Here is a 56082-nt window from a genome sequence, read left to right as displayed (position 1 = left end):
GTACCCCGGACGCCCGCCCGGATAATGGATGGTCACGTTGATGATCGATTCCAGTTGTTCACCCATGGCATCGAGCACGAACGCGATGCCACCAGCCTTGGGCTTGAGCAGGTAACGAAACGGTGACTGCTGCTGGGCATGCTTGCTGTCGGTGAAACGCGTGCCTTCGACGAAGTTGAAAATGCCCACGGGGTTGTTGCGAAACTTCGCGCAAGTCTTGCGAGTGGTTTCCAGGTCCTTGCCTTTCTTTTCCGGGTGTTTTTCCAGGTACGCCTTGGAGTAGCGCTTCATGAACGGGAAGCCCAGGGCCCACCAGGCCAGGCCGATCACCGGCACCCAGATCAGCTCCTGCTTGAGAAAGAACTTCAATGGCCGGATGCGCCGGTTCAGCACGTACTGCAACACCATGATGTCGACCCAGCTCTGGTGGTTGCTGGTGATCAGGTACGAATGCTGGTAGTCCAGGCCCTCCAGGCCACTGAGGTGCCAGCGGGTACGGCGCAGCAGGTTCATCCAGGCTTTGTTGTTGCTGATCCAGGCCTCGTGAATGTGGCCCATCAACCAGTCGGTGAAGCGCTGGGCGGTGGGGAAGGGCAGCAACAGCTTGAAAATTGCCACGATAAACAGCGGCGTACAGCAGGCGATGGTGTTCAGCGCCAACAGCAGCGAGGCAATGACGCCGCGCAAAGGGGGAGGCAGGAAGTCCAGCATTTAAATATCCAGAGGTCGGTTGGCGGCTTGGATCGCGGTCAGGGCGATGGTGTACACGATGTCGTCGACCTGGGCGCCGCGGGGCAAGTCGTTCACCGGTTTGCGCAGGCCTTGCAGCATCGGCCCGAGGCTGACGCAATCGGCGCTGCGCTGCACGGCCTTGTGGGTGGTGTTGCCGGTGTTGAGGTCGGGGAAGATGAACACCGTCGCCCGGCCGGCCACCTGGCTGTTGGGGGCCAGTTGCCGTGCCACGGCTTCGTTGGCGGCGGCGTCGTACTGCAGCGGACCGTCGATCAGCAGGCCATGCTGGGCTTCGTGGGCCAGGAGGGTGGCTTCACGGACTTTTTCCACTTCTTCACCACTGGCCGACTCGCCGCTGGAATAACTGAGCATCGCCACCCGCGGCGTGATGCCGAACGCGGCGGCCGAGTCGGCGCTTTGCAGGGCGATTTCCGCCAGTTCCGCGGCGCTGGGGTGCGGGTTCATCACGCAGTCGCCGTAGACCAGCACTTCTTCGGGGAAGAGCATGAAGAACACCGAGGACACCAGGGAGCAACCCGGCGCGGTCTTGATCAGTTGCAACGCCGGACGGATGGTGTTGGCGGTGGAGTGGATGACTCCGGATACCAGCCCGTCCACTTCATCCAGGGCCAGCATCATGGTGCCGATGACCACGGTGTCTTCCAGTTGCTGCTCGGCCATCGGCGCGTTCAGGCTCTTGCTCTTGCGCAACCTCACCATCGGTTCGACATAACGTTCGCGAATCGAATCCGGGTCGAGAATCTCCAGTCCCGGCGGCAACTCGATGCCTTGGGCGCGGGCCACCGCTTCGACGTCGGCCGGTTTTGCCAGCAACACGCAGCGGGCAATGCCCCGGGCCTGGCAAATGGCGGCAGCCTGGACAGTCAGCGGTTCGCTGCCTTCGGGCAGCACGATGCGTTTGTTGGCGGCTTGGGCGCGCTGGATCAACTGATAGCGGAACACCGCCGGCGACAAGCGCATTTCCCGCGGTGTGCCGCAGCGCTGGTGCAGCCATTTGGCGTCCAGGTGGCTGGCGACGAAATCGGTGATGATCTCCGCACGTTCGCGGTCATCGATGGGAATTTCCTTGTTCAGGCCGTTGAGCAGGTTGGCGGTGTCATAGGAGCCGGTGCTCACCGACAGCACCGGTAACCCTGCCTGCAAGGCGCCGCGGCACAGGTCCATGATGCGTGGGTCGGGCAGGGTGTCGCTGGTCAGCAGCAGGCCGGCCAGTGGCACGCCGTTGATCGCCGCCAGGCTCACGGCGAGGATGATGTCGTCGCGATCGCCGGGGGTCACCACCAGCACGCCGGGCTTGAGCAGTTCCACCGTGTTGCGCATGGTGCGGGCGCAAATGATGATGTTGCTCATGCGCCGGGTTTCGTAGTCGCCGGCATTGAGCACTTGGGCACCCATCAGGTCGGCCACGTCGCGGGTGCGCGGTGCATTGAGTTCGGGGCGAAACGGGATGCAACCGAGCAGGCGGAAATCGCCGCTGCGCAGCAAGGGCGAGTGCTCCTTGAGCCGTGCGGAAAACGCCTCCATGCTTTCCTCGGTGCGCACCTTGTTCAGGATCACCCCGAGGACTTTCGGGTCCTTCGGCCCGCCGAACAGCTGCGCCTGCAACTCCACCCGCCCGGAAAGCTCGGTCAGCACTTCGTTCTCCGGTGCCGACACCAGGATGACCTCGGCGTCGAGGCTCTTGGCCAGGTGCAGGTTGACCCGGGCGGCGTAGCTGGCGTTGCGGGTCGGGACCATGCCTTCGACGACTAGCACGTCCTTGCCGATGGCCGCTTGCTGGTAAAGAGTGATAATTTCTTCCAGCAGCTCATCGAGCTGGCCGTCACCGAGCATGCGCTCGACGTGCGCCAGGCCCAAGGGCTGCGGAGGCTTGAGGCCATGGGTGCGGGCCACCAGCTCGGTGGAACGCTCCGGCCCGGTGTCGCCGGGATGCGGCTGGGCAATGGGTTTGAAAAAGCCGACTTTCAGCCCGGCCCGTTCGAGGGTACGCACCAGCCCGAGGCTGATGGAGGTCAGGCCCACACCAAAATCGGTGGGTGCGATAAAAAAAGTTTGCATGCGGATTCTCTAAAGGAGCATGGCAATGGCGCGGCCTATGACTGGCCGTCTACCCACAATTCAGTCGCCAAGGTTATCGCTAACCGGGCCTTGAGCGCACCAGCCGCAAGCAAAGGGCTGGCCTATTTTTTCAATACGTTGCACAGGGTCCAGCACCCAGGCGCGGGACTGCCAGGGGGGCTGGTGGCGCAAGTGCTGGGTATGGCCGCAGGACAGCTCGGCCACCCAGTGCCCATCCTCATCCTGATGGAAACCGGTGACCGTCGGTCTGTTCGAGCAGGCCCGTTTGTCCGGGTTCCGTTCGCTTTCGGGCAAATCCTTGTTTAGACTTGTCCGTTCTTCATTCTTATGCAAAAGGTCTCGCCCCATGCTGATCGCCGCCAATAAGGCTGTCTCCATTGACTATACCCTGACCAACGACGCTGGTGAGGTCATCGACAGCTCTGCCGGCGGCGCTCCGCTGGTCTACCTGCATGGCGCAGGCAACATCATCCCGGGCCTGGAAAAAGCCCTGGAAGGTAAAGCGGTCGGTGACGACCTGAACGTTGCCGTCGAGCCGGAAGACGCTTACGGTGAATACTCCGCCGAGCTGGTCAGCACCCTGAGCCGCAGCATGTTCGAAGGCGTGGATGAACTGGAAGTGGGCATGCAGTTCCACGCCTCGGCGCCCGATGGCCAGATGCAGATCGTCACCATCCGCGACTTGGAAGGCGATGACGTCACCGTTGACGGCAACCACCCGTTGGCCGGCCAGCGCTTGAACTTCAAGGTCAAGATCGTCGACATCCGTGATGCCAGCCAGGAAGAGATCGCCCATGGTCACGTCCATGGCGAAGGTGGCCATCACCATTGATTTGTGCGCTACGCTCAAGTTGACTGGAGAGGCGCCCTATGGCGCCTTTTTAGTCGCTTGCTGTTAGCATCACCCATGGCTGTTTCGAAAAGATCCGCAAACCTGGAGTTCGTATGAGTGCTTTCCACGACCTTAAACTCAAAGCCCTGGATGGTCAGGAGCTTGCTCTGGCGCCGTTCAAGGGGCAAGTCGTGCTGGTGGTCAACGTCGCCTCCAAATGTGGCCTGACGCCTCAGTACGCGGCGCTGGAAAATCTTTATCAGCAATACAAGGACAAGGGGTTCAGCGTGCTGGGCCTGCCCTGCAATCAGTTCGCCGGGCAAGAGCCGGGGACCGAGCAGGAGATCCAGGAATTCTGCAGCCTCAACTACGGCGTGACGTTCCCGCTGTCCGGCAAGCTGGACGTGAACGGCCCTGACCGTCATCAGTTGTACCGCCTGCTGGCGGGCGAGGGGGCCGAGTTTCCCGGGGACATTACCTGGAACTTCGAAAAATTCCTGCTCGGCAAGGACGGCCGGGTGCTGGCGCGCTTCTCGCCGCGTACGGCACCGGATGATCCCACGGTGATCCAGGCGATCGAAAAAGCGCTGGGTTGAAAGCCCGGCACTGACCCCCTGTGGCGAGGGGATAAATCCCCTCGCCACAAGTTCTGCACCCGACTGTGCATTCGGTTCAGTCCACCCAATCGTGATCCGTCTGCGCCTTCTGATTCTTAATCATTCAAATCAATAGTGCTATCCAGCGCCTTCCATGCTCCATATTATCGTCGTCATATCCGACCTGTGACTTCGTCTCGTGGAGTGCCCCATGCCTGCAAAAGCCTTGTTCAAACCCTTCCGCCTCGGCGCGTTCGAGTTGCCAACCCGGGTGGTGATGGCGCCGATGACCCGTTCCTTTTCTCCGGGCGGCGTGCCGAACGCCAAGGTGGTCGAGTACTACCGCCGCCGCGCGGCGGCCGGGGTCGGCCTGATCATCACCGAGGGCACGACGGTCGGGCACAAGGCGTCCAACGGTTATCCGAATGTGCCGCATTTCTACGGCGACGCCGCGCTGGTCGGTTGGAAGCAGGTGGTCGATGCGGTGCATGCCGAAGGTGGCAAGATCGTTCCACAGTTGTGGCACGTGGGCAGTGTGCGACGCATCGGCACCGAGCCGGACGCCAGCGTGCCCGGCTATGGTCCGAGCGAAAAACTCAAGGACGGCCAGGTGGTGGTCCACGGCATGACCCAGGCCGATATCGACGAGGTTATCGCTGCGTTTGCCCAGGCGGCGAAAGACGCCCAGAGCATCGGCATGGACGGGGTGGAAATCCACGGCGCCCACGGCTACCTGGTGGACCAGTTCTTCTGGGAAGGCAGCAACCAGCGCACTGATGGTTATGGCGGCAGCCTGGCCAACCGCTCGCGCTTCGCGATCGAATTGATCCGTGCCGTGCGGGCGGCGGTGGGCGAGGGTTTCCCGATCATTTTGCGCTTTTCCCAATGGAAGCAGCAGGATTACGCCGCGCGCCTGGTGCAGAGCCCCGAAGCCTTGGGCGAATTCCTCAAGCCGTTGTCCGAGGCGGGCGTCGACATTTTCCACTGCTCGACACGGCGCTTCTGGGAGCCGGAGTTCGAAGGCTCCGAGCTGAACCTGGCCGGCTGGACCCGCAAGCTCACCGGCAAGCCCACCATCACCGTCGGCAGCGTCGGCCTGGATGGCGAGTTCCTGCAGTTCATGGTCAACACCGACAAAGTCGCGCAACCGGCCAGCCTGGAAAAGCTGCTGGAGCGCTTGAACAACGATGAGTTCGACCTGGTGGCGGTGGGGCGTGCGCTGTTGGTGGATCCGGACTGGGCGCAAAAAGTCCGTGAAGGGCGGGAGCAGGAGATCTTGCCGTTCAGTCGCGAAGCCTTGATGACGCTGGTTTAAGCGGCGCCCGATCTGACGCTATCGCGAGCAAGCTCGCTCCCACATTGGATCTTCAGTGGACACATTACTTGTGTGAGACCGAGATCCCTTGTGGGAGCGAGCTTGCTCGCGATGGCGGCCTGAACATCACCGAACAATCAGCGCACAGTCGGCGCAACAGGCATCACCTGCTCACCCACGCAAACCCCTCGCAGCTGCGCTTCAAATTGCTCGATCACCGCCGCCCAACCCTGGCGACTGGCATGCTGGCGAGCATTGAGCCGCACGCAACGCAAGGTCTCGCGCTCCTCCAGCAGCCAACGGGCGGCATCGCAGAATGCCTCTTCATCCCCCGGCATCGCCAGCACGCCGTTATAGCCGTGGCGAATGTGTTGCGCAGCCGCCGCCTGATCGTAGGCCACCACACCCAGCCCGGACGCCAGCGCCTCCAACACCACGTTGCCGAAGGTTTCGGTCAGGCTCGGAAAGACAAACACATCCCCGGACGCATAGTGGCTGGCCAGCGCCTCACCGCGTTGCGAGCCGCAAAAGATCGCCTCGGGCAATGCCTGTTCCAGCTCGGACCGCTGCGGGCCGTCACCGACCACCACCAGCTTCATCCGTCGCCCCGCAAAAGCGCTGCACAGCGTCTCGAAACTGCGCTTGAGCAGCCCCAGGTTTTTTTCCGGTGCCAGGCGTCCGACATGGAGCACGGCAATGTCGTCGTCGCCCAGGCCCCACGCTTCGCGCAGGCTCGGCGAGCGCTTGACCGGATGGAACAGTTGGCTGTCCACGCCACGGGACAACAACGCCACGCGCTCGAAATGCCGTCGTTCCAGTTCCAGGCGCTGGCTGAGACTGGGCACCAGGGTCAGGCTGGAGCGGTTGTGAAACCAGCGCAGGTAATGGGTGAGCACGCGACTCAACAGTCCGAGGCCGTACTGTTGGGTGTATTGCTGGAAATTGGTGTGGAAACCACTGACCACCGAGATGCCCAGGCGCCGTGCCGCCCGCAGCGCCGACAAACCCAGCGGCCCTTCCGTGGCGATGTAGAGCACGTCCGGACGATGACGTTTCCAGCGCCTGAGCAGCTTGTGCATCGACGCCTGGCCCCACTGCAAACCCGGATAACCCGGCAGCGGCCAGCCCCGGCACAGCAGCAACTGCTCGTCACTGGCTTGGCGTAAGTCGCCGGCCTGGCGAGGCCGTATCAACTCGACCTGATGCCCGCGGGCGCGCAAGCCGTCGTACAGGCGGCCCAAGGTATTGGCCACGCCATTGATTTCCGGCGGGAAGGTTTCGGTGATCAGGGTAATGTGCAGGGGTGTGGTCATGACCCCAGTGTCGACCGGGGCCATTTCGTCATTGTGACGCCAGGATGATGGATTTGTGACGGCTCAGCCCTGACGGGCCAAAGCGGTCTCGGCGCCTTGCTCGCGCACCCAGAACAAGGTCGCCCCGGCCACCGCCGCTGGCATCATCAGGATATTCACCACCGGGATCAGCAGCACCAGGTACACGCTGCCGCCAAAACCCAGGCTCTGCCAGCGTTTTTCCCGCAGCCAGGCGAGCATTTCGTTCCAGCCCAGCTTGTGGTTGTCCGCCGGGTAGTCGATGTACTGGATCGCCATCATCCACACGCCGAACAGCAGCCACAGCGGTGCCGCCACCAGATTGACCACGGGGATGAACGACAGCACGAACAACCCCAGGGCACGGGGCAGGAAATAGCCGAGCTTGCGCGCTTCCCGACCTAGGGTCCGGGGGATCATGGCAATCAATTCGGCCCAGCTGAAGGCCGGGAAGTCGTCGGTGCCACGGATGACCACTTCGACTTTTTCCGCGAGAAAACCGTTGAACGGCGCGGCGATGATGTTGGCGAGCATGGTGAAGGTAAAGAACACCATCAGCACGACGAGCACCACGAACAGTGGCCAGAGCACATAGCTGAGGAAACTCAGCCACTCTGGCAGCGACGGCATCAGCGTATCGACCCACAGGCTGAATTGATGGCCGGCCAGGTAAATCAATCCGACGAACAGCACCAGGTTGATCGCCAGGGGCAAGAGTACGAACAGACGCAGGCCCGGGCTCAGGACCAGCGTGAGGCCTTCTCGCAAATATTGCGGGCCGGACAGGACGGGGGCGGGCATAAGTGACTCCGAGCGAAGGTGAACGCGCCGACCTTACCGGCTTTACCCAGCGCGGGAAAGCGGCGACATGGCGCGTAACAACCTTTATTGCAGCGAATGCGCCTATTAAAAGGGGCGCTGGGGATAGAGCTCACCTATAAGCTGGATTGTTAAACCGTATTTCCTTAATCTTCGCTCCCTCGATACGCTGCACCCATTCTTTTCCAGGACTGTCGAACCCAGCCTTCCCCAAGTGCGTCAACGGTCCTTTTTTATTCACGCCGCTCACCCGGCGTTCCGGCCCGCAAGGTCCGGTCAACAGGAGCAGGTCATGTCTGAAGTGCGTCATTCGCGAGTGATTATCCTTGGTTCCGGCCCTGCCGGTTACAGCGCTGCGGTTTATGCGGCCCGTGCCAACCTCAAGCCGCTGCTGATCACCGGCATGCAGGCCGGCGGTCAATTGACCACCACCACCGAAGTCGACAACTGGCCGGGCGATGTCCATGGCCTGACCGGCCCGGCCTTGATGGAGCGCATGAAGGAACATGCCGAGCGCTTCGAGACCGAGATCGTTTTCGACCACATCAATGCCGTGGACTTCGCCGCCAAGCCGTACACCCTGACCGGCGACAGCGCGACCTACACCTGCGATGCCCTGATCATCGCCACCGGTGCCAGCGCCCGTTACCTGGGCCTGCCGTCGGAAGAAGCCTTCATGGGCAAAGGTGTGTCGGCTTGCGCCACCTGCGACGGTTTCTTCTACCGCAACAAGCCAGTGGCGGTGGTCGGCGGCGGCAACACCGCGGTCGAGGAAGCGCTGTACCTGGCCAACATCGCCAGCACGGTCACCCTGATCCACCGTCGCGAAACCTTCCGCGCCGAGAAGATCCTGATCGACAAGCTCAACGCCCGCGTCGCCGAAGGCAAGATCATCCTCAAGCTCAACGCGACCCTGGACGAAGTGCTGGGCGACAACATGGGCGTGACCGGTGCCCGCCTGAAGAACAACGACGGCAGCTTTGACGAGATCAAGGTCGACGGCGTCTTCATCGCCATCGGCCACACGCCGAACACCTCGCTGTTCGAAGGCCAGCTGGAGCTCAAGGACGGCTACCTGGTGGTCAAGGGCGGCCGCGACGGCAACGCTACCGCCACCAGTGTCGAAGGGATCTTCGCGGCCGGCGACGTGGCCGACCACGTCTACCGCCAGGCGATCACCTCGGCCGGTGCCGGTTGCATGGCAGCCCTGGATACCGAGCGTTACCTGGATGGCCTGCAGAACGCTTCGTTCTAATTCATCGGGCATTAAAAAACCGGCTTCGGCCGGTTTTTTAATGGGTGGGTATTTATCAGTGCTCTCCTGTGGGAGCTGAGCTTGCTCGCGATGGCGGTGGGTCATGTGCAGTCATTTTGAATGTGCCGCCGTCATCGCGAGCAAGCTCGGCTCCCACAGGATGAGTAGGGATGTTTAGGCCAGCTTCGCCAGGCACGCCTCCAGAATATCCAGCCCTTCTTCCAGCACTGCCGGTTCGGTCGTCAATGGCGCCAGCAGCCGCACGATGTGTCGCGATTTGCCACTGGGCATCAGCAGCAGGCCCGATTCCCGTGCCAGGGCCAGCAGTTGCGTCAATTGTGCCGAAGCCGGGGTGCCGTCGGCGTGGCTCAGCTCGATGCCGCGCATGGCGCCGATGCCGGTCAGGCGGCCCAGGTAAGGGCTTAGCCCGCGGCTGCGCCAGGATTCGTAGCGGCTGACGATCGCCTCTTCCTGTTGCATGCCCCAGGCGTGCAGGTTGGCGTCGGTCATTTCGTCCAGAGTCGCCAGTGCGGCGGCGCAGGCGATGGGGTTACCCGAGTAGGTGCCGCCCAGGCCACCCTTGGGCAGGTTGTCCAGCAGCGCCTTGCGTCCCACCACCGCACCGAGGGGCACGCCGCCGGCAATGCTTTTGCCCAGCAGGATCAGGTCAGGTTCGATGCCCAATCGGGAAAAGGCAAAGCGCTGGCCGGTGCGGCCGAAGCCGGACTGGATCTCATCGATGATCAGCACAATGCCCTTGTCATCACAGAACTGCCGCAGGACCTGGGCGAAGGGCACGTCCATCGCCAGGAAGCCGGCTTCGCCCTGCACCGGTTCGACAATGAAACAGGCCACGTCATTCACATCGATCTCGACGCTGAACAGCCGCTCCATGGCCTTCAAGGCCTCTGCGCAGGTGACGCCGTTGTCCTGGCTGGGGTACGGCAGGTGATACACCGGCCCGGGCAGGACACCGACTTTCTGTTTGTAAGGCGCGACCTTGCCGTTGAGGTTGAGGGTCGCCAGGGTGCGGCCATGAAAGGCACCGTCAAACGCGATCACGGCGGTACGGCCCGTGGCGCCCCGCACGATTTTCAAGGCGTTCTCCGCCGCCTCGGCGCCGCTGTTGGTGAGCATGCCGCTGACCGGGTAATCCACCGGGACAAACGCCGCCAGGCGTTCCATCAATTCAATGTAGGGAGCGTGAGGGGCGGCGTTGAATGCGTAGTGAGTCAGCCGCGTCGCCTGTTCGCGGATCGCCTCGACAATGCGCGGATGACAATGGCCGAGATTCAACACACCAATGCCCCCGACAAAGTCGATGTAGCGTTTGCCGTCGGTGTCCCAGACCTCGGCGTTCCTGCCGTGGCTGAGGCTGACGGGATGCACGATGGAGATCGATTGGCTGATGGTTTCGTTGCTCATGGATGGCGGCCCGGACGAAGGAGAAATTTCCGTTATCTAAGCCGCGAGCAGAGGGGCCCGGCAAACGAAATAAAGTTGCCGGGTCAATCTTAAAAGTCGGGATGTGGTGAGGCGCTCTTCATAAAGGATGAATGGAGCCCTTGTGAAAGCGGATCTCACCGTAAAGGCAGGATCGATCAGCGCCGTTGCAGCGGCGGTGCCTCGAACGTCACACCTGCCAGGCCATGCACCATCAGCGCGCGGATATTGCCATGATCACTGCCTTCGGGCGTGGCCAGTACCGAACGGTAATGTTCGCCGAACGCCAGCAGCGTTTCTTCATCGCTCAAGCCTTCGAGCAGTGCCAAGCCCAAAGTCTTGCACGAGCCTTCGTTCTGCCCGGCGGCGTTTTGCACGCCGCCGTTATTGAAGGCCCGGGGCTGGTAATCGTAGCCGGCGGCGATAAAGGCCAGGGTGTCGGCGAAGGCATGTTCGCCGCTCTTGAGGCAGCTACGCAGGGTATTGAGATCAGGCATCGGGTTTTCCTTTGGCGAACGCCGTCTGTTGTTCGGCGCTGGCTTCTTTCTGGTATTGGGCTTTCCATTCGGCGTACGGCATGCCGTAGACCACTTCGCGGGCGTCGTCGAGGCTGACCTCGACCTGGCGCTCGTCGGCGGCGGCCTTGTACCACTTGGACAGGCAGTTGCGGCAGAAACCGGCGAGGTTCATCAGGTCGATGTTCTGCACATCCTTGCGGCTGTCCAGGTGGGCAACCAGCCGACGGAAAGCGGCTGCTTCGAGTTCGAGGCGTTGTTGGTCGTTCATGGAGGTCTCTGCGAGGCAGCTTCAAGGGGCAAGCTTCAAGCTGCAAGAGTGGATTTGCGGTGGTCAGGCTTGAAGTTTACAGCTTGAGGCTTGCAGCTGCTACGAAGTGGCCCGACTTGCTGCGAGCGTAATCGACACTGATTCGGCGAATCGCAAGGCGTGGGGCTTGTCGACTTCGACTTCGGCGTACAGCACCGACTCGTTGGCCATGACCAGATCGAGCAATTCCTGGGTCAGGCGTTCGAGCAGGGCGAAGCGGTTGCCTTCCACGTGGGCGATGATTGCCTTGGTGATGGTGCGGTAGTTCAGCGCGTGGTCGATGTCGTTGTCGCGCACTGCCTCCTGGGCGGCATAGAGGATGGTCAGGTTGATCAACACATCCTGCTTGTTGAGGATTTCATCCTCGTTGATGCCGATGAAGGTGCGCAGGCGCAGGTCCTTGACCTTGATGCGTGCCATGGCTGGCTGAAGTTGTGGCATTTACTTGCTCCGTCGAATCAATTGCAGGAACTCCTGGCGCGTGGTGCTGGAGTCGCGAAAGGCGCCGAGCATCACCGAGGTGTTCATGGTCGAGTTCTGTTTTTCGACACCGCGCATCATCATGCACATGTGCTGGGCCTCGATCACCACCGCCACGCCAGCGGCCTGGGTGACCTGCTGCACCGCGTCAGCGATTTGCCGGGTCAGGTTCTCCTGGATCTGCAGGCGGCGGGCGAACATGTCCACCAACCGGGCGATCTTCGACAGCCCCAGGACCTTGCCGGTAGGAATATAAGCCACATGGGCCTTGCCGATGAAGGGCAACAGGTGATGTTCGCACAGGGAATAGAGTTCGATGTCGGCGACGATCACCATTTCATCGCTGTCAGAGGCGAACAGCGCGCCGTTGACGATCTGCTCGACGCTTTGTTCATAGCCATGGCAAAGGTACTGCATGGCCTTGGCGGCACGCATCGGGGTATCGAGCAAACCCTCGCGCTCGGGGTTTTCCCCCAGGCCGATGAGGATCTCGCGGTAGTTCTGGGGCAGGGATAGCGTCATGGTGCATCCTCGAAACAAGGCTATTTGACGTGTCGCCCGCCGTTAACGGTCAGGGTCGTGCCGGTGACATAAGGGTTGTCCAGCAGATAACGCAGGCTCTGGTAGATCACTTCGCTGCCAGGTTCGATACCCAGTGCGGACTTGGCCAGGGCCTTGGCGCGGTAAGCCGCGTCGTCTTCGGGGTTGAACAGTAGCAGGGCCGGGGCGATGCCGTTGACCTTGATCGCCGGGGCGAACTTGGCCGCGAACGACAGGGTCAGGCTTTCCAGGCCGGCCTTGGTGGCGCAATAGGCGATATGTCGGGCGCTGCCCTTGCGGGTCACGTCATCGCTGATATGCACGATATCCGCTGGCGTTGAACGCCGCAGCAACTCGGCGCAATGCAGGTTGATCAGGTAAGGCGCGAGCATGTGCACGCCGAACATGGCGCTGAAGGCCGCTGCTTCGCTGCCGGGCGCCTCGGTCATCCAGGCCGAGGCGTTGTGCACGATGGCCCGCAGCCGGTCGGTGTGCTGCTTGAGTTGTTCGATAAAGGCCTGGATCCCCGTTTCGCTGGAGAAGTCGGCGAACAGTACCACCGCCCCCAGGTCCCGTAACGTTTGCACGCCGGGGCGCTCGGTGCGATAGGTCGCGATCACCGGTTGCCCCTCCTCCAGCAAGCGCCGGGCGCAATGCAGGCCGACGCGCTGGGCTGCACCAGTGATCAGGATCGGAGCGGGGGGGCTGGACATGGGGCGGCTCGGTTCACGGCAAGAGCAAAACTATAACAGCGACGCGGGGCGCGTCCTATGTACAAAGGTCAATCCGGTCGCGACCAGTTGCCCACTGTGGGAGCGAGCTTGCTCGCGATAGCGGTGCGACAGTCAATGAGGATATTGAAGGTCAGGCCGTCATCGCGAGCAAGCTCGCTCCCACAGGGTGACTGTCGAGGCAGGTGGCATCAATGATTGCGTGTAGCCGGCACCGCCCGCTGCGGCGCGCCGTTGAGCCAGTTCGCCAGCAGATGGGTCGACATCGGGATAAACAGGTAGACCATCAGCGGTGTCAGGATGACGGTGCTGATGAGCACGCGGCTCAACAGGCCCAGTTCGCCCAGCAGCGGTCCCAGCAGGAAATTGAACAACAGCGACACGGGAAAGAACGCAAGCCAGATGGCCACGGCCTGTTTCCAGCGTGGGGGACGCTGGCCGACCGAGCCGAACCAGCCATCGATGCCACGCACCCGATGTTCGGAGGGATGGGCAAACAGATCGCTGCCGCGTCCCAGCCAGGCCGTGCGCGAGGCGGAGTGTTCCCAGGCATGCAGCGTCTGCTCGTCGGCAAAACGGAAAATGATCTGGAATTCATCGTCCTGGGGCGGTGGCGCGAGCACGCCGGACCCCAGGTAACCAGGGAAATCGGTGGCCAATTGTTCGCCTTCGCGCAACCAGGCGATCAGATCCTGATAGCGTCCATTGGCGACGCGGCGGGCCACCATCAACGTGACGGGGGAGGTCGACATTATGTATCTCCTTAAGACAGGCGCAACGCTCCGGATAGGAGGTTTGCGGGGGACGCCCCCGGGGTGGTGGGTTGCGTCTGGTCGCCAAAAAACAGGCAAGGATTATTCCTGATGGCGGGTAAAACAACAAAACCGCACTCCTGAATACGTTGTCCTTGTCATGACGTGACTTGAAGGAGAAGATAGGATCCAATTTTCCAGCCGGAATTGTCCGCCAAAATGAGCGTAATCACAGAGGATAGCTTTATTTTCCAGGCATCAGCCTTGAAAAGGGAAGACCTGTTCCCCATTCGCGAAGTCGCGCGCATGACCGGCGTGAATCCTGTGACCCTGCGCGCATGGGAGCGGCGCTACGGTTTGATCCAGCCCACCCGCACCGAAAGCGGGCATCGCCTGTACTCGTTGAGCGATGTCGAGAAGGTTCGCAGCATCCTGGCGTGGATCGAGCGCGGCGTGGCCGTCAGCAAAGTGGGCAAGATCCTGGCCAAGACCGAGGCGGTGCAACCGGTCTCCACGCTGCTTTCATCCGACCTGGTCAAGGCTGATCACGCCCGGTGGCAGCAACAGGTGGCGAACGCGGTTGGCAACTTTGACGATGTGGAATTGGATCGCGTCTACGGGCAGGTCTTTTCCACCTACACCGTGCCGGTCGTCTTCCAGGACATCCTGATGCCGCTTTGGCGACAAATGCTGTATCGCCAGCCAGAATTCGGGCAAATCAGTGAATGGGTGTTTTTCGACGGGTTCCTGCGTTCGCGCATCATCCAGCGGCTTTTGTTCAAGCGCGAAGGCCGGTCGCCGCGGGTCCTGGTCTGCGCCCTGGCCGGCCAGTGCCGTGAGCTGGAATTGCTGGTCACGGCGCTGTTCCTGTCCAGCGCGGACGTGGGCGTCAGGGCGCTGTCGATCGGCGTGCCCTTCAACGAACTGGTCTTGGTGTGCCAGAAGATCCAGCCGCTGGCCTTGGTGCTGGTTTCCAATCATGCGCCGGTCCCGGACTTGCCCAAGCGCCTGGGCAAATTGGCGATGAGCCTGGATTGTCCGTTGATGCTGGCCGGTGAGGCATCCGATCTGGGGCAGGAAAGCCTGGCGGGCTCGTCGATCGGTTGCCTGGGTAACGAAGGTGTAGTGATGCGTCAGCGCCTGCGTCAATTTCTGGCAGGCAACCTCGACACCTAGAGGTGCATGGAGGGATGGGTCAGGCGATGCTGTTGCAGGATGTACTGGCGCAGGCGCTCGGTCTCGTCCTGGTCATTCTGGTTCAGGTGATAGGCCAGCAAACCTCGATCGGTTTCCCGTTCAAAGCCACCACGCAACGAAATTCTTTCGTAGCCTGAGGGGCTGAACCACAAGGCAAACTGCTTCGGTGGCTTGGTCCGGCCGCGGTTTTCCAGCAATACGCCCTTGCAGGACACTTCGTGGACCCAGAGTGGTCCCGGCTGGCCCTTGATATTTTCCAGCGCCACCGGCTCGTCGAGCGTCAGGCGCCACGGGCGTATCTTCGGTCCGTCTTCGTAGATGCTCGGCACACCCAGGCGCAGGTGCATCGCATGGAATTCGTCTTCCACCAGGTGCAATGGAAACGTCATTTGCTGGTTTTCGAAATTGGCTTGCAGGGTGACCTGCTCATTCGCCGCCAGGCGCGTCAACAAGTCACGGATCTGCGACCCACCGTTGACCAGCAAGCTCGACGTGACGTCCCGCTCGTTCAACTGCGGGTTGTGTTGCATGGTCCGGATGAAATCCAGTTCATCCTGCGTCAGGAGGGCATCGCGCTGCATGGTCGACTCTAAATGAGAATTTACATTTTCACTGGTGATTGTAGTGACTGACCATTAATTCGTGGTTTTGTTTGCACCATTCGTCGCTTCAAGCCGGGCAATCGTTTCCCGGGCTTCGGCCAGCTCCTTTTCCAGCTGGGCGACGCGTTGTTGAGCCTTGACCTGGGTCGTGACGTCTTTTTGCACACCGACGAAATAGGTATACCCGTCAGCCTGGTTTTTTACCGTGGACAATGACAGCTCATTCCAGAACGGTGTGCCGTCCTTGCGGTAGTTGCGCAGCACCTCTCGACAGGCGCCGCCCTCCCGCAAGGCTTGGCGAATCGTCTCCAGGGACGGTTGGTCGCGATCACCCGACTGCAGGAACCGGCAATCCTGGTAAAGGATTTCGTCGCGGTCATAGCCGGTCAAGCGTTCGAAAGCCGGGTTTACGTAGATCAGGATATTGTCTTCGCCTTCTTTTTCGGCGATGACAATCCCGTCGTTGGAAGCATTGATGACCAATTGCATCAATTGAGCGTTGATCATTGGAGGAGCCCTTTTGAACATCCGTGTTGAATCGGCATTTTAGAAGAAATCGCAAGGCTGTCTACTGGCCATTACTGCCGTTGAGAGCCATTCGCAGCCTTGTGGGTGCAACTGTTACTATCCCGGCTCTTTTTTCAGGATCAGGATCAGATTGATGAAAGTCGCCATTCTTTCCGGCTCAGTGTATGGCACCGCCGAAGAAGTCGCCCGGCACGCCGCCAAACTGCTTCGCGACGCGGGCTTCGACGCCTGGCACGACCCTCGTGCGACCCTGGCGGATGTCCAGGCATTCGCGCCAGAAGCCTTGCTGGCGGTGACCTCTACGACCGGCATGGGCGAGCTGCCAGACAGTCTGATGCCGTTGTATTCGACCATCCGCAATCAATTGCCAGGGTTCTTTCGCGGCTTGCCTGGCGCGGTGATTGGCCTGGGCGACGCCAGCTACGGGGATACCTTCTGCGCCGGTGGCGAGCAGATGCGCGAACTGTTCGCCGAACTGGGCGTTCGCGAGCTGCTGCCGATGCTGCGTCTGGATGCCAGCGAAAGCGTCACGCCGGAAACTGACGCCGAGCCATGGCTGGCTGAGTTGATCGAGACGTTGCGGCTTTGAAGCGGATGCGCTGACTCGTTTGGCCAGTAAGCTGGCTGCCAATGCAACTACCGCCTCTGGAAGACCTGACTAGACTGAATTTTCTTGTGTTCGACGTTTTGATGACAAGACTCCTATAACAAGAAACCAGAGGTAAGAACCGTGAGCGTAGCGCCCGTCCAAACGACACTCAGTATCAAGGAACAGGTCAGTGCGGCCGAATGGCAAACCCGGGTGGACCTTGCCGCCTGTTATCGGCTTGTCGCGCTGCATGGCTGGGATGATCTGATCTTCACCCATATTTCAGCGAAGGTCCCTGGCACCGAGGATTTTTTGATCAACCCGTTCGGGTTGATGTTCCATGAAGTCACCGCTTCGAGCCTGGTCAAGGTTGACCAGGCCGGCAACAAGTTGATGGACAGCCCCTACGAGATCAATCCGGCCGGGTACACCATCCACAGCGCGGTGCATGAGGTGCGCCATGATGTGGCTTGTGTGCTGCATACTCACACCGCCGCCGGTGTCGCGGTATCGGCGCAGAAGCAAGGCGTGTTGCCGATCAGCCAGCAAGCACTGTTCGTGCTGTCGAGCCTGGCCTATCACGCTTACGAGGGGGTGGCTTTGAACCACGAAGAAAAGGCACGCCTGCAGGCCGACCTGGGCGAAAGCAATTTCCTGATGCTGCACAACCATGGCTTGCTGACATGCGGCGGCACCGTCGCCGATACCTTCCTGATGATGTTCACCTTTCAACGAGCCTGTGACATCCAGGTCCTGGCTCAGAACGGTGGGGCTGAATTGATTGCCATCGAGCCGCAGATTCTGGCCGGCGCCCGCGCCATGATCGCCGGAGTGACCAAAAGCGCCCAAGGCATGGGCGGCGCGTTGGCCTGGCCGGCGTTGCTGCGTAAGCTCGATCAACAAGACACCGGGTACAGAAGCTGATGGCCTTGGCCCAGATCCCCCTGCGTATTTGGCGCCAGCGCAGCCAGACTTTCCTGTTCCGTGGCCACGCCATCCGTTATTGGGTGGCGGGCCAGGGCGAGCCGCTGCTGTTGATCCATGGTTTTCCCACCGCCAGTTGGGATTGGCATTACCTGTGGCAACCCTTGGCGCAACGCTACCGGGTGATCGCGTGCGACATGCTCGGTTTCGGCGATTCCGCCAAACCGATGGATCACGTCTACAGCCTGCTGGAGCAAGCCGATCTGCAACAGGCCTTGCTGGCGCACCTGAATGTGAAGGGGGCGGTGCATGTGCTGGCCCACGATTACGGTGACAGCGTGGCCCAGGAACTGCTCGCTCGGCATTACGAAGCACGCATCCACCTTGAGAGTTGTGTCTTTCTCAATGGCGGCCTGTTCCCCGAAACCCACCGCCCGGTATGGGCCCAGAAACTCTTGTTGAGCCCCCTGGGCTGGCTGCTGGGGCGGATGTTCTCCCGGGAAAGCCTGGCCTGCAACTTTCGGCAGATTTTCGGCCCCAGGACCGGCCCTACCGAAAGCGAACTGGATGACTTCTGGAGCCTGGTGGCGGCTCATCACGGTCCGCGGATCATGCACAAACTCATCGGCTATATTCCCGAACGTCGTGTGCAGCGTGATCGCTGGGTACTGGCGATGCAGCGCGGCGAAGTGCCATTGCGGGTGATCGACGGCGCAGTCGATCCGATTTCCGGTGAACACATGGTGGCGCGCTACGAGGCCCTGATCCCGAACCCGGACACGGTGTTGTTGCCCGACATCGGTCATTACCCGCACACCGAGGCACCGGTGCAGGTGCTCAAGCATTACCTGGCGTTTCGCGAAGCCATCGCCGCGCCGCGCAGACAAATGGCCTGTACCTGACGACTTGGCATTGAGAAGCGAACCTGTGTGGGAGCGGGCTTGCTCGCGAAGGCGCCAGCACAGCCAACATCCATTCTGACTGGAAGACCGCTTTCGCGAGCAAGCCCGCTCCCACAGCTTTCGGGCGTTTACAAGATTGCGTTCCACTGCAAATCCCTTGTGGGAGCGAGCTTGCTCGCGATAGCGGTCCTCCTGCCAGCCGGAAAGTCGAATGCGCCGCCGTGGCTTGGGCCTGCATCATCCCCCCGCCTTATCGGCCACCATTCACTGGCAATCGTGTTGATTGTGACCGGCCGACGGGTGCCGGACACTCGTGGTCATTGTCCTATCCGCCTGCTGGAGTTCTGCCATGAGTGAGTCTGTGCGCTTCGAAGATAAAGTCGTGATCGTCACGGGAGCCGGCGGTGGCCTGGGACGCGCCCATGCGTTGCTGTTCGCCAGACAAGGCGCGAAAGTGCTGGTCAACGATCTTGGCGGCTCGGCGCAAGGGGAAGGGGCCAATGCCTCGGCAGCGGATCGGGTGGTCGCCGAAATCCGCGAGGCAGGCGGCATCGCCGAGGCCAACCACGACTCGGTCACCGATGGCGACAAGCTGGTACAAAACGCGCTCGATGCGTTTGGTCGCGTCGATGTGGTGGTCAACAATGCCGGGATCCTGCGGGACAAGACATTCCACAAAATGGACGACGCCGATTGGGACCTGGTCTACCGCGTCCACGTCGAGGGTGCCTACAAGGTGACCCGGGCCGCATGGCCGCACCTGCGTGAGCAAAACTACGGGCGGGTGATCTTCACCGCGTCCACCTCGGGCATCTACGGCAACTTCGGCCAGTCCAACTACGGCATGGCCAAGCTCGGCCTTTATGGCTTGACGCGAACCCTGGCCATCGAAGGCCGCAAGAACAACATCCTGGTCAATGCCATCGCCCCCACTGGCGGCACCCGCATGACCGAAGGCCTGATCCCGCCGCAGGTGTTCGAACAACTCAAGCCCGAACTCGTCAGCCCGCTGGTGGTGTACCTGGCCAGTGAGGCCTGCCAGGAAACCTCCGGCTTGTTCGAAGTGGGCGGCGGCTGGATGGGCAAGGTGCGCTGGGAACGCAGCCTGGGTGCGGGCTTCGACCCGCGCAAAGGGTTTTCGCCGGAAGACGTCGCCGCCCATTGGCAGCAGATCTGCGACTTCGAGGATGCGGTGCACCCGAACGACAACCTTGAAGCGTTGAAGGAAATGATGGCGAATCTGCAACGCCACGCTATCTAAATCCCACCGCCCGGGCCGGTTGCCGCCAGGCGCGGCAAGCGTGCTCATGGACAATATTGTTCACCCGGGTCGCCAGGCTCGCGGTGGTCTCGAGGGCACAGAGCTATCCCGCATGGCTCAGCATCCAGGCAAAGCGCGCGGCGGGGATTTCCTACTGCAACGTAGGAACAAGACGTTTTAACTAGGAAATAACCGCACATAAAAAAGGCCGCTGCAAAAAGCAGCGGCCTAAGCGTGACGTTGCAAAGGAGCTACAAACCAACGTCGATAAACACGGGATGATGGACTGATGCGCCAATCCATCCGAATGACGGTGCGCCAGGCGGGAAGGATGCCGTGGCGACTTGCGCCTGCAGGCCCGTTGCCCTGCAAGCCCGGCCAGCATAGAGATCGAGCCCGACGGGAAACAGCCCGGATCCGGACATGCACCGTTGCAGGGCGCGTAACAGTCGCAGATGGGGCAGGAATATGCGTGGCGCTGATGGCCCATCATCCAGTCCGTTCATGGGGCGCGCAAACGCCCGTCCCGCAGGGGCTGTAATCCTTTTGAGGTACAGCGCGAATACCTCCTTGGTGCGCTTATCGCCCATGGCGTGCGGCAGTAGGGTGAAGCCTCTGTCACTCACCGGGGAAGACGCATGACAACAATAACAATGCGCGCCATCTTCAAACCGCAGGCGCTGGCCGTCGCGGTGGCCTTGGGTTGCTCTGCCCAGGCGCAGGCCGTTTCATTCAACATTGGCGAGATCGAGGGTCAGTTCGATTCGTCGCTGTCCGTGGGCGCGAGCTGGGGCATGCGCGACGCGGACAAAGACCTGGTCGGCACGGTCAACGGCGGGCGGGGCCAATCCTCCACCGGTGATGACGGACGGCTGAATTTCAAGAAAGGCGAGACCTTTTCCAAAATCTTCAAGGGACTGCACGACCTTGAGCTCAAGTACGGCGATACCGGTGTGTTCGTGCGTGGCAAGTACTGGTACGACTTCGAGCTCAAGGATGAGGGCCGCGAGTTCAAGGACATCAGCGACAGCAATCGCAAGGAAGGCGCCAAGTCCTCAGGGGCACAGATTCTCGATGCCTTCGTCTATCACAACTATTCCATCGCCGATTTGCCAGGCACCGTGCGCGCCGGCAAGCAGGTGGTCAGTTGAGGGGAAAGCACCTTCATCGGCAACTCCATCAACAGCATCAACCCGGTGGACGTGTCCGCGTTCCGTCGCCCCGGTGCGGAGATCAAGGAAGGCCTGATCCCGGTGAACATGCTGTTCGCCTCCCAGGGCCTGACCGACAAGCTCACCATCGAAGGTTTCTACCAGTTGGAGTGGGATCAGACCGTGGTGGATAACTGCGGCACGTTCTTCGGCAACGACGTGGTGGCCGATGGTTGCACCAGTGGCTACACCGTGGGCAGCCCGGCGATTGCGCCGTTCGTGCCCTTGACCCGGGCATTCGGCCAGGAGATCCAGGTGTCCAGGGAAGGGGTGATCATTCCCCGTGGCGGCGACCGCGACGCCCGCGACTCCGGCCAGTGGGGCACGGCGTTGCGCTGGCTCGGCGATGACACCGAGTACGGCCTGTACTTCATGAACTACCACAGCCGTACGCCTACCGTCGGAACCACCACGGCGGGGCTTTCGACGCTGGCGGCGTTGCCGGGAATGGTCGCGATCGCCAACGGCCTGGCCCCTGGCAGTGGTGCGGGTCTGGCGCAAAGCGTGATGCTGGGCCGTGGTGGGTACTACCTTGAATACCCGGAAGACATCCGCCTGTACGGCGCCAGTTTCTCCACGACGTTGCCCACCGGCACCGCCTGGACCGGGGAAATCAGCTACCGTCCCAACGCGCCGGTGCAGGTCAATACCAACGACCTGACCCTGGCCCTGGTCAACCCGATTGCCGGTGGCGCGGCATCGCCTATCGCGACCGCACCGGGTGCCGACAACACCGGTTACCGGCGCAAGGAAGTGACCCAGGTCCAGAGCACCCTGACGCACTTCTTCGATCAGGTGCTGGGGGCTGATCGCCTGACCGTGGTTGGCGAAGCGGCGGTGGTGCACGTCGGTGGCCTGGAGTCCAAGGACAAGCTGCGTTATGGCCGTGACTCGGTCTATGGCCAATACGGCTTCCAGGGCGACACCGATGGTTTCGTCACCTCGACGTCCTGGGGCTATCGCGCCCGGGCGATCCTCGATTACTCCAACGTGATCGGCGGGGTGAACTTCAAGCCCAACGTGTCCTGGTCCCACGACGTGGCCGGCTATGGCCCCAACGGTCTGTTCAACGAAGGCGCCAAGGCCATCAGCGTTGGTGTTGATACCGATTACCGCAACACCTACACCGCCAGCTTGAGCTACACCGACTTTTTTGGCGGCGATTACAACGTTCTCGAAGACCGCGATTTCCTCGCGTTGAGCTTCGGCGTGAACTTCTGATCTGGCTGACAAGGAAAACCCAATGCGCAAGATGATCCTGCAATGCGGTGCCCTGGCCTTGAGCCTGCTGGCGGCGAACGTGATGGCGGCGGTTTCGCCGGAGGAAGCGAACAAACTGGGCACCAGTCTCACCCCCATCGGTGCGGAAAAGGCGGGTAACGCCGATGGCTCGATCCCGGCCTGGACCGGCGGCATTGCGAAAAACGCCGGGGCCGTGGACAGCAAGGGCTTTTTGGCCGACCCGTTCGCCAATGAAAAACCGTTGTTCACCATCACCGCCGCGACAGTGGACAAGTACAAGGACAAGCTGTCCGAAGGGCAGGTGGCGATGTTCAAGCGCTACCCGGAGACCTACAAGATCCCGGTCTACCCGACCCATCGCAGCGTCGCGTTGCCGCCGGAAATCTACGAGTCGGCCAAGCGCAGTGCGCTCAACGTGACGTCCATCAACGACGGTAACGGCTTGTCCAACTTCACCGGCAATCGCTACTACGCCTTCCCGATCCCCAAGAACGGCGTGGAAGTCATATGGAACCACATCACCCGTTATCACGGTGGCAACCTGCGACGCATCATTACTCAGGCCACGCCACAGACCAATGGCAGTTTCACGCCGATCCGCTTCGAAGAAGAAATCGCCGTGCCGTTCCTGATCAAGGATGCCGACCCGGAAAAGGCCAGTAACGTGCTGACCTATTTCAAGCAGGAGGTCACCGCCCCGGCACGCCTGGCCGGTAATGTGCTGTTGGTGCACGAAACCCTGGACCAAGTGAAGGAGCCACGCCTGGCCTGGATCTACAACGCCGGCCAGCGCCGTGTGCGTCGTGCCCCGCAAGTGGCCTACGATGGCCCGGGCACCGCCGCCGACGGGTTGCGCACCTCCGACAACTTCGACCTGTTTTCCGGCGCGCCGGACCGCTACGACTGGAAACTGATCGGCAAGAAGGAAATGTACATCCCGTACAACAGCTACAAGCTCGACTCGCCCAGCCTCAAGTACGACGACGTGATCAAGGCCGGCCACATCAACCAGGACCTGACCCGCTATGAACTGCACCGGGTCTGGGAAGTGGTCGGGACGGTCAAGCCCAGCGAGCGGCACATCTACGCCAAACGCCACATGTACTTCGACGAGGACAGCTGGCAGGCCGCGCTGGTGGACCACTACGACGGTCGCGGTCAACTGTGGCGGGTGGCTGAAGGTCATGCCCAGTTCTACTACGACCATCAGAACCCGGGCTACACCCTGGAGGCGCTCTACGACATCATCGCCGGCCGCTACATCGCGCTGGGGATGAAGAACGAAGAGAAACACAGCTACGAGTACGGCTTCGAAGCCCGGGCAGCCGACTACACGCCCGCGGCGTTGCGTTCGACCGGGGTTCGATAACCCTTCGGACGGACACCGCATCTGTGGCGAGGGAGCTTGCTCCCGCTGGGGCGCGCAGCGGCCCTGAAACCAGACGGCTCGATGTATCAGGTTCATTGAGTGGACCGTTTTGGGGCTGCTGCGCAACCCAGCGGGAGCAAGCTCCCTCGCCACGGGACCGAGTCTGATTTGAACCCGACATGACGACCGGCAGCAAACCTGCCGGTCGTTTTTTTATGGGCGCCAATCAGCGCGCTGAATACTTCTCCAAAGGTCGGCGACACAGGACTAGGGTGGTGAGATAACAATAAACAGGATCACCCACATGACCGCCATGACCCCGTGTCCGGACCGTCCAGGATTGCTGCCTCGCCTGTCCTCGACACATCTGCCGCGGCGGTCCCTGAGCGAGCCGCTGCTGGCTTCGGAGGCGCGGGTCAAACTGCTCTGCGCACCGGCGGGCAGCGGCAAGAGTGCGTTGTTCGCCGAGTGCTTCCTGCAGGCTCCCAGCGACTGTCGGCTGCATTGGTTGCCCTTGGGGGGCGCGGCGTTGAGCGCGGTGCAAATGTGCGAGCGCTTGGCGCAGACCCTCGGGCTGCCGGTGCTGGATGAAACGGGTTTGTTGGCCCACTTGGCGCGTTTGCAAACACCCGCCTGGTTATTCCTGGACGACTATTGCCGGGTGCCGAACCCCGAGCTGGACCAACTGCTCGACCGTTTGTTGAACACCAGCAGCCCGGCATTGCACCTGTGGTTGAATGGCCGCCGCCGCCCCCACTGCAACTGGCCGCGACTGTTGCTCGATGACGAACTGCACGAGTTTGACCCGCAAGCGTTGTTCTTCACCCCTGATGATATCCAGCCACTGCTTCGCCATCTGCCCGGCCCCCAGGCTGCCCGCACGGCTCGCGAGGTGATTCAGCGCAATGGTGGCTGGTGTGCCGGGGTGCGCATCACCCTGCTCGAGCGTTGCGAATGGGCGCGTAGTCATGCGACACCGGGGCGGCCGGGGACCTTGCTCGACTACCTGGAGTACGAACTGTTCAGCACGCTGACCCCGGACCTGGCACAGGCCTGGCGCGTGCTGGCGCATCTGCCGCGGTTCAATGCACGGCTGTGCGAGCATTTGTTCGGCGACACGGTGGGCGCCCAATGCCTGCCGTTGTTACTGGAGTTGGGGTGCTTCATCGAGCCGTGGGAGCAGACCTCGGATTGGTTGCAAATCTTCCCGGCCCTGGCCCGGTTGGTGCGTGAAGAGCCCTGGTCCCAGGGGCGCTCCTGGCACCGCCGGGCCTGCCAGTGGTTTGCCGCCGAGCAGGACTGGCAAATGGCGTTCGAGCAAGCCATGTTGGCCGAGGAGTTCGAGACCGCCGTCAGTTTCTTGCAGCATTTGAATTTCGAGCACGTCTTGCAGCGCCGTAACGTGGTGCTGTTGCTGAGCTTGCACGATCAACAAGGCGAGGCGCTGACCCTTGATACGCCGCAGTCGGTGGGGCTGGTCACCGCTGCGCTGCTGTTCGCCGGACGCTTCGATGAGGCGTCGACGTGCATCGAGCAACTGGCCAGGTTCCTGCCGCAACCTTCGGCCTGTCGGCAGCGACAGGTGCTGGCAAGGTGGCTGGTCTTGCGCGGCTGGTTGCTGCACCTCTCGGGCGATGGCGAACCGGCGCGCGAACATTTCCTCCAGGCCCAGGCCAGCCTGGAGCCCGAGGCCTGGTCCCAACGGGTGCTGTGCCTGGGTGGGCTGACGCAGCAGGCGCTGCTGGCTGGCGAACTGGCCTCGGCGCAATGGATCAACCGCCAGGCGTTATGCCTGGCGCGTGCGCAGGGTTCGCTGGTCTTTGAAGGATTGCTGGAACTGGACCACGCCCAGGTCCTGGAGCAACGCGGCGCGCCGCATCGGGCCGATCATTTGCTGGCCGCCGTCCAGGCACTGCTGGATAAACCAGGTCAGGACTTTTCAGCGTTGTTGGGACGGATTGCCTTGCGGCGCGGGCGCCTGGCGTTGCGCATGGGGTTTGAGGAACGGGCCGCCGAGCACTTTCAAACGGGCTTGGAAACGGGCCTGCACAGCCAGGACAAACAGGTGCTCTATGGCTTTCTCGGCAAGGCCTGCCTGGCTGCCAACCAGGGCGACTACGGCGAGGCCTTCATGCACCTGCGCGATGCCGAGCGGATCATGCAGCAGCGGCACATCCCCGACACCGTTTATCGTGGCGTGTTGTTGCAAACCAGCTGCCAGTTCTGGTTGCAACAGGGGCGGGCGGAACTGGCCCATGAAGCCTTGACCCGCGTCTTGCGGCATTTTCGCGGACCCCAGGCCAAGCACGCGCCTCCCGCGACCCTGGAGCTGATTGCGCGACTTGAATACCTGCTGGTGCTGGCCGAGGTCTACTTGCAGCGGGCACAGGCGCCACAGGCGCGCCTGCAGGCCATGATCGCCCAGGCGCAGCACGCTGAAATGCACAGTTTGGAAACCGAACTGCACCTGGTGCTGACCGAGGTCGTCTGGTTGTCCGGCGATCGTGCCCAGGCCCGGTCACTGCTGCAAGAGGGGCTCAAGCGAGTCGCGTGCTGGCGGGCCCAGCAAGCGTTGTGCGAACTGCGCTTGCGCCAGCCCGAGTTGTTGCGCTGGGGGCAATCGGCAGAACAGGCCGAGTCGCCCGTCATCGCCGAGGAGACGTTGCTCAGTCATCGCGAGCTGGAGGTCCTGGAGCTGATTGCCCAAGGGCATTCAAACCAACAGATTGCCGAACAGTTGTTCATCTCGTTGCATACGGTGAAAACCCATGCGCGTCGCATCCACAGCAAGTTGGGTGTACAGCGACGTACCCAGGCGGTGGCAAAAGCCAAGGGCATGGGGGTGATGGGTTAGCTGCAATGATTCGAAACTTCACGCACGCTTACACTTGCCTTTTTTACAGTCGGGCGCTGGCCTGTGTATAACGGCCTGGCTGAAGTTCAAGTCTCAAGTTGCCGCTTCAGTTGACCGGATGCCATGTTGCTGCATCAGGCGCACCCCCCATAACGGCTCGAACAGGAAGTTCGAGCTTATCAAATGACAAGGATGTTTTATGAATACCCCGTTGTTTTCTTCTCACTCCGAAAGACTTCAAGCACTGAAAAACACGCGCGTGGATTTTGCCGTGCAGGTGCTATTGGATCATTACCTGGAGCCATTGGACGTCAACCCATTCACCGCCTATGTGAATACGTTGATGGACTTCCCCAAGCTCGAAACAGCAACTTCTCGAACGTTGTTCGAGGAAACGCTGGCCTGGGTTGAAAAGCAAAGCCTGCCCACCTATACGCAAGGTATCAGTAATGTGTTTAACAGGCGTTATTCCTTTGCTGCCGAAGATCGGCTAAAGACGCTGGACTTGATCGCATTTGAAAAAATCGTCATAGACGTCGTTGCAAGTTTGATGGAGCAACCTGCAATCGATTTATCCCCGCGTTCCCTCAGGCCATTGGCCGCCGAGGATGTGCACGGAGCCTTGAAAGTGCATGCGCCCAACATCTATCCAGAGGGTGTGTACGTGACCAGTTTTATTGACCATGGCCCCGGCAGGCGCATGGTGTTGTCTTCCGAGAGGCTGGTTGAGTATCTACTGGGCCATTTCAAGAACGACGTGATTCCCTTCCATTCGAAGGGCAGCCAGCAAGGCATTTATACCGTTGGCTTCAGCGGCGAAGAGCGCCACCTCCATCCGCAACTGATCACCCCGCATCTCAATGATCTAGTGATCAGGATTGTCCCGGATTTCCTGGGCTGATCCTGGACCGGCCTCATACCCCATCCGCCAACTCACGGCCCGGGTCGCCGCCAACAGTCGTTGCGCCGCCGGGCCGTTTTCGTCGGCGTGGAACAGCGAGGTCGGGCCGACGATGGTCATCACGGCCTTGACCTCGCCGACCGCATTGAAGACCGGGGCGGACAAGGCGTCCACACCCGGCATCAGCAAGCCATGCACATGGTGCAGGCCACGGCTGCGAATCTGCTCGCACAGGCTGGCATAGGCGCGATCATCGGCCAGGGCGTGGTGCTCGGTGCCTTGCACTTCCTGCTCGCGCAGGCCGATCGTCTCGCGCGCTGGCAGATAAGCGCTGAACACCAGCCCCGTGGACGAACTGAGCAGCGGCAACACCGAGCCCAGTTGCGTCACCACGGTCACGGCCCGCACGGCGGGTTCGATACGCACCACGGTCGCGCCATGGTTGCCCCACACCGCCAGGAAGCAGGTTTCGTTCAAGTCATCGCGCAACTCGGCCAGGGGCAGGGCGGCCACTTGCAGCACATCCATGCCGTTCAACGCGGCCAGGCCCACGCGCAGGGCTTCGCGGCCCAGGCCGTAGTGGTTGGTGGCGGCGTTCTGCTCGGCGAACCCGCTGGCGATCAAGGCCTGCAAGTAGCGGTGGACCTTGCTCGCCGGCATCTGCACGTGCTCGGCCAGGCGCGACAGTGACGTGGAGGGGGAGAGTTCGGCCAGGGCCTTGAGAATGTCGGTGCCGACTTCGGCCGAGCGGACTTTCTGTTTACCGTTGCTGAGCGGGGTTTCCATGGAGGCGCAGGGTCCAGAGGCGAATGGGCGTCTTTATAGCTTGACGGTCGTCGTCGAGCAAATTACGTTATGCGTAATTGAGTTACGATAAAAATAACCCGGTGCGCCTCAGCCACTCCGTTGAGTGACAGGCCGCAGTCCCAGGAGGCTCCATGAACCTCGATTCCGTAGCGTCGGACCTGGCTTACCAGTCAGGCCTTGGCAACGAATTTGCCAGCGAGGCCTTGCCCGGCGCCTTGCCCATCGGCCAGAACTCCCCGCAGAAAGCCCCGTACGGTCTCTACGCCGAGTTGTTCTCTGGCACGGCGTTCACCATGGCCCGCAGCGAAGCGCGGCGTACCTGGATGTATCGCATCCGGCCGTCGGCCAATCACCCGGCCTTCACCAGGCTCGAACGGCAATTGGCGGGTGGCCCGCTGGGTGAGGTCACGCCCAATCGCCTGCGCTGGAACCCGCTGGACATTCCCGCCGAGCCCACCGATTTCCTCGACGGGCTGGTGTGCATGGCGGCCAATGCCTGCGCGGACAAGCCCGCCGGCGTCAGCCTTTATCACTACCGGGCCAACCGCTCCATGGAGCGGGTGTTTTTCAATGCCGACGGTGAGTGGTTGATCGTGCCGCAACTGGGCCGGCTGCGGATCGCCACCGAACTGGGCGTACTGGAACTGGCGCCGCTGGAAATCGCCGTGCTGCCCCGGGGCCTGAAATTTCGCGTTGAACTGCTCGACCCGCAGGCCCGGGGTTACCTCGCCGAAAACCATGGCGCGCCGCTGCGCCTGCCGGACCTGGGGCCCATCGGCAGCAACGGCCTGGCGAACCCGCGGGACTTCCTGACGCCGGTCGCTCATTACGAGAACCTCGCGCAACCGATCACCCTGGTGCAGAAATTCCTCGGTGAGTTGTGGGGCTGCGAGCTGGATCATTCGCCTCTTGACGTGGTGGCCTGGCACGGCAACAACGTGCCGTACAAATATGACCTGCGCCGCTTCAACACGATTGGCACGGTCAGCTTCGATCACCCGGATCCGTCGATTTTCACCGTGCTGACCTCGCCCACCAGCGTCCACGGCTTGGCCAATCTCGACTTCGTGATTTTCCCGCCCCGCTGGATGGTGGCGGAAAACACCTTCCGTCCGCCGTGGTTCCACCGCAACCTGATGAACGAATTCATGGGCCTGATCCAGGGCGCCTACGATGCCAAGGCCGAAGGTTTCCTGCCAGGCGGTACGTCCCTGCACAGTTGCATGAGCGCCCACGGCCCGGACGGCGAGACCTGTACCAAGGCGATCAACGCTGATCTTCAGCCGGCGAAAATCGACAACACCATGGCCTTCATGTTCGAGACCAGCCAGGTCTTGCGCCCAAGCCGTTTCGCCCTGGACTGTCCGCAACTGCAAACCGACTACGATGCTTGTTGGGCCTCGCTGCCTGTCACGTTCGACCCGACCCGGAGATAACCATGACTCAAAGTTCCCCTGCCCGTAGCTGGGTCGCCAGTGCCAACGGCCACGCCGACTTCCCGTTGCAGAACCTGCCATTGGGTGTCTTCAGCGTCGATGGCGGTGCCTTGCGCTGCGGCGTGGCGATTGGCGAGCGGATTTTCGATCTGCAAGTGGCGCTGCAAGCGGGCTTGTTTGATGGCGCGGCGCAACAAGCCGTCGAAGCCATGGCCGGCGGCCAGTTGAATGGGTTTTTCGACCTGGGCCGCAGCGCCCGGGTTGCCCTGCGTGAACGACTGCTGGAACTGTTGCGCGAAGACAGTCCGTTGCGCGACAAGGTCGAAGCGCTGGAGGCGAAGTTGCTGCTCCTCGCCGCCGACTGCCAGATGCACCTGCCGGCCAGGATCAACGACTACACCGATTTCTACGTGGGTATCGAACATGCGCAGAATATCGGCAAGCTGTTTCGCCCCGACAATCCATTGCTGCCCAACTACAAATACGTGCCCATCGCTTACCACGGTCGCGCTTCGACCATTCGCCCGTCCGGCACCGACGTGCGCCGTCCCAAGGGCCAGACCCTGCCGGCCGGCCAGACCGAGCCGACCTTCGGCCCGTGTGCGCGACTGGATTATGAGCTGGAACTGGGCATCTGGATCGGCAAGGGCAATGCGCTGGGCGAACCGATCCCCATTGGCGATGCCGCCGAGCACATCGGCGGGTTCTGCCTGCTCAACGACTGGTCGGCCCGGGATATCCAGGCCTGGGAATACCAGCCCCTGGGGCCGTTTCTGTCGAAGAGTTTCCTGACCAGCATTTCACCGTGGGTGGTGACGGCCGAGGCCCTGGAACCGTTCCGCGGCCCGCAACCGGCGCGTCCGCAAGGCGATCCGCAACCGCTGCCGTACCTGTTGGACACACGTGACCAGGCCGACGGTGCTTTCGACATCGAGCTGGAAGTCCTGTTGCTGACCGAGGCCATGGTCGAGCAGAACCTGCCGGCCCAGCGCCTGGCGCTGAGCAACACCCGCTACATGTATTGGACCGTGGCGCAAATGGTCGCGCACCACAGCGTCAACGGCTGCCAGTTGCAGGCCGGCGACCTGTTTGGCTCGGGCACCTTGTCGGGGCCTGAAAACCATCAATTCGGCAGCCTGCTGGAAATCACCGAAGGCGGCAAGAAACCGATCGAACTGGCGTCTGGCGAAGTGCGTCGATTCCTCGAGGACGGTGACGAAATCATCTTGCGGGCCCGTTGCCGCCGCGAGGGGTTCGCCTCCATCGGTTTTGGCGAGTGCCAGGGCAAGATCCTGCCGGCGCGTTGAGGGGAGGCATGGAACTCTATACCTACTACCGCTCCACCTCGTCCTATCGGGTGCGCATTGCGTTGGCGCTCAAGGGCCTGGATTACCAGGCCTTGCCCGTCAACCTGATCGCCGCGCCCGGGGGTGAGCATCGCCAGCCGGCCTACCTGGCGATCAACCCCCAGGGCCGGGTGCCGGCGTTGCGTACCGATGAGGGCGCGTTGCTGGTGCAATCGTTGGCCATCATCGAATACCTGGAGGAGCGTTATCCCCAGGTGCCGCTGCTCAGCGCCGACCTGGCGGTGCGCGCCCACGAGCGTGGTGTCGCCGCATTGATCGGTTGCGACATTCATCCCCTGCACAACGTCAGCGTGCTCAACCAACTGCGGCAGTGGGGCCACGATGAAGCGCAGGTGACGCAGTGGATCGGGCATTGGATCAGCCAGGGCCTGGCGGCGGTGGAGCAGTTGATTGGCGATGAGGGTTATTGCTTCGGTACCGAGCCGGGTTTGGCGGATGTGTTCTTGATCCCGCAGTTGTACGCCGCCGAGCGGTTCAATGTGTCTTTGCAAGCGTATCCACGGATTCGTCAGGTCGCGGCATTGGCGGCTGGGCATCCGGCGTTCCAGCAGGCGCATCCGGCGAAGCAGCCGGATACTCCGGCTTGATATTGATGTAGGCCGTTTCATCGCTATCGCGAGCAAGCTCGCTCCCACAGTTGACCGAATCAAATGTGGGAGCGAGCTTGCTCGCGATAGCGATTCAAAAAGTAACCTGAATCTGCATGCCTGCCACCGCTCAATGCACCACCGAATTCGGCGGCAAATGCCCCAGCCGCTCCGTCAGCCGGATTCGCTGGATCGGATCGTCGCTGAGCATCAGGGCATGCTCCAGGTCGAAGCGTTCGGCGTTGGGGCAGTCGAGGCGCTGATACAGGCTGGCGCGGGCCAGGTAATCGGCGGCGCTGGCATTGCCCAGTTCCAGCACTCGTTCGGCGTCGATCAGGGCCGCGATGTAATCGTCGTTGGCCAGATGCAGTTGGCGCAGGTTGCGCGACAGGCGTTGGAGCATCTGCATCGGCTCGGCGTTGACCAGGTGCTCCGCCTTGAGCAGCATGTTCGCGCCGTATTGGCGCTGTAGCAGTTCCCGGCAGTCATTAGGGTACAACCGGCGCCCACCGCACGGGTCGAGCAGGTGATCGGCACCGGGCACCTTCAACAAGAAATGCCCGGGGAAATTGACACCGACCATCGGAATTTCCAGGCCACGGGCCAGTTCCAGGGCAATCAGCCCGAGAGCCAGGGGTTGCCCACGCTTGCGGGCCAGGACTTGGTCCAGCAACGCCGCATGTGGTCGCAGGGGGGTGAAGTCGTCTTGGGCGAAACCCAGGTCATTGAGCCGTCGCAACAGGGGCTGGCCCAGTTCGCTGACAGGCAGCATCGGCAGGCCATGGCTGACCCGCTGTTGCAGCTCCTTGAAATCCTTCAGCAAGGTCGGGACGTCGACGTCGCGATCATGTTCGGCAGCGATCCACAACGCCGCTTCGAACAGCGCCGGTGGTGAGCGGTGCAGACAGTCAAAAAAGGCTTGGCGCGGTTTCATCGAACTCTCCGGGCTATGCTCCCGTTTTAGCCCTGCCATGGATTTTCGTCCAGTCTCGAACAGCCACCGTCACAGGTTATGCCGAAAAAGACTGATCACCCTGACGACTTATTCCGGCGTGCTCCAGCAATTTTCGACTGCACGCCTATACTGGCGAAACAAACAAAAGTGATTCGGGAGCCTTACGATGTTTGCTCTCATGCAAAGCTCCCGCCTTGAATCGCTGCACCTAAGCGTAGACCCGACGACCGGGTTGAAGGCGGTGATTGCTATTCATTGCAGCCGTCCCGGGCCTGCCCTGGGGGGCTGTCGTTATCTTGCCTACCCCGACGACGAAAGTGCCGTGGCAGACGCCGTGCGCCTGGCCCAAGGCATGAGCTACAAGGCGGCGCTGGCTGGCTTGCCCGTGGGCGGCGGGGTCGCGGTGATCATGCGTCCGGCCCATGTCGAGAGTCGGGCGGCGCTGTTCGAAGCCTTTGGTCGTTGTATCGAGCAATTGGACGGGCGCTACATCACGGCCATCGACAGCGGCACGTCGGTGGCCGACATGGATTGCATCGCCCAGCAGACCCGCCATGTCACCAGCACCACGGCCTCGGGAGACCCCGCGCCCCACGCGGCCATGGGCGTTTTTGCCGGCATCCGTGCCACCGCCATGGCCCGCCTGGGCAGCGATAACCTCGAAAGCCTGCGGGTGGCGATCCAAGGCCTGGGCAATGTCGGTTATGCCCTGGCCGAACAACTGCACGCGGCGGGTGCCGAACTGCTGGTCAGTGACATTGACCCTGGCAAGGTGCAACTGGCCATGGAGCAACTGGGCGCCCATCCGATCGCCAATGACGCCCTGCTCAGCACCCCCTGCGACATCCTCGCCCCCTGCGGCCTGGGCGGGGTGCTCAACAGCCACAGCGTGGCGCAACTGCGCTGCTCGGCCGTTGCCGGCTCGGCCCACAATCAGTTGAGTAGCCTGCAGGTGGCCGACCAGTTGGAGAGGCGCGGGATTCTTTATGCGCCGGACTATGTGATCAACTCCGGTGGGCTGATCTATGTCGCGCTGAAGCATCGCGGCGAAGAACTGTCGACGATCACCGCACATTTGTCGAAGATCGGCGCCCGGCTCACGGAAGTCTTCGCCCACGCCCAGGCGGAGAAGCGCTCACCGGCCCGGGTGGCTGATGAGTTGGCGGAGCGCCTGCTGTATCGCTGAAAATCCAATGGTGGGAGCGAGCTTGCTCGCGATGGCGACCGTGCATTCAACGTCTTCATCGACTGTCACACCGCTATCGCGAGCAAGCTCGCTCCCACAGTTGTGCTCGCCTTTATTCCTTGCGTCAGGCGTGCTGCCCCTATCCGGCCATTACTTCAGCAGATAACCGGAAAGCATTCACACAAGCGCATCACCCGGTGTCGGGTGTTATCCAGGTGTACGGCGTTATTGGGTTGTTCCAGCAGGTCGGCAATCAGATCCGCGTCGTTATTACTAAAAAGATCGCAGCCTTCGGCAGCACCTACACGGTTGTTCCGTGTGGGAGCTGCCGAAGGCTGCGATCTTTTTTGGGTTACTCGTCCGACGGGTTGAGCAGTTCGGACAAGGCGTCCGGCTGGCTCTTGAATGCCTTGGCGAACACATCGCGATTCTTCGCCATGTAGATCCCGGCTTCTTCCACCTGTTGCTCGCTCAGCGATGGAACGGCTTTTTGCAAAACCTCGGCCAGCAATTCGGCGAGCTCCAGCATTTTGTCATGACGGTCAGCTTCGGCTTTATCCATGAACAAGCGCTCCAGATCTCGGCTGCTGCGGTATACCACTTCGACGGCCATTCACCACCTCATATGCCTTCACATTGGTTTGTCTTTGCGACCACTGTATTTATATACAGGAAAAAGGATAAGCGAATCCTGTTGCTTTGGATAGTGGCTTTTTAATGTAGACCGATTTCGGCATGTGAGCGCCAAGCGTGTGGGGGCAAAGCTTGTGTGGGAGCAAAGCTTGCTCGCGATTAAGCCTGCATGAAGCTCCCAAAAGTGCCGGATACCAGCCTATCGCCATCTCACCCTCAGTCACTGGCCTTTTTTCTGCATGCAGAACAACCGTCACGTCCAACCCGCATCATCCGGTCGAGCCGACCTAAGGAAACTACATCGTGAAAATAAACTGGGCCGAGAACCTGCGCCAGAACGTCCATCAACTGGCCGAGTCCCTGGGAAACCTGTTCGTCGAGACCTTCCATTACCTGGCGCTGTTCGCCATTGGTGCGGTGACCGCGTGGGCGGCGGTGATGGAGTTCTTGCAGATGATCGAGGCGGGGCACATCAAGATCGACGACATCCTGCTGCTGTTCATCTACCTGGAATTGGGGGCGATGGTCGGGATCTACTTCAAGACCAACCATATGCCGGTACGGTTTCTGATCTACGTGGCGATCACCGCGCTGACGCGGTTGCTGATTTCCAACGTTTCCCACCACAGCCCGCCCGACCTGGGGATCATCTACCTGTGCGGTGGCATCCTGCTGCTGGCGTTTTCGATCCTGGTGGTGCGCTACGCTTCGTCGCAGTTCCCTTCGGTGAAGATCGAGCACCCGCACCGCAAGGTCGGCGCGGGTTCCAGCGAACATGCCGAAGTGGAAAAGGGTGAGATTTAAAGGCCGGCGGCAGAAGGTGCCGAACCCTGTGCATGCGGTGGTGGCAGCTTGATGTTGTCGCCGCCTGTCATGGCTTCGAGGATGGCCACGGCGCTGTGGCCCTGCTCGATGGCGATGCCGAACTGAATGCTTTGCACCAGGCGCTTGAGCCGCTCCGGGTCATTGCGTTGCTGGGCGCTGATCATGCGTTTGGCGACGATGCGCCCGCTCTTGGACAGGGTCAGCATGATGCTGCCATCCAGGCCCTGGATACTCAGGTTGATTTGATAGTGCGGCGCAAAAGCGTCGGTAATGATCTGAAAAGGGTTGTCCATGATGCGTCACCGCCTGATTGAACGTGCAGTTGTTGACCGGCCGTGATCGGAATTAGTTCGCAACACTGGACCATCGGCCATTCCATGATCGTGTTCATCTCAAATTTTCCAGGGCTGGGCAGGCTTAAAACCGAAAGATCGCAGCCTGCGGCAGCGCCTACGGAGAAGTAGCAAGTGGCATGCCGGAAAAACTGTCGGACAATGATCCCGGCACCCAGGCGCCGAACGCTCTGGAATGCGGCTGCCCGTTTCGGGGCAATAACGTGCGGATGTTCGTTGACGGTGCAGGAAGGGAGGCGATTTGCGGCGGGTGGGCAGGGCGGGGCAACTCCCGACATTAACAGCGCTTTTGCCTGTTGTCCGACTTTATTTGCAAATGGATATTTATATTTTTCCAGGGGTTGAATTGTTCTTTCGCCAGCCCGACTCTGTATTCAAGGGGCCGTTGCATCAACGTTGATGGCCCCCGGCGAGCTAGCTGAAATAAGGGATGAACTATGCAAATCCAAGTCAACAGCGATAACCATATTCAAAGCAGCATCCGACTGGAGGAGTGGGTACGTACTACCATTGAAAGCACGCTCGAACGTTATGAAGAAGACCTGACACGGGTCGAGGTTCATTTGCGGGACGAGAACGGCGACAAGCCGGGTCCCCATGACCTGCGTTGCCAACTTGAAGCGCGGCCTAAAGGCCACCAGCCGATTTCCGTGACGCACAAGGCCGATACGCTGGAACTGGCGATCGAGGGGGCGGCCACCAAGCTTGAAAACGCCTTGGAGCACCTGTTCGGCAAACTGCGGGGCAAACGCGCTGCCATTGCGACACCGACCGAATCCGTTGCCTTGGCCGATGCGCTATTGGAAGAAGAATTCCTGGAGAACGAGCGGGCCGCACTCAACGGCTGAGCCCGATCGCTTAAAGTCACTCACCGAACAGACGGGCCTGCAATCGCAGGCCCGTCTTGTTTCAGCGGTTCACCGTAGCTCCGGATCAAAACGCCACGGACGTCTGCACATACAACGTGCGCGGTTCCCCCACGTACTTGCCTCGGTTGTTGTCGTCGAACGAGCGGGTGAAATATTGGGTATTGAAGATGTTCTTCACGCCCACCGCCACGTTCAGGTCCGACAGTTGCGGGCCGAAATCATAGGCAGCGCGGCTGCTGAACAGCATGTAGCCGGGAATATTGCCGGTACTGCCGTCGGCGCTTTCAGCACGGGTGTTGGCGTTGTCGGCAAACTGTGCGCTCTGATAGGTGCTGTCCAGGTTCAGCTTCCACGGCCCGTCCGTATAACCCACGCCCAGTGTGCCTTTGTGCTTCGAAGAGAATGGCACGCGGTTGCCTTTGTTCGGCCCGTCTTCACGAATGGTGGCATCGACGAAGGCATACGTGGCGTACACGTCGAAACCGGTCAGCGCGGGGCTCAGGCCATCAAGGGCGTAGTTGATGCTGGTTTCGATGCCTTGGTGGCGAGTCTCGCCACGGGCAATGATCGAGTCGTTGGTCTGGTTGCTTTCATACTGGTTGTCGAAATTGATCAGGAATGCACCGATCTCCGCCCGCAGGTTGCCATCGTCATAGCGAGTGCCAAGCTCCCAGGTGCGGGCCTTTTCCGGTTTCACTTCACCGCTGCTGACACGGTTGGGCATCTGGCTGTACTGCACGCTGCCGAACGAGCCTTCGGTGTTGGCATACAGATTCCACTCATCGGTCAGGTGATAAAGCACGTTCAATGCCGGCAAGGCGGTGTTGTAGTCGCCCTTGTACTTCACATTCGTCAGGTTGTTGGTCTGCTGGGATTCGATCATTTCGTAGCGAACGCCCGGCGTGATGGTCCATTTTCCGATGTCGATCCGGTCATCGATGAAAAACGCATTGGCCTCAGTGCCACCACGGGTATCACGGTCGTTGCGGCTGGAGGTTGTCGGCAATTCGTTGCTGGCGATGGGCGTGCGATAACGCAGCTCATGGCCCGCCTCGTTGATGTAGCGATAGCCGACACCGACCTCATGGCTGGTCGGGCCGAGGTCGAAGCCTTGGGCGAAACGGGTTTCCAGGCCGCGCACCCAATACTCACGGGGTGACAGGGACAGGAAGGTGCCCTGGTCCAGGTAGCCGCTGCGCAAGGTCTTGGTGAAGAACGTGCTGGCGGTGAATTCCCGGCGGTCCTGCTGATAGCGGTAGCCGACATTGACCAGGGTGCGACGGCCCCAGAAACGGTCGTCCGGACGCGTGGATTGATACGGGTTGGCCTCGTAGTCAGCCACATTCAGGCCGCCGGGCATGTCGGCCTCGCCTTCGTAATACTGGGCCATGGCATTGAAACTGTTGGCCTCGTCCAACTGGTAGTTGCCCTTGAGGATCAGGTCATCGATTTGTGTGTCGCTGTGTTCGCGCCAGTCGCCGCCGCGGGTACCGGAATACAGCAGGGCACCGCCCAAGCCGTTGTCGGCGGTGCCGCCCGCCAGCAGATTGGAGGACGTTTTGAAACCGTCATGGCTGGAGGATGGGCTCGTCTCGGTCTGGAACCCTCCCTTTACCGTGGGGGCATCGGGAATCGCCCGCGTCACGAAGTTGACCACGCCGCCGACGTTTTGCGGGCCGTAGCGCACTGCGCCGCCGCCGCGCACGACATCTACCGCGTCCATGTTGCCTATGCTGACCGGCGCGAACGATAGCTGCGGTTGGCCGTAAGGTGCGAAAGGCACCGGGATGCCGTCCATCAGCACCGTGGAGCGTGAGGCCAGGCGTGGGTTGAGCCCGCGAATACCGAAGTTCAGCGCCATGTCATGGCTACCGGTACCGTTGTTTTCCGGGGCGTTGACGCCGGGAATGCGATTGAGCACATCCCGCGCCTGCGTCGCACCCTGGCGTTCGAACGCTTCACGGCGGATGACGTCGCGGGCGCCGGGGTGTTCGAAGACATTGGCTTGCGCGGCGTCACCGAGCCAGTCTCCGACCACGGTGGTGGTGCCGATGTCCAGCGCGGTGGTGGTCGCCGGTTGCAGGCTGAAGGCGTTATCTCCCTCGGGCCGGGCTTGCAGGCCCGTGCCTTCGAGCAGCGCGTTAAGTCCTTGCTCCGGGCTGTAGCTGCCTTCCAGGCCGCGACTCTGCAGGCCTGCGGTCGTCTGCGAGCCGAAGGAAATCAACACCCCGGCCTCCCGTCCGAACTGATTGAGGGCATTTTCCAGTGACGACGGCGCGATGTGATAGGCCTTGGCATCGGCAGCCTGTACGTAAGGAAGTGCGACGAAACTCAAGCTGGCCCCCAGGAGCCATTGACGCACGGTACGGGCGAGCGGGGTGAGACGGGTAGGTTGCTGCGGCATGGAGGAGGATCCCGAGAAGGTTGTATCGAGGTGGCTTTCCTTCTCTGTCACCCGAGGCGGGGAAAACGGCTCACGGTTGCATGTTTTTTTTCGGCAGGACGGTCATGGTTCAAGCGCGAGCCTCGACCGAGACCCAATAGCGGGTAAAGCGGCGTACTTTTACCGGCAGGCTGACCTCCAGCAGATCGAGGATGCGTTCGCTGTTGTCCAGCGGATAGGTGCCGGAGATCAGCAGGTTGGCGACCGCCTCGTCGCAGTGCAATTGGCCGCGGCGGTACCGGCCGAGTTCTTCGAGAAAGTCTGCCAGGCGCATGTGCGCGGCTATCAGCATGCCTTCCGTCCAGGCACCGCTGTTGGCATCCAGCGCCGTGGCGGGCCCGGCACCGTTGATGCCAAGGCTCAGTTGCCGTGATGTGCCCAGTAACGAAGACGGACCGTGTCGGCTGTGAATGTCCACCTCGCCTTCAAACACCGCCACCTGGGTGTGTTCCGGATATTCGCGTACGTTGAACCGGGCGTTGCGGCTTTCCAGCCGGCCATGGGCGGTCAGCACGTGCAGGGGCCTGGGGTCCCGGGCCGCAGTTAACAACAGTTCCCCCTCCAGCAGGCGGATCAAGCGACGTTGAGCGTCGAAGCGAATGTCGACCGCGCTGCCGCTGTTGAGCTGCAACTGGCTGCCGTCATCCAGCATCAGGCGACGCCGTTCGCCCACAGGGCTGCGGAAATCGGCTATCAAGGGGGGCAGCCATTGGCGTTCACGCAGGCCCCACGTCAACGTTGAGCCGGCTCCCAGTACCAGCAACGTTTTGAGTGCCCGCCGCCGCATGGCGGACTTCGGTGCATTGAGGGTCGCGTGGGCTAACGCGGGAGATACGCTGCGCAGCCGTTGATTGACCCGTTGGATATGCTCCCAGGCGCGGCGATGTTCGCTATGAGCATCGAGCCATTGCTCCCAGGCTTGCTGTTGGCGGGTATCGAGTGGGCCTTGCTGCATTTCCAGGAGCCAGTGCACGGCCTGTTCGGCGACTTGGGCGCTGACGTCAGGCGCGCCGTTGATCGATGGGGTCATAAGGCGAAGTAGCAGCGCATCGCTGCCTTGTTCAGATGGCGCTTGACCGTTGCCAGGGAAATCCCCAATTCACGGGCGATTTCGTTGTAGGCCAGGCCATCGACCTGGGCCAGCAGAAACGCCTGCTTGACCGCTCGCGGCAAACCATCGAGCAGTTGGTCCAGTTCCGTCAGGGTTTGCAGGATGATTGCCCGTTCTTCCTCCGACGGCGCCACTTGCTCCGGCAATTGGGCGAGGGTGTCGAGGTAGGCGCGCTCAAGGTCCTGGCGGCGGTAATGGTTGAACAGTACGCGCTTGGCAATGGTCGTAAGGAACGCGCGGGGTTCCAGGACAGGCTGCGGATCGCGCGTCGTCAGTACGCGCATGAACGTGTCCTGGGCCAGGTCGGCGGCCCTGTCGGGGCAACCGAGTTTTCTTCGCAACCAGCTGTTGAGCCAACTGTGATGGGCGTTGTAGAGCACTTCGACGGTGTGTGCAGGCGGCAACGAGGAACATCCCGACAGCGCTGAGCTGTGCTAGAGAACAAGAATTGTTCGCATTGTAGGGGCGCGGCAGTGGCTACGGCAATCGGGATCAGTGCCTGGTCGTTTCATTTGACCGGAGCGCGGTGGCGCCTAGCGCAAGAACGCCTGTCGATATTCCCCGGGGCTTGCCCCCACGGTCTGGCGAAAACGGTTGGTGAAGTGGCTGGCGCTGGCGAATCCGCAGGCCAGTGCCACCTCGCCCAACGGTTGTGAGGTGGTGCGCAGCAAGTGTCGCGCGCAAGCCAGGCGCCGGGCCAGGACATACTGATGGGGCGGCAGCCCGAAGCTTTCGCGGAACATCCGTGCGAAGTGGTATTCGGACAATGCGCACAGTGCCGCCAGTTGCCCAAGGCTGATGGCCTCGGCCAGGTGGCTGTCGACGTAATCCACCAGCAACCGCCGCTGGTGAGCTGCCAGGCCGCCTTTGAGGCGAAGCCCCTGGCGCTGGCCGACCTGGCTGAGCAGCAGGTGGTTGAGCAGGTCATGGGCCAGGCTGGTGGTCAGCAGGCGTTCAGCGGGTTCGTCCCAGTTCAGCGCGATCAACTGGCGAAAGCGTTGTGCCTGTTGCGGGTCGTCGAGGAACGTCTCCTCGTGCAGTTGCACCTGCCGCGGTTCGCGGTCCAGCAGCGTGATGCAACCCAGGGCGAATTGCTCAGGGCTGAAATACAGGTGGGCAAGGCGAATGTCGCCGTTGATGACCCAGGCCGATTCATGTCCGGCGGGCAGTACGCAGAGTTTGCCCGGCGCCCCTGTGGTCTCGGGTCGTTCGCGGCGAAACGTACCGGTGCCACCGGCGATGTAGCAGGACAACGTATGGTGGGTCGGCGCCTCGTAGTCCTGGGCGTCGTGATGGTTGCTCCACAAAGCGGCCGCCAAGCCGTCCCCGAGCTCGGCGCTGTGCTCCAGGCGAGCGTTGGGCGAGCTGTTGAGGGCTTGAAAGACTTGCAGGCTTTGTAGTGTGGACATGATCGGTTCTCTCCGATTCGAATCCTACTCTGTCGGCCGGCCCATGCCAGCCTGTAAACCGACAAAAGCGCAAGTTTACGCAAGTGTGGGGTGGTCAACGGCGTGACACTGTGGGCCATTGCCAGGAGTCGTCACCATGAACCTCTCGTTGTACCTGCTCACCGTGCTCATCTGGGGCACCACGTGGATTGCCCTGAAACTGCAACTGGGCGTTGTCGCCATTCCCGTGTCGATTGTCTATCGCTTTGGCCTCGCGGCCTTGATTCTGTTCGCGATGCTGCTGCTCAGCCGACGCCTGCAAGTGATGAACCGGCGCGGCCATTTGATCTGCGTCGCCCAGGGTCTGTGCCTGTTCTGCATCAACTTCATGTGTTTCCTCACGGCCAGCCAGTGGATTCCCAGTGGGTTGGTGGCCGTGGTGTTCTCCACAGCCACGCTCTGGAATGCCTTCAACGCGCGGGTATTTTTTGGCCAGCGGATCGCGCGTAACGTGCTGTTGGGCGGTGCCTTGGGACTGCTGGGGCTGGCGTTGCTGTTCTGGCCGGAACTGGCCGGGCACGGCGCGAGCCCACAGACGCTGCTGGGGTTGGCATTGGCGCTGTTAGGCACCTTGTGTTTCTCGGCGGGCAACATGCTCTCGAGCCTGCAACAGAAGGCCGGCCTCAAGCCGTTGACCACCAATGCCTGGGGCATGGCCTATGGCGCGGCGATGTTGGCGGTGTGGTGCGTGTTCAAGGGCATTTCGTTCGACATGGAGTGGAACACGCGCTACATCGGCTCGTTGTTGTATCTGGTGATCCCGGGGTCGGTGATCGGCTTTACCGCCTACCTGACACTGGTTGGGCGCATGGGCCCGGAGCGAGCGGCGTATTGCACGGTGCTGTTTCCGGTGGTGGCGTTGAATGTCTCGGCGTTTGCCGAGGGCTACCAGTGGACAGTGCCGGCATGGGTGGGGCTGGTGCTGGTGATGCTAGGGAACGTGCTGGTGTTTCGTAAGCCACGGCCGGTGGCGACGAATGTCGCGCTGGGTGCCCGCTGAGACAGAACGTCTGGCGATAATCCCGTGGCGAGGGAGCTTGCTCCCGCTGGGTTGCGAAGCAACCCCAAGGTCTACCTGCCACCGCAATGCGTCAGATAAACCGGCAGGGGGCTGCTGCGCAGCCCAACGGGGATAAATCCCCTCGCCACAGCAAGCTCCCTCGCCACGGGTGTGTTCTCCCAGGGGCTTTTGCGGAGGATTTATTTCCAGACTTGCGGGTTGACCAGGTTCTGCGGTCGCTCGCCCAACAAGGCACTGCGCAAGTTATCCACAGCCAGATTGGCCATGGCCTCACGGGTTTCGTGAGTCGCCGAGCCAATGTGGGGCAGGGTCACGGCGTTCTTCAGTTGGAACAGCGGCGATTCGGCCAATGGCTCTTTCTCGTAGACATCCAACCCGGCACCGCGGATACGGTTGTTCTGCAACGCTTCGATCAGCGCGGGTTCGTCTACCACAGGGCCACGGGAAATGTTGACCAGGATGGCACTCGGCTTCATCAGGCCCAGCTCACGCTGACCGATCAGGTGGCGGGTCTTCTCGCTCAACGGTACGACGAGGCAGACGAAGTCGGCTTCGGCCAGCAATTGGTCCAATTCGCGAAATTGTGCGCCCAACTGGTTTTCCAGCTCGGTCTTGCGACTGTTGCCGCTGTAGATAATCGACATGTTGAACCCCAGCCGGCCACGCCGGGCAATGGCTGCGCCGATGTTGCCCATGCCGACGATGCCCAGGGTCTTGCCATGCACGTCGCTGCCGAACAACTGCGGGCCGACCGTCGCTTGCCATTGCCCGGCCTTGGTCCAGGCGTCCAGTTCGGCCACGCGCCGGGCGCTGCTCATCAGCAGGGCGAAGGCCAGGTCGGCGGTGCTTTCGGTGAGCACGTCGGGGGTGTTGGTGAGCATGATCCCGCGTTCATTGAAGTAGGCCAGGTCATAGTTGTCGTAGCCCACCGACACGCTGGAGACCACTTGCAGGTTCGTGGCGCTCTGCAGTTGCTCGCGGCCGAGCTTGCGACCGACGCCGATCAGCCCGTGGACGTGAGGCAAGGCTTCGTTGAACTGCGCGTTGATGTCGCCGTTCGACGGGTTGGGGACGATCACGTCGAAGTCCTGGCGCAGACGTTCGATCATGGGGGGCGTGATACGGCTGAAGGCGAGTACGGTTTTTTTCATCGTGCAAGGCTCATCTGCAGGGAATACCAAGCACGCTAACATTCCTGGCGCGTGTTAGGCGAGAGGGGTGAGGTGTAATCGCGGCGCCGCCAGTCTTCTGTGGGAGCGAGCTTGCGCGCGATAGCGGTCTGCCAATCCATTGCGAGTGACTGGGCTGGCGCCATCGCGAGCAAGCTCGCTCCCACAGGGGGATCTTTACAAGCTCAGGCGGCCCGCAGGGAAATGAAGGCGTAGGTGACCGGTGCTTCAGTGACCACCCGCGCGCCGCTGGCCGAGACCTGGTTGGCCACGTCCTCGCCGGACAGGTGGAACTGCCATTCGCCAGCCGCTTGGTCCAACGGCTGCGAGCGGGCTTGGTCGATAGTGGCGGCAAACGCAGCCATGTTCGGCAGGTAGGCCGTGAACCCATCGCCCTTCAACGCCGTCGTGTGGATGCCCAGGGACATGCAGATGCGTTCCTTGATCGCGATTTCCTCACGATCGGCCTGGCGTGAACGCTCGATCAAGCGGGCCAGTTCCTGGTCCACCAATTCACCGCCCAGTATCAACTGCGGCCCCGTTTCCCACGATTCCGGCGGGCAATCCTTGGCGGCGGTATCGAGCGGGATGTGTGGATTGATTTCCATGGGATAAATGCGGCACACCAGGGGTCTGCGCTCATAGATGCGGCACAGGTTTTCGTCGTCCAGATTATGGCAACGACCCACGTTATAAGCGGCGAACGTGATCGCCACCCGTGCGTCGCTCGTGCCGCTACGGACCACCGCCGAACGTCGTTCGGCATGTTCACGTTGCGCCGCCGGAAGACCGAGGCCATTGGGCAGAAAGGCTTCGACCAGGACAATTACCTGGCCGCCGTCATTGGCCCACATCCTGGCTTCGTCGAGGGTCAGAGGAACGTGATGGCCGGTACAGCATTTACCGCACCCTACACAGGAAAACGTTGTGTTCATGGATCGACCGAAGGCAATAGGCTGAAAGCGGCGCCGGAAAAGCGCCGCGATAAGCCCTGCCAAGCAAGTTATGCGCCATTTATCGGGGGGCATCGGTCGAGCGGATCGAGTCCCATTCGGTGACGAAGGCGGTCCTGGTTTTCTTGCGGTAGAGACACAACTCGGTGCCGGTTGCGCCTTTCATGTGTTTCTGTGGGTATTGGCCTTGCAGCAACAGCGCGGTGTAGCCCACCCGGTCGTCGAATTGCGCGGCGGTGCCGACGGGTTCGGGGTCTTTAAGGCCGCTGGCCTTCAGGCAACTGGCGAGCACTTTTTTGTCGTAGGCGGCCCAGGCGTCGGGGCTGGAAGCCTGGGCCTGAAAGGCCATGGCGGCAGTGAGGCCGAGGAGCATCAGCGTAGGGGTTTTCATCAACAATGTCCTTGTTCGGGGGAACCAGGACAGGAGTATGCCTGAGGTCGGAGCAGCGTTCAGAGGCTGCGAGGATCGCAGCCTCCTGGCGTTCGGCCTGCCTTGCCGCGGATGGGTGTCAGCGTCCTTGTTCGGCGACGGCCTTGGCCGCGGTGATCAGGCACTTGGTCAATTCGGGCGACGAGAATTTGGTGAGCACCCCGTTCGCGCCGGCCAGTCGCGCTTTCTCACTGTTCATGGCGCTGTCGAGCGACGTGTGCAGCAACACGTAGAGGTGCGCGAAGTCCGGCGTTTCGCGCAGGGTCCGGGTGAGAGCGTAGCCGTCCATTTCCGACATTTCGATATCGGAAACGATCAGGTTGATCTCCTGCGCAGTGCCCTGCAGTTCCAGCAGACAGTCGATGGCTTCCTTGGCGCTGCGGGCGGTGTGACATTGCAGGCCCAGGTTGCGCAGGGTATGCACCGATTGCTGCAATGCCACCTGGCTGTCATCGACCACCAGGATCCGGGCGCTGCCCAGGACCTCGGCGTCTTCCATGCTCAGTTCGGTCGGCGCGGTTTCGATCTGCGCCGGTGCGATGCCGTGGATCACCTTTTCGATGTCCAGCACTTGCACCAGCGTGCCGTCCACCGAAGTCACGCCGGTGATGAACGCACGCACGCCGCCGGAACCGTAGGGCGGCGGTTTGATGTCGGTGGTCAGGCAATGCACGATCTTGCTCACCGCCTGCACATGCAGGCCCTGTTTGGAGCGGCTCACGTCGGTGACGATCAGGCAACCGCCGTCTGGATCTTCCAGCGGCCGCTCGCCAATGGCGCGGCTCAGGTCGATCACCGACAACGACGTCCCACGCAGGGTGGCGATGCCTTTGACGTGCGGATGGGACTCCGGCAGTTTGGTCAATGGTGGACAGGGAATGATCTCACTGACCTTGAGCAGGTTGATCGCCATCAGCTTGCCGCTGCGCAAGGTAAACAGCAGAAGCGAAAGTGAATCTGCGCGGGCTTTGTTGGAAGACATAAAAACCTTCTGTGGAAAAAGGTGGGGCGAGCCTGAAGATCGCCAAAACAGCTTTTGATATCGGGTTATCGACTTGTCGGGGGCAGGCTTTAGGACGAAAGCTGTCGACAGCCAATTTCAAGTCAGCGGCCTGCGGACGGCTCATCTGGTGGCGAGGGGATTTATCCCCGATGAGTTGCGCAGCAACCCCAAAAAAGGCTGAACGCATTCACTCTGATACTCCGGGTTGGTAGATTTTGGGGCTGCTTCGCAGCCCAGCGGGGATAAATCCCCTCGCCACAGGTTTTTATTTCAGCCCCAACCGCCTGGCCATCCGCCCCAGGTTCGCCCGATCCAGCCCCAGCTCCCGGGCGGCGCTGGCCCAGTTGTGCTGGTGCCGCTCCAGGCAGGCGGCGATCAACTTGCGTTGGAATTCGTCCACCGCTTCGCGCATGTCTCCCGTCACGCCCACCAGGGCCGGTGCCGGGCCGGTGGACGATGGGGCCGGGTTATCCACAGGGGCTTGGGGCAAATCCAGGTCCTGGGCGCTGAGGCTGAGGATTTTCGGGCGCGTCGGGCAGCGGCCCAAGGCCTTCAGGGCACTGCGGCCAATCAGGTGTTCCAGTTCGCGTACGTTGCCCGGCCAGTCGTAGGCCAACAGTGCGGCCTGGGCGTCGTTGGTCAGGCGCAGGCTGCCCAGGCCCATGCGTGAACGATTCTGTTCCAGGAAAAAGCCGCTGAGCAGCAGTACGTCCCGTCCGCGCTCACGCAGCGCCGGTACCTGCAATGGATACACACTCAAGCGATGGTAGAAATCGGCCCGATAACGGCCGTTGCGCACTTCTTCGGCGAGGTCGCGATTGGTGGCCGCGATCAGGCGCACATCGACCCGGTGCTCCTTGTCCGAACCCAGGCGCTGCAGTTGGCCGCTTTGCAACACCCGCAGCAACTTGGCCTGGACCGTCAGGGACAACTCACCCACCTCATCGAGGAACAAGGTGCCGCCGTCGGCCAGTTCGAATTTGCCGCGCCGGTCGTTCGTCGCCCCGGTGAAGGCGCCCCGTACGTGGCCGAAGAGTTCACTTTCCACCAGCGTATCCGGCAGGGCGGCGCAGTTGAGGCTGATGAGCGGCTGCCCGGCGCGTTTCGACGCGGCATGGATGGCCTGGGCGACCAGTTCCTTGCCCACGCCGGTTTCGCCCGTGATCAATACGGTCAGGTCGCTGCCGCCCACCAGCGCGATCTCTTCCACCAGGCGCTTGTGGGCCTTGCTCTGGCCGACCATGTCGCGATGTTGCTGGCCGCTGGCCTGGCGATAGACCTCGGCGCGGCGGTGCTCATCCTCGGCCTTCAAGGCCAGGCGCTCAATGCGTTCGGCGGCGCTGACCGTGGCGGCGGCGAGGCTGGCGAAGGCTTGCAGGGCGCTCAGGTCGATGGGTTCGAAGCGTTCCGGGTCCAGCGAATCCAGGGTGAGCAGGCCCCAGGGGCGCTCGTCGACGAACAGCGGACAACCCATGCAGTCATGGACCTCCAGGTGCTCGGCCAGCCCCTCGACCAGCCCGTCATACGGATCGGGCAGGCCGCTGTCGGCGGCGAAGCGGGTGGGTTGCGGGTTCGCCAGCAGCGCTTCGAAGCGTGGGTGTTCGCTGACCCGGAAGCGTCGGCCCAGTGTATCGGTGCTCAACCCGTCCACCGCCAGGGGCACGAGGCAGTCTCCGTCCAGGCGTAGCAGCGCGGCTGCGTCACAGGGCAGCAGCGCGCGCAGGGCGCCCAGCAAGCGGCGATAGCGCTCGCCTTCAGGCAGTTCGCGGGACAGGTCCGCCACCAGGGGCAGCAAGGCTGTAAGTAGGGAGGTTGCAGTCATAAAGACTCCATGTAGTCGGAATGACTATAAAAGGTTCCGTGTCTTTATGACTATCTTTTATTTAACTGATTGAAAAATAACGAAATAAATAATGGCATGGAAACTGATGGTAAGGCTGTAGTTGTTATTCAAGTCCTTGCATGGAGTCACCTTATGCTCAGCCAAGCAGAACGCGCCATCATTCGCTCCACCGTGCCATTGCTTGAAAGCGGTGGTGAAGCGCTGATCACTCACTTCTATCGCATGATGCTGTCCGAATGCCCGCAAGTGCGCCCCCTGTTCAACCAGGCTCACCAGGCCAGTGGCGATCAACCCCGTGCGCTGGCCAACGGCGTGTTGATGTATGCGCGGCACATTGACCAGCTCGACCAGTTGGGCGACCTGGTGGCGAAAATCGTCAACAAGCACGTGGCCTTGCAGATCCTGCCGGAACATTACCCGATTGTCGGTGCGTGCCTGCTGCGAGCCATTGCCGAGGTGTTGGGCGCAGAGATCGCCACGCCCGAGGTGATTGCGGCGTGGGGCGCTGCCTATAACCAATTGGCCGATATCCTGATCGGCGCCGAAGCCGGCATGTACGACAAGAAGGCCGAGGCACCGGGCGGCTGGCGTGGCGAGCGTGAGTTCATCCTGGCGGCCAAGGTCCAGGAAAGCTCGGAGATCACCTCGTTCTACTTCGAACCGACGGACAAGGGCCCGATCCTGGTGGCCGAGCCGGGCCAGTACATCGGCATGAAGCTCATCCTCGATGGCGAGGAAGTGCGCCGTAACTATTCGCTGTCGGCCCTGGCGGACAATGGTCAGTATCGGATCAGCGTCAAGCGCGAGCCGGGCGGGCGGGTGTCGAACCATCTGCATCATCATTTCGACGTCGGCAATCGCATCCAGTTGTTCCCGCCGTCCGGGGATTTCTACCTGACCGCCAGCGACAAGCCGCTGGTGCTGATCAGCGGCGGCGTCGGCATCACGCCGACCCTGGCCATGTTGCAGGCGGCACTGCAAACCGAGCGGCCGGTGCATTTCATCCACTGTGCGCGTAACGGCCGCGCCCATGTCTTCCGCGACTGGATCGACGACTTGGCCAAGCGGCACCCGCAACTCAAGCGCTTCTACTGCTACGACGAAGACGATGGCTTGAGCCCGGCGGCGGATAAGGTGGGGCTGCTGAGCCAGGAGCAATTGGCGCAATGGCTGCCGGAGCAGCGTGACCTGGACGCCTATTTCCTTGGGCCGAAGGGTTTCATGGGGGCCGTCAAACGCCACCTCAAGGCCCTGGGGGTACCGGACCGGCAGAGCCGCTACGAATTCTTCGGTCCGGCAGCGGCGCTGGAGTAAGGTCGCGGCGAACCGGGAGACCGGGTTGCCTTCATCGCGAGCAAGCTCGCTCCCACAAGGGATTAGCGCTGGACACAACGCCTGTGAACACCGCAAAAAAACTGTGGGAGCGAGCTTGCTCGCGATGGCATTGGCACATTCAACATCAATGCAAGCTGACCCACCGCTATCGCGAGCAGGCTCGCTCCCACAAGGGATTAGCGCTGGACACAACGCCTGTGAACACCGCAAAAAAACTGTGGGAGCGAGCTTGCTCGCGATGGCATTGGCACATTCAGCATCAATGCAAGCTGACCCACCGCTATCGCGAGCAGGCTCGCTCCCACATGAGATGCGCAGGTCTGGCAGTCAGCGCTGATTCTTTTGTGGGAGCAAAGCTTGCTCGCGATAGCGGCAGCAGGTCCATCCCTGTCCAACTGCCAGAATTAATCCCCGCTTAACCTTCTTGCGGTCTATTCCCCTCCAATGTCGACGCCCGCTGCTCGTTCACTGTCATGGTCAGCGTGTAGACTTCGCTACATCCGAACGCGCACCGGGTGTCGCGAGGCTGCGCGTCGATCCATGCAGACAAAGGGAAACGCAATGAGTGAGGAAATGATGCGGTTAGGCCGTGAGCGGCGCTATCTGGTGCTGCTGGGGCTGATCTGCCTGGCGCTGATCGGCGGTGCGCTGTACATGCAGGTGGCCCTCGGCGAGGCGCCGTGCCCGCTGTGTATCTTGCAACGCTATGCGTTGTTGCTGATCGCGATCTTCGCCTTCATCGGCGCCGCCATGCGCACCCGCCGCAGCCTGACGATCTTCGAAGGCCTGGTGGTGCTCTGTGCCCTGGCCGGTGCTGGTGTGGCAGGGCATCACGTCTATACCCAGTTCTTCCCCGCGGTCAGTTGCGGTATCGACGTATTGCAACCGATTGTCGATGACCTGCCGCTGGCGAAGATCTTCCCGCTGGGTTTCCAGGTCGATGGCTTTTGCTCCACCCCCTACCCACCGATCCTGGGCCTGTCCCTGGCGCAATGGGCGCTGGTGGCCTTCGTGTTGACGGTGGTGCTGGTGCCGTTGCTGGTGTCGCGTAACCGCAAGCCGCTTGGCTGAAACGCTTCGATGAAACGCCCCGGTTCTCTCTCGGAGAGCCGGGGCGTTTTACGTTTCATGCTCAAGCCGGGGCGTCCTTGATCCGAGGCAGGAATGACCTGCGGCAATGTGCGACACGTTGTCACATATCTTGCGGTGCTCAGCCTTTGCGAGGGGGATAAAACACGCTTTCCTGTAACAAAAAAATGTCTGGTTTCGCAACGGGCGCATCGCCTGCAGCAGGCATTTTTAACAGCGGCGCGTCAGGCGCCCTAGGCCCCGAAAACTGGGCGCTTGCCGGGCAAAAAACCTCTTGAAGAGCCTCTCGAGCTGTCTAAATCGGGCGTAGTAGACCTACGTTTTTTGGGGTTCTTGTTGAGAATGAATTTCGATACCATGCTGGCCCGTTGCAATATCAGCAAGAGATTGTTGCCGAATCGGTTAAAAATTATTTCGGGATGAGACATGGTCTACAGCGCGTCACCTCACTACAATCGCCCGCACCGATTTTCCGACCCGGCTCAGACTTGAGCATGAGAGTGGTCGAAGGGCGCCAGCGCTCCATGCGACCCCAGGTGTCGGTGCCTCCAACTACCCGCACCAAATGGAATTGGGCTTGAACTAGGCCTTTTGACCAACGAATAAGAACTCACTGCTGGCCCGGGATGTGTCGAACAGCCGCTGACGTTCGATGGGCAGCCCTTATTCAATCCAAGAAATGCCAACCCTTGGCAGGGTGAAGTGTTGGCGATCAAAACCCAACTGCATTGCGCAAGCTGCTTTAGAGGTCGTGAGATGAGTAAAAACAGGTACCCCCGATTACTAGGCTTGTTGCCGCTGCTCGGCACGTTGCTGCTGGGAGGCTGCAACATGACCTTGCTCGATCCCAAGGGCCAGGTCGGCCTGGATGAACGAAACCTGATCATCACCGCCACACTGCTGATGTTGCTGGTCGTCGTGCCGGTCATCGTCATGACCTTCCTGTTCGCCTGGAAGTACCGCGCAACCAACACCAAGGCCACGTACACGCCGAAATGGTCCCATTCGACCAAGATCGAAGTGGCGGTGTGGACGATTCCAGTGCTGATCATCATTGCCCTGGGTTACATCACCTACAAGTCGACCCACGCCCTGGACCCTTACCGTCCGCTGGATTCGGACGTCAAGCCGATCACCATCGAAGTGGTTTCGATGGACTGGAAATGGCTGTTCATCTATCCGGAACAAGGCATCGCCACCGTCAACAAGATCGTGTTCCCGGCCCACACGCCGATCAACTTCAAGGTCACCTCCGACACCGTGATGAACTCGTTCTTCATCCCGGGCCTGGGCGGCCAGATCTACGCGATGGCGGGCATGCAGACCAAGCTGCACCTGATCGCCAACCAGAACGCCGAACTCGACGGTATCTCCGCCAACTACAGTGGCGCGGGTTTCACCGGCATGAAGTTCAAAGCAATCGCCACGACCCAGGAAGATTTCGACGCCTGGGTCAACGATGTGAAGAAGGCACCTAAACAGCTTGAAAAAGCTGAATACGAAGCCCTTTCCAAACCGAGCCAGAACAACCCAGTCGAGCTCTACTCGTCGGTTACGCCGAACCTGTTCCAGACCATCATCGACAAATATGAAGGGATGAATCCAGGCAAGCCGATGCACCACGAGAAGAACGAGAAGGAAGTGGCTCACAACATGGAAGGGATGGACATGAGCTCGCATTCAGCTGCCGGGGCAGAGGAGTAAACGATGTTTGGTAAATTAAGTTGGGAAGCGATCCCGTTCCACGAGCCGATTGTCATGGTGACCCTCGCCATCATCGCGCTCGGTGGTCTGGCATTGTTTGCAGGCATCACTTATTTCAAGAAGTGGACCTACCTGTGGACCGAGTGGCTGACCTCGGTCGACCACAAGAAAATCGGCGTGATGTACATCATCGTCGCCATGGTCATGCTGCTGCGCGGTTTTGCCGACGCCATCATGATGCGTACCCAACTGGCCATGGCCACCGAGGGTTCGCCTGGCTACCTGCCGCCTGAACACTATGACCAGATCTTCACCGCTCACGGTGTGATCATGATCATCTTCATGGCGATGCCATTCTTCACCGGCCTGATGAACCTTGCGGTGCCGCTGCAGATCGGCGCCCGTGACGTTGCCTTCCCGTTCCTGAACTCCTTGAGCTTCTGGCTGCTGGTGTCCGGCGTGGTGCTGATCAACCTGTCCCTGGGCGTTGGCGAATTCGCCAAGACCGGCTGGGTGGCCTATCCGCCGCTGTCGGGCTTGCAATACAGTCCGGGCGTGGGGATGGATTACTACATCTGGGCGCTACAGCTATCCGGATTGGGTACGACGCTGACGGGGGTCAACTTCCTCGCCACCGTGGTGAAAATGCGTACCCCTGGCATGAAGCTGATGGACATGCCGATCTTCACCTGGACCTGCACCTGGGCCAACGTCCTGATCGTCGCTTCCTTCCCGATCCTGACCGCTACCCTGGCTTTGCTGACGCTTGACCGCTACATGGATTTCCACATTTTCACCAATGAACTGGGTGGAAATCCGATGATGTACGTCAACCTGTTCTGGGCTTGGGGTCACCCTGAGGTGTACATCCTGATCCTGCCGGCGTTCGGGATTTTCTCCGAAGTCATCTCGACCTTCTCCGGCAAGAAACTGTTTGGCCACCACTCGATGATCTACGCTTCCGGCGCGATCTCGGTACTGGGCTTCATGGTCTGGCTGCACCACTTCTTCACCATGGGCTCGGGTGCCAGCGTCAACGCCTTCTTCGGCCTGGCGACCATGCTGATTTCGATCCCGACGGGGGTGAAGCTGTTCAACTGGTTGTTCACCATCTACCAGGGCCGCCTGCGCTTCACCAGCCACGTGATGTGGACCCTGGGCTTCATGGTGACCTTCGCCATCGGCGGCATGACCGGCGTACTGCTGGCCATCCCGGGTGCTGACTTCGTGTTGCACAACAGCCTGTTCGTGATCGCGCACTTCCACAACGTGATCATCGGCGGCGCCGTGTTCGGCTACATCGCCGGCTTTGCCTTCTACTTCCCGAAAGCGTTCGGCTTCAAGCTGCACGAAGGCTGGGGCAAGGCAGCGTTCTGGTTCTGGATCACCGGCTTCTTCGTCGCGTTCATGCCGCTCTATGTACTGGGCTTCATGGGCATGACCCGTCGCTTGAACACCACCACCAACCCTGAGTGGGTGCCGTACCTGTACGTCGCCATGTTCGGTGCGGTGATGATCGCTGTCGGCATCGCCTGCCAGTTGATCCAGTTGTATGTCAGCGTGCGCGACCGCAACAAGCCAGAGAACATGTGCGAACACGGCGACCCGTGGAATGCCCATACCCTGGAATGGTCGACCTCTTCGCCACCGCCGTTCTACAACTTTGCCGTGCTGCCGAAAGCGGACGTGATCGACCCGTTCACCGAAGCCAAGGAAAACGGTACCGCGTATCCGGTCCCGGCCAAGTACGAGCCGATCCACATGCCCAACAACACCGCCACCGGTGTGGTCATGGGGGCGCTGCTGACCGTGTTCGGCTTCGCGATGATCTGGCACATCTGGTGGCTGGCCATCGCCAGCCTGGTCGGCACCGTGGTGTATTTCGTGATCCATGCCGCCCGTGACGATCAGGGCTACATGGTGCCGGTGGATGTCATCGAGCGCATCGAAGCCGAGCAGCACAAGCGCCTGGTAGCGGCCGGGAAAGTCCCCGCCTCCGCCACCCGTGTTGAAACCTCGTTGGAACAGGCTTAAACCATGTCGAACTTAGTGACCACTGTTGGACACGCCCATGGTCATGACCATGGGCACGATGACCATCACCACGACTCGGGCGAGATGACCGTATTCGGTTTCTGGCTCTACCTGATGACCGACTGCATTCTGTTTGCGTCGATCTTCGCGGCCTACGCGGTGCTGGTTAACAACGTCGCCGGTGGCCCGTCGGGCCACGACATCTTCGAACTGCCTTATGTACTGGGCGAAACCGCGCTGCTGCTGTTCAGTTCGATCACCTACGGCTTCGCCATGCTGGCGTTGTTCAAAGGCAAGAAAACCCAGGTACTGGGTTGGCTGGCCATGACCTTCCTGTTTGGTGCCGGCTTCATCGGCATGGAGATCAACGAGTTCCACATGTTGATCTCCGAGGGCTACGGCCCTAACCGCAGTGGCTTCCTGTCCGGGTTCTTCACCCTGGTCGGCACCCACGGTCTGCACGTGACCAGCGGCCTGATCTGGATGGCGATCATGATGTATCAGGTCCAGAAAAACGGCCTGACCGCCACCAACAAGACGCGCCTGAGCTGCCTGAGCCTGTTCTGGCACTTCCTGGACGTGGTGTGGATCTGCGTATTCACCGTTGTTTATCTGATGGGGACCCTGTAAATGGCTAACGCACATTCCCATGATGGCCATGACGCCGGCCACGGCAGCGTCAAGTCCTACGCCATCGGTTTCATCCTGTCGGTGATCCTGACCGTCATCCCGTTCGGCCTGGTGATGTACCCGTCGCTGCCCAAGAGCCTGACCCTGTGGATCATCCTGATCTTCGCCGTGGTCCAGGTATTGGTGCACCTGGTGTACTTCCTGCACCTGGACCGCTCCGCCGCCCAACGTAACAACGTGGTCGCGTTTGTCTTTGCCGCGATCGTGATTGTCCTGCTGGTTGGCCTGTCGTTGTGGATCATGTTCAGCATCCACACCAACATGATGGCGCACTGAGGAAAGTCCGGATGTCCCTGAAGCACTTTATCCAAATCACCAAGCCGGGGATCATTTTCGGTAACGTGCTTTCTGTGGCAGGCGGGTTTTTCCTGGCCTCGAAAGGGCATGTCGATCTGGCCATCTTCCTGGCGGCGATGATCGGCACTTCCCTGGTGGTGGCGTCCGGTTGCGTGTTCAACAACTGCATCGACCGCGACATCGACATCAAGATGGAACGCACCAAGAATCGCGCGCTGGTCCAGGGCCTGATTCCTGTGCAACTGGCCCTGGCATTCGCCACGGTGCTGGGCGTAGCCGGGGTGGCGCTGCTGTACTGGGTGGCCAACCCGTTGGCGGCGTTGTTCGCTGTGATCGGTTTTGTCATCTACGTCGGCCTCTACAGCCTGTACCTCAAGCGCAAGTCGGTCCACGGCACGCTGGTGGGCAGCCTGTCGGGGGCGATGCCGCCGGTGATCGGCTACGTGGCGGTGAGCAACAGCTTCGACATGGCGGCGCTGACGCTGCTGGTGATGTTCAGCCTGTGGCAGATGCCGCACTCCTACGCCATTGCGATCTTCCGCTTCAACGACTACCTGGCGGCCTCGATTCCGGTGCTGCCGGTCAAGCGCGGTATCCTGGTAGCCAAGAAGCACATCCTGCTCTACATCCTGGCCTTCCTGGTGGCGACCTTGATGCTGACCTTCAGCGGCTACGCCGGCATGAGCTACCTCGCCGTCGCCGCCGCCATGGGCATGTACTGGCTGTACATGGCCTGGACCGGCTACAAGGCGGTGGATGACACGGTCTGGGCACGCAAGCTGTTCGTGTTCTCGATCTTCACCATCACCGCCCTGAGCGTCATGATGTCCCTGGACTTCAAAGTGCCAAGTGAGCTGCTGCTGACGTACGCGCCTTAAGCTTCAGACGTTGCAAAAAAAGCCCCGCCTTCGAGAGAAGCGCGGGGTTTTTTGTCTAGGTGGGGCATGGATTGGCTGTCATTCATCGCAATAGATTATGGTTTGTTGAATTGTAGGCAATTTGCCTATAGTTTCTGCCATGCATACCCTATTTTTTGAAACGACTACGTTCACGGCCACGGTTGGTCATTATCTGAGTGACGATGAATATCGCCTGCTTCAGTCCTATATGCTGCAGCATCCAGAAGTCGGTGACGTCATGCCACGTACCGGCGGCTTTCGTAA

General features: G+C 61.1%; 55 protein-coding genes and 1 pseudogene (2 of these 56 running past the window's edge). 28 read left to right on the top strand and 28 right to left on the bottom strand.

From position 1 onward, the window contains the following. The 3 genes in view from BM321_RS02935 to BM321_RS02925 are tightly spaced (at most 60 nt apart) and all read right to left on the bottom strand, a layout consistent with a single transcriptional unit that may run on beyond the window. Positions 1–711 carry the 5' portion of an acyltransferase gene (locus BM321_RS02935; RefSeq protein WP_092329403.1) on the bottom strand. 198 nt of this gene lie to the left of the window's left edge, so 711 of the gene's 909 nt are visible here — the first part of the coding sequence; the start codon lies at positions 709–711; its stop codon lies beyond the left edge, outside the window. Beyond that, positions 712–2811, bottom strand: a complete 2100-nt coding sequence (gene pta, locus BM321_RS02930) for a phosphate acetyltransferase (protein ID WP_092441446.1) — start codon at positions 2809–2811, stop codon at positions 712–714. Positions 2812–2871: 60 nt separating this feature from the next. Then, positions 2872–3210, bottom strand: coding sequence for a DUF3565 domain-containing protein (locus tag BM321_RS02925; RefSeq protein WP_092329408.1), 339 nt, complete (start codon positions 3208–3210; stop codon positions 2872–2874). On the opposite strand from BM321_RS02925, the gene BM321_RS02920 reads away from it, so the two are divergent. From BM321_RS02920 to BM321_RS02910, 3 genes are all read left to right on the top strand, one after another. Continuing rightward, the gene (locus tag BM321_RS02920) at positions 3179–3664 is read left to right on the top strand and encodes an FKBP-type peptidyl-prolyl cis-trans isomerase (protein WP_060740684.1); all 486 of its coding nucleotides are present in this window, start codon (positions 3179–3181) and stop codon (positions 3662–3664) included. The genes BM321_RS02925 and BM321_RS02920 overlap by 32 nt on opposite strands. 113 nt (positions 3665–3777) lie before the next feature. Further along, complete coding sequence (locus BM321_RS02915; protein ID WP_092329411.1) at positions 3778–4260, top strand: glutathione peroxidase; 483 nt, start codon at positions 3778–3780, stop codon at positions 4258–4260. A 211-nt stretch (positions 4261–4471) separates the two neighbouring features. Next, positions 4472–5575 carry an NADH:flavin oxidoreductase gene (locus BM321_RS02910; RefSeq protein ID WP_092441445.1) on the top strand — a complete coding sequence of 368 codons (1104 nt, stop codon included), beginning with the start codon at positions 4472–4474 and terminating at the stop codon, positions 5573–5575. 137 nt (positions 5576–5712) lie between these two features. Here BM321_RS02910 and BM321_RS02905 read toward each other — a convergent pair whose 3' ends face one another. Both BM321_RS02905 and cysZ read right to left on the bottom strand, forming a co-directional pair. Continuing rightward, entirely contained in the window at positions 5713–6912 is a 1200-nt protein-coding gene (locus BM321_RS02905; protein ID WP_092441444.1) for a glycosyltransferase family 4 protein, read from the bottom strand. 39 nt (positions 6913–6951) lie between these two features. Further along, positions 6952–7707, bottom strand: coding sequence for a sulfate transporter CysZ (cysZ, locus tag BM321_RS02900; protein ID WP_092329418.1), 756 nt, complete (start codon positions 7705–7707; stop codon positions 6952–6954). Positions 7708–8017: 310 nt separating this feature from the next. On the opposite strand from cysZ, the gene trxB reads away from it, so the two are divergent. Then, entirely contained in the window at positions 8018–8980 is a 963-nt protein-coding gene (gene trxB / locus BM321_RS02895) for a thioredoxin-disulfide reductase (RefSeq protein ID WP_003205459.1), read from the top strand. Positions 8981–9154: 174 nt separating this feature from the next. Here trxB and BM321_RS02890 read toward each other — a convergent pair whose 3' ends face one another. The 7 genes from BM321_RS02890 to BM321_RS02860 all read right to left on the bottom strand — a co-directional run bounded on the left by BM321_RS02890 (position 9155) and on the right by BM321_RS02860 (position 13751). Beyond that, the gene (locus tag BM321_RS02890; RefSeq protein WP_092441443.1) at positions 9155–10405 is read right to left on the bottom strand and encodes a 2-aminoadipate transaminase; all 1251 of its coding nucleotides are present in this window, start codon (positions 10403–10405) and stop codon (positions 9155–9157) included. Between the two features lie 176 nt (positions 10406–10581). Then, on the bottom strand, positions 10582–10920 hold the full coding sequence (locus BM321_RS02885) for a HopJ type III effector protein (RefSeq protein WP_092441442.1): 339 nt from the start codon (positions 10918–10920) through the stop codon (positions 10582–10584). Continuing rightward, positions 10913–11209 (bottom strand): DUF1244 domain-containing protein, encoded by a 297-nt coding sequence (locus BM321_RS02880; protein ID WP_092441441.1) that lies wholly within the window; start codon positions 11207–11209, stop codon positions 10913–10915. The genes BM321_RS02885 and BM321_RS02880 overlap by 8 nt, the downstream gene beginning before the upstream one ends. Positions 11210–11308: 99 nt before the next feature. Continuing rightward, complete coding sequence (folX, locus tag BM321_RS02875; protein ID WP_025211888.1) at positions 11309–11689, bottom strand: dihydroneopterin triphosphate 2'-epimerase; 381 nt, start codon at positions 11687–11689, stop codon at positions 11309–11311. Further along, positions 11690–12250: a GTP cyclohydrolase I FolE gene (gene folE / locus BM321_RS02870; protein ID WP_092329426.1), complete on the bottom strand. Its 561-nt coding sequence runs from the start codon at positions 12248–12250 to the stop codon at positions 11690–11692. It abuts the gene before it with no gap. A gap of 20 nt (positions 12251–12270) precedes the next feature. Next, a complete protein-coding gene (folM, locus tag BM321_RS02865; protein WP_092441440.1) occupies positions 12271–12981 on the bottom strand; it encodes a dihydromonapterin reductase in 711 nt (236 codons plus the stop codon). 209 nt (positions 12982–13190) lie between these two features. Continuing rightward, positions 13191–13751: an antibiotic biosynthesis monooxygenase gene (locus BM321_RS02860; protein ID WP_092441439.1), complete on the bottom strand. Its 561-nt coding sequence runs from the start codon at positions 13749–13751 to the stop codon at positions 13191–13193. Positions 13752–13970: 219 nt separating this feature from the next. Between BM321_RS02860 and BM321_RS02855 the strand changes: the two genes are divergently transcribed. Then, the gene (locus tag BM321_RS02855; protein ID WP_092329527.1) at positions 13971–14927 is read left to right on the top strand and encodes a MerR family transcriptional regulator; all 957 of its coding nucleotides are present in this window, start codon (positions 13971–13973) and stop codon (positions 14925–14927) included. Here BM321_RS02855 and BM321_RS02850 read toward each other — a convergent pair. Then, a complete protein-coding gene (locus BM321_RS02850; protein ID WP_092329435.1) occupies positions 14924–15529 on the bottom strand; it encodes a hypothetical protein in 606 nt (201 codons plus the stop codon). The genes BM321_RS02855 and BM321_RS02850 overlap by 4 nt on opposite strands. A 54-nt stretch (positions 15530–15583) precedes the next feature. Further along, complete coding sequence (locus BM321_RS02845) at positions 15584–16057, bottom strand: PAS domain-containing protein (RefSeq protein WP_092329438.1); 474 nt, start codon at positions 16055–16057, stop codon at positions 15584–15586. Positions 16058–16211: 154 nt separating this feature from the next. Between BM321_RS02845 and BM321_RS02840 the strand changes: the two genes are divergently transcribed. From BM321_RS02840 to BM321_RS02805, 8 genes and pseudogenes are all read left to right on the top strand, one after another. Further along, on the top strand, positions 16212–16667 hold the full coding sequence (locus BM321_RS02840; RefSeq protein ID WP_092441438.1) for a flavodoxin: 456 nt from the start codon (positions 16212–16214) through the stop codon (positions 16665–16667). Positions 16668–16808: 141 nt separating this feature from the next. Continuing rightward, positions 16809–17591: a class II aldolase/adducin family protein gene (locus BM321_RS02835; RefSeq protein ID WP_092329444.1), complete on the top strand. Its 783-nt coding sequence runs from the start codon at positions 16809–16811 to the stop codon at positions 17589–17591. After that, on the top strand, positions 17591–18493 hold the full coding sequence (locus tag BM321_RS02830; protein WP_092329446.1) for an alpha/beta fold hydrolase: 903 nt from the start codon (positions 17591–17593) through the stop codon (positions 18491–18493). Before BM321_RS02835 ends, BM321_RS02830 begins: the two co-directional genes overlap by 1 nt. A gap of 349 nt (positions 18494–18842) precedes the next feature. Further along, positions 18843–19754, top strand: coding sequence for an SDR family oxidoreductase (locus BM321_RS02825; RefSeq protein ID WP_092202585.1), 912 nt, complete (start codon positions 18843–18845; stop codon positions 19752–19754). Between the two features lie 638 nt (positions 19755–20392). Next, positions 20393–22186, top strand: a pseudogene (locus BM321_RS02820) (DUF1302 domain-containing protein). Positions 22187–22208: 22 nt separating this feature from the next. Beyond that, on the top strand, positions 22209–23576 hold the full coding sequence (locus tag BM321_RS02815) for a DUF1329 domain-containing protein (RefSeq protein ID WP_092441437.1): 1368 nt from the start codon (positions 22209–22211) through the stop codon (positions 23574–23576). 304 nt (positions 23577–23880) lie between these two features. Further along, a complete protein-coding gene (locus BM321_RS02810) occupies positions 23881–26430 on the top strand; it encodes a helix-turn-helix transcriptional regulator (protein WP_092441436.1) in 2550 nt (849 codons plus the stop codon). Positions 26431–26629: 199 nt separating this feature from the next. Further along, positions 26630–27331, top strand: coding sequence for a hypothetical protein (locus tag BM321_RS02805; protein WP_092441435.1), 702 nt, complete (start codon positions 26630–26632; stop codon positions 27329–27331). Here BM321_RS02805 and BM321_RS02800 read toward each other — a convergent pair. Further along, positions 27296–28117, bottom strand: coding sequence for an IclR family transcriptional regulator (locus tag BM321_RS02800; RefSeq protein ID WP_092166121.1), 822 nt, complete (start codon positions 28115–28117; stop codon positions 27296–27298). The genes BM321_RS02805 and BM321_RS02800 overlap by 36 nt on opposite strands. A gap of 152 nt (positions 28118–28269) precedes the next feature. On the opposite strand from BM321_RS02800, the gene hmgA reads away from it, so the two are divergent. Genes hmgA through maiA form a run of 3 tightly spaced genes read left to right on the top strand, consistent with a single transcriptional unit; the run spans position 28270 to position 31528 of the window. After that, on the top strand, positions 28270–29574 hold the full coding sequence (gene hmgA / locus BM321_RS02795) for a homogentisate 1,2-dioxygenase (RefSeq protein ID WP_092441434.1): 1305 nt from the start codon (positions 28270–28272) through the stop codon (positions 29572–29574). Positions 29575–29576: 2 nt separating this feature from the next. Further along, positions 29577–30881: a fumarylacetoacetase gene (gene fahA, locus BM321_RS02790; protein ID WP_092441433.1), complete on the top strand. Its 1305-nt coding sequence runs from the start codon at positions 29577–29579 to the stop codon at positions 30879–30881. An 8-nt stretch (positions 30882–30889) separates the two neighbouring features. Continuing rightward, the gene (maiA, locus tag BM321_RS02785; RefSeq protein ID WP_092441432.1) at positions 30890–31528 is read left to right on the top strand and encodes a maleylacetoacetate isomerase; all 639 of its coding nucleotides are present in this window, start codon (positions 30890–30892) and stop codon (positions 31526–31528) included. A gap of 130 nt (positions 31529–31658) precedes the next feature. Here maiA and BM321_RS02780 read toward each other — a convergent pair whose 3' ends face one another. Further along, complete coding sequence (locus BM321_RS02780) at positions 31659–32462, bottom strand: SirB1 family protein (protein ID WP_092202603.1); 804 nt, start codon at positions 32460–32462, stop codon at positions 31659–31661. Positions 32463–32649: 187 nt separating this feature from the next. Here BM321_RS02780 and BM321_RS02775 point away from each other — a divergent pair, with 187 nt between their 5' ends. Then, complete coding sequence (locus BM321_RS02775) at positions 32650–33669, top strand: Glu/Leu/Phe/Val dehydrogenase family protein (RefSeq protein ID WP_060740711.1); 1020 nt, start codon at positions 32650–32652, stop codon at positions 33667–33669. 352 nt (positions 33670–34021) lie between these two features. Here BM321_RS02775 and BM321_RS02770 read toward each other — a convergent pair whose 3' ends face one another. Beyond that, positions 34022–34282, bottom strand: a complete 261-nt coding sequence (locus BM321_RS02770; RefSeq protein WP_003205410.1) for a YebG family protein — start codon at positions 34280–34282, stop codon at positions 34022–34024. 323 nt (positions 34283–34605) lie between these two features. Here BM321_RS02770 and BM321_RS02765 point away from each other — a divergent pair, with 323 nt between their 5' ends. Next, positions 34606–35106, top strand: coding sequence for a phosphate-starvation-inducible protein PsiE (locus tag BM321_RS02765; RefSeq protein ID WP_047699631.1), 501 nt, complete (start codon positions 34606–34608; stop codon positions 35104–35106). Here the strand turns inward: BM321_RS02765 and BM321_RS02760 are convergent. Continuing rightward, complete coding sequence (locus tag BM321_RS02760; protein ID WP_092329469.1) at positions 35103–35420, bottom strand: DUF3509 domain-containing protein; 318 nt, start codon at positions 35418–35420, stop codon at positions 35103–35105. The two genes, BM321_RS02765 and BM321_RS02760, sit on opposite strands and share 4 nt — an antisense overlap. Positions 35421–35917: 497 nt before the next feature. Here BM321_RS02760 and BM321_RS02755 point away from each other — a divergent pair, with 497 nt between their 5' ends. After that, the gene (locus BM321_RS02755) at positions 35918–36328 is read left to right on the top strand and encodes an HPF/RaiA family ribosome-associated protein (protein WP_060740719.1); all 411 of its coding nucleotides are present in this window, start codon (positions 35918–35920) and stop codon (positions 36326–36328) included. Positions 36329–36413: 85 nt separating this feature from the next. Here BM321_RS02755 and fecA read toward each other — a convergent pair whose 3' ends face one another. The 4 genes from fecA to BM321_RS02735 form a co-directional block, all read right to left on the bottom strand. After that, positions 36414–38753: a TonB-dependent Fe(3+) dicitrate receptor FecA gene (gene fecA, locus BM321_RS02750; protein WP_092441431.1), complete on the bottom strand. Its 2340-nt coding sequence runs from the start codon at positions 38751–38753 to the stop codon at positions 36414–36416. Between the two features lie 109 nt (positions 38754–38862). Then, a complete protein-coding gene (locus tag BM321_RS02745) occupies positions 38863–39822 on the bottom strand; it encodes a FecR domain-containing protein (RefSeq protein ID WP_092441430.1) in 960 nt (319 codons plus the stop codon). Further along, positions 39819–40307 (bottom strand): sigma-70 family RNA polymerase sigma factor, encoded by a 489-nt coding sequence (locus BM321_RS02740; RefSeq protein WP_092441429.1) that lies wholly within the window; start codon positions 40305–40307, stop codon positions 39819–39821. Before BM321_RS02740 ends, BM321_RS02745 begins: the two co-directional genes overlap by 4 nt. A gap of 129 nt (positions 40308–40436) precedes the next feature. Beyond that, on the bottom strand, positions 40437–41312 hold the full coding sequence (locus BM321_RS02735; protein WP_092329472.1) for a helix-turn-helix domain-containing protein: 876 nt from the start codon (positions 41310–41312) through the stop codon (positions 40437–40439). 136 nt (positions 41313–41448) lie between these two features. Here BM321_RS02735 and BM321_RS02730 point away from each other — a divergent pair, with 136 nt between their 5' ends. After that, positions 41449–42351 carry a DMT family transporter gene (locus tag BM321_RS02730; RefSeq protein ID WP_092441428.1) on the top strand — a complete coding sequence of 301 codons (903 nt, stop codon included), beginning with the start codon at positions 41449–41451 and terminating at the stop codon, positions 42349–42351. A 200-nt stretch (positions 42352–42551) separates the two neighbouring features. On the opposite strand, the gene BM321_RS02725 is transcribed toward BM321_RS02730, so the two are convergent. The 6 genes from BM321_RS02725 to norR all read right to left on the bottom strand — a co-directional run bounded on the left by BM321_RS02725 (position 42552) and on the right by norR (position 47749). Next, positions 42552–43523, bottom strand: a complete 972-nt coding sequence (locus BM321_RS02725) for a 2-hydroxyacid dehydrogenase (RefSeq protein ID WP_092329477.1) — start codon at positions 43521–43523, stop codon at positions 42552–42554. Between the two features lie 203 nt (positions 43524–43726). Next, positions 43727–44476, bottom strand: coding sequence for a YkgJ family cysteine cluster protein (locus tag BM321_RS02720; RefSeq protein WP_092441427.1), 750 nt, complete (start codon positions 44474–44476; stop codon positions 43727–43729). Between the two features lie 79 nt (positions 44477–44555). After that, a complete protein-coding gene (locus BM321_RS02715) occupies positions 44556–44885 on the bottom strand; it encodes a hypothetical protein (RefSeq protein ID WP_092329482.1) in 330 nt (109 codons plus the stop codon). Between the two features lie 118 nt (positions 44886–45003). Further along, complete coding sequence (locus tag BM321_RS02710) at positions 45004–45906, bottom strand: chemotaxis protein CheV (protein ID WP_092202630.1); 903 nt, start codon at positions 45904–45906, stop codon at positions 45004–45006. Then, complete coding sequence (locus BM321_RS29380) at positions 45809–46114, bottom strand: hypothetical protein (RefSeq protein ID WP_139230441.1); 306 nt, start codon at positions 46112–46114, stop codon at positions 45809–45811. Before BM321_RS29380 ends, BM321_RS02710 begins: the two co-directional genes overlap by 98 nt. Before the next feature lie 78 nt (positions 46115–46192). Beyond that, positions 46193–47749 (bottom strand): nitric oxide reductase transcriptional regulator NorR, encoded by a 1557-nt coding sequence (gene norR / locus BM321_RS02705; protein ID WP_092329485.1) that lies wholly within the window; start codon positions 47747–47749, stop codon positions 46193–46195. Between the two features lie 153 nt (positions 47750–47902). Between norR and hmpA the strand changes: the two genes are divergently transcribed. The 8 genes from hmpA to BM321_RS02655 all read left to right on the top strand — a co-directional run. Next, on the top strand, positions 47903–49084 hold the full coding sequence (gene hmpA / locus BM321_RS02700) for an NO-inducible flavohemoprotein (protein WP_092441426.1): 1182 nt from the start codon (positions 47903–47905) through the stop codon (positions 49082–49084). Between the two features lie 582 nt (positions 49085–49666). Beyond that, positions 49667–50176: a disulfide bond formation protein B gene (locus BM321_RS02690; RefSeq protein ID WP_092329490.1), complete on the top strand. Its 510-nt coding sequence runs from the start codon at positions 49667–49669 to the stop codon at positions 50174–50176. A gap of 774 nt (positions 50177–50950) precedes the next feature. After that, positions 50951–51898, top strand: a complete 948-nt coding sequence (cyoA, locus tag BM321_RS02680) for a ubiquinol oxidase subunit II (protein WP_060740731.1) — start codon at positions 50951–50953, stop codon at positions 51896–51898. A 3-nt stretch (positions 51899–51901) separates the two neighbouring features. Then, a complete protein-coding gene (cyoB, locus tag BM321_RS02675) occupies positions 51902–53932 on the top strand; it encodes a cytochrome o ubiquinol oxidase subunit I (protein ID WP_092166162.1) in 2031 nt (676 codons plus the stop codon). A 3-nt stretch (positions 53933–53935) separates the two neighbouring features. Beyond that, a complete protein-coding gene (locus tag BM321_RS02670) occupies positions 53936–54562 on the top strand; it encodes a cytochrome o ubiquinol oxidase subunit III (RefSeq protein WP_003205395.1) in 627 nt (208 codons plus the stop codon). Continuing rightward, positions 54563–54898, top strand: coding sequence for a cytochrome o ubiquinol oxidase subunit IV (gene cyoD / locus BM321_RS02665; RefSeq protein ID WP_014340102.1), 336 nt, complete (start codon positions 54563–54565; stop codon positions 54896–54898). 11 nt (positions 54899–54909) lie between these two features. Then, positions 54910–55797: a heme o synthase gene (gene cyoE, locus BM321_RS02660; RefSeq protein ID WP_063324463.1), complete on the top strand. Its 888-nt coding sequence runs from the start codon at positions 54910–54912 to the stop codon at positions 55795–55797. Positions 55798–55936: 139 nt separating this feature from the next. Then, positions 55937–56082, top strand: partial view of a toxin gene (locus tag BM321_RS02655; RefSeq protein ID WP_092166164.1) — the beginning only. Its footprint extends 199 nt past the window's final position; the window shows 146 of its 345 coding nt (coding positions 1–146); it begins with the start codon at positions 55937–55939; its stop codon lies off the right edge, out of view.

This window comes from Pseudomonas sp. NFIX10 (assembly GCF_900111955.1).
In the GTDB taxonomy this organism is placed as follows: domain Bacteria; phylum Pseudomonadota; class Gammaproteobacteria; order Pseudomonadales; family Pseudomonadaceae; genus Aquipseudomonas; species Aquipseudomonas fluorescens_AA.
The sequence above is the reverse complement of the archived record's forward strand: the minus strand, read 5'-3'. Positions and strand labels throughout refer to the sequence as shown.

Excerpts from the sequence above, each read along its gene's own strand:
- folE (WP_092329426.1), bottom strand. The coding sequence starts at position 12,250 with ATGACGCTATCCCTGCCCCAGAACTACCGCGAGATCCTCATCGGCCTG.
- BM321_RS29380 (WP_139230441.1), bottom strand. The coding sequence starts at position 46,114 with ATGCGTTCAGCCTTTTTTGGGGTTGCTGCGCAACTCATCGGGGATAAA.
- BM321_RS02915 (WP_092329411.1), top strand. The coding sequence starts at position 3,778 with ATGAGTGCTTTCCACGACCTTAAACTCAAAGCCCTGGATGGTCAGGAG.
- BM321_RS02690 (WP_092329490.1), top strand. The coding sequence starts at position 49,667 with ATGAGTGAGGAAATGATGCGGTTAGGCCGTGAGCGGCGCTATCTGGTG.
- BM321_RS02670 (WP_003205395.1), top strand. The coding sequence starts at position 53,936 with ATGTCGAACTTAGTGACCACTGTTGGACACGCCCATGGTCATGACCAT.
- BM321_RS02830 (WP_092329446.1), top strand. The coding sequence starts at position 17,591 with ATGGCCTTGGCCCAGATCCCCCTGCGTATTTGGCGCCAGCGCAGCCAG.
- BM321_RS02810 (WP_092441436.1), top strand. The coding sequence starts at position 23,881 with ATGACCGCCATGACCCCGTGTCCGGACCGTCCAGGATTGCTGCCTCGC.
- BM321_RS02760 (WP_092329469.1), bottom strand. The coding sequence starts at position 35,420 with ATGGACAACCCTTTTCAGATCATTACCGACGCTTTTGCGCCGCACTAT.
- BM321_RS02815 (WP_092441437.1), top strand. The coding sequence starts at position 22,209 with ATGCGCAAGATGATCCTGCAATGCGGTGCCCTGGCCTTGAGCCTGCTG.
- folM (WP_092441440.1), bottom strand. The coding sequence starts at position 12,981 with ATGTCCAGCCCCCCCGCTCCGATCCTGATCACTGGTGCAGCCCAGCGC.
- BM321_RS02715 (WP_092329482.1), bottom strand. The coding sequence starts at position 44,885 with ATGAAAACCCCTACGCTGATGCTCCTCGGCCTCACTGCCGCCATGGCC.
- BM321_RS02775 (WP_060740711.1), top strand. The coding sequence starts at position 32,650 with ATGTTTGCTCTCATGCAAAGCTCCCGCCTTGAATCGCTGCACCTAAGC.
- BM321_RS02920 (WP_060740684.1), top strand. The coding sequence starts at position 3,179 with ATGCTGATCGCCGCCAATAAGGCTGTCTCCATTGACTATACCCTGACC.
- pta (WP_092441446.1), bottom strand. The coding sequence starts at position 2,811 with ATGCAAACTTTTTTTATCGCACCCACCGATTTTGGTGTGGGCCTGACC.
- norR (WP_092329485.1), bottom strand. The coding sequence starts at position 47,749 with ATGACTGCAACCTCCCTACTTACAGCCTTGCTGCCCCTGGTGGCGGAC.
- cysZ (WP_092329418.1), bottom strand. The coding sequence starts at position 7,707 with ATGCCCGCCCCCGTCCTGTCCGGCCCGCAATATTTGCGAGAAGGCCTC.
- BM321_RS02710 (WP_092202630.1), bottom strand. The coding sequence starts at position 45,906 with ATGTCTTCCAACAAAGCCCGCGCAGATTCACTTTCGCTTCTGCTGTTT.
- BM321_RS02840 (WP_092441438.1), top strand. The coding sequence starts at position 16,212 with ATGAAAGTCGCCATTCTTTCCGGCTCAGTGTATGGCACCGCCGAAGAA.
- BM321_RS02845 (WP_092329438.1), bottom strand. The coding sequence starts at position 16,057 with ATGATCAACGCTCAATTGATGCAATTGGTCATCAATGCTTCCAACGAC.
- BM321_RS02780 (WP_092202603.1), bottom strand. The coding sequence starts at position 32,462 with ATGAAACCGCGCCAAGCCTTTTTTGACTGTCTGCACCGCTCACCACCG.
- BM321_RS02890 (WP_092441443.1), bottom strand. The coding sequence starts at position 10,405 with ATGAGCAACGAAACCATCAGCCAATCGATCTCCATCGTGCATCCCGTC.
- cyoD (WP_014340102.1), top strand. The coding sequence starts at position 54,563 with ATGGCTAACGCACATTCCCATGATGGCCATGACGCCGGCCACGGCAGC.
- folX (WP_025211888.1), bottom strand. The coding sequence starts at position 11,689 with ATGCCACAACTTCAGCCAGCCATGGCACGCATCAAGGTCAAGGACCTG.
- BM321_RS02720 (WP_092441427.1), bottom strand. The coding sequence starts at position 44,476 with ATGAACACAACGTTTTCCTGTGTAGGGTGCGGTAAATGCTGTACCGGC.
- cyoE (WP_063324463.1), top strand. The coding sequence starts at position 54,910 with ATGTCCCTGAAGCACTTTATCCAAATCACCAAGCCGGGGATCATTTTC.
- maiA (WP_092441432.1), top strand. The coding sequence starts at position 30,890 with ATGGAACTCTATACCTACTACCGCTCCACCTCGTCCTATCGGGTGCGC.
- BM321_RS02730 (WP_092441428.1), top strand. The coding sequence starts at position 41,449 with ATGAACCTCTCGTTGTACCTGCTCACCGTGCTCATCTGGGGCACCACG.
- BM321_RS02850 (WP_092329435.1), bottom strand. The coding sequence starts at position 15,529 with ATGCAGCGCGATGCCCTCCTGACGCAGGATGAACTGGATTTCATCCGG.
- BM321_RS02860 (WP_092441439.1), bottom strand. The coding sequence starts at position 13,751 with ATGTCGACCTCCCCCGTCACGTTGATGGTGGCCCGCCGCGTCGCCAAT.
- cyoB (WP_092166162.1), top strand. The coding sequence starts at position 51,902 with ATGTTTGGTAAATTAAGTTGGGAAGCGATCCCGTTCCACGAGCCGATT.
- hmgA (WP_092441434.1), top strand. The coding sequence starts at position 28,270 with ATGAACCTCGATTCCGTAGCGTCGGACCTGGCTTACCAGTCAGGCCTT.
- BM321_RS02735 (WP_092329472.1), bottom strand. The coding sequence starts at position 41,312 with ATGTCCACACTACAAAGCCTGCAAGTCTTTCAAGCCCTCAACAGCTCG.
- BM321_RS02805 (WP_092441435.1), top strand. The coding sequence starts at position 26,630 with ATGAATACCCCGTTGTTTTCTTCTCACTCCGAAAGACTTCAAGCACTG.
- trxB (WP_003205459.1), top strand. The coding sequence starts at position 8,018 with ATGTCTGAAGTGCGTCATTCGCGAGTGATTATCCTTGGTTCCGGCCCT.
- BM321_RS02745 (WP_092441430.1), bottom strand. The coding sequence starts at position 39,822 with ATGACCCCATCGATCAACGGCGCGCCTGACGTCAGCGCCCAAGTCGCC.
- BM321_RS02725 (WP_092329477.1), bottom strand. The coding sequence starts at position 43,523 with ATGAAAAAAACCGTACTCGCCTTCAGCCGTATCACGCCCCCCATGATC.
- cyoA (WP_060740731.1), top strand. The coding sequence starts at position 50,951 with ATGAGTAAAAACAGGTACCCCCGATTACTAGGCTTGTTGCCGCTGCTC.
- BM321_RS02885 (WP_092441442.1), bottom strand. The coding sequence starts at position 10,920 with ATGCCTGATCTCAATACCCTGCGTAGCTGCCTCAAGAGCGGCGAACAT.
- BM321_RS02825 (WP_092202585.1), top strand. The coding sequence starts at position 18,843 with ATGAGTGAGTCTGTGCGCTTCGAAGATAAAGTCGTGATCGTCACGGGA.
- hmpA (WP_092441426.1), top strand. The coding sequence starts at position 47,903 with ATGCTCAGCCAAGCAGAACGCGCCATCATTCGCTCCACCGTGCCATTG.
- BM321_RS02880 (WP_092441441.1), bottom strand. The coding sequence starts at position 11,209 with ATGAACGACCAACAACGCCTCGAACTCGAAGCAGCCGCTTTCCGTCGG.
- fahA (WP_092441433.1), top strand. The coding sequence starts at position 29,577 with ATGACTCAAAGTTCCCCTGCCCGTAGCTGGGTCGCCAGTGCCAACGGC.
- fecA (WP_092441431.1), bottom strand. The coding sequence starts at position 38,753 with ATGCCGCAGCAACCTACCCGTCTCACCCCGCTCGCCCGTACCGTGCGT.
- BM321_RS02770 (WP_003205410.1), bottom strand. The coding sequence starts at position 34,282 with ATGGCCGTCGAAGTGGTATACCGCAGCAGCCGAGATCTGGAGCGCTTG.
- BM321_RS02910 (WP_092441445.1), top strand. The coding sequence starts at position 4,472 with ATGCCTGCAAAAGCCTTGTTCAAACCCTTCCGCCTCGGCGCGTTCGAG.
- BM321_RS02755 (WP_060740719.1), top strand. The coding sequence starts at position 35,918 with ATGCAAATCCAAGTCAACAGCGATAACCATATTCAAAGCAGCATCCGA.
- BM321_RS02905 (WP_092441444.1), bottom strand. The coding sequence starts at position 6,912 with ATGGCCCCGGTCGACACTGGGGTCATGACCACACCCCTGCACATTACC.
- BM321_RS02925 (WP_092329408.1), bottom strand. The coding sequence starts at position 3,210 with ATGGAGACAGCCTTATTGGCGGCGATCAGCATGGGGCGAGACCTTTTG.
- BM321_RS02855 (WP_092329527.1), top strand. The coding sequence starts at position 13,971 with ATGAGCGTAATCACAGAGGATAGCTTTATTTTCCAGGCATCAGCCTTG.
- BM321_RS02800 (WP_092166121.1), bottom strand. The coding sequence starts at position 28,117 with ATGGAAACCCCGCTCAGCAACGGTAAACAGAAAGTCCGCTCGGCCGAA.